At 43.0% G+C, this 57671-nt stretch carries 43 protein-coding genes and 1 pseudogene (1 of these 44 running past the window's edge); 21 read left to right on the top strand and 23 right to left on the bottom strand.

Features of this window, described 5'->3' with window-relative positions:
- Together IH597_16440 and ettA are read right to left on the bottom strand one after the other, a co-directional pair.
- A protein-coding gene (locus IH597_16440; GenBank protein ID MBE0664046.1) for a histidine--tRNA ligase crosses the window boundary here: on the bottom strand, window positions 1-1270 show its 5' portion. Its footprint begins 101 nt before the window's first position; only the first 1270 of its 1371 coding nucleotides appear in the window; the start codon lies at window positions 1268-1270; its stop codon lies beyond the left edge, outside the window.
- Window positions 1271-1438: 168 nt separating this feature from the next.
- The gene (gene ettA / locus IH597_16435; GenBank protein ID MBE0664045.1) at window positions 1439-3115 is read right to left on the bottom strand and encodes an energy-dependent translational throttle protein EttA; all 1677 of its coding nucleotides are present in this window, start codon (window positions 3113-3115) and stop codon (window positions 1439-1441) included.
- Between the two features lie 270 nt (window positions 3116-3385).
- Here ettA and IH597_16430 point away from each other — a divergent pair, with 270 nt between their 5' ends.
- Both IH597_16430 and IH597_16425 read left to right on the top strand, forming a co-directional pair.
- Window positions 3386-4585, top strand: a complete 1200-nt coding sequence (locus IH597_16430; GenBank protein ID MBE0664044.1) for a glycosyltransferase — start codon at window positions 3386-3388, stop codon at window positions 4583-4585.
- Between the two features lies 1 nt (window position 4586).
- Window positions 4587-5750 carry a glycosyltransferase gene (locus tag IH597_16425; protein ID MBE0664043.1) on the top strand — a complete coding sequence of 388 codons (1164 nt, stop codon included), beginning with the start codon at window positions 4587-4589 and terminating at the stop codon, window positions 5748-5750.
- An 86-nt stretch (window positions 5751-5836) separates the two neighbouring features.
- On the opposite strand, the gene gmd is transcribed toward IH597_16425, so the two are convergent.
- Window positions 5837-6853 (bottom strand): GDP-mannose 4,6-dehydratase, encoded by a 1017-nt coding sequence (gene gmd, locus IH597_16420; GenBank protein MBE0664042.1) that lies wholly within the window; start codon window positions 6851-6853, stop codon window positions 5837-5839.
- A complete protein-coding gene (locus IH597_16415; GenBank protein ID MBE0664041.1) occupies window positions 6850-8292 on the bottom strand; it encodes an LptF/LptG family permease in 1443 nt (480 codons plus the stop codon). The genes gmd and IH597_16415 overlap by 4 nt, the downstream gene beginning before the upstream one ends.
- 281 nt (window positions 8293-8573) lie before the next feature.
- Here IH597_16415 and IH597_16410 point away from each other — a divergent pair, with 281 nt between their 5' ends.
- From IH597_16410 to IH597_16380, 7 genes are all read left to right on the top strand, one after another.
- The gene (locus IH597_16410) at window positions 8574-9755 is read left to right on the top strand and encodes a GNAT family N-acetyltransferase (protein MBE0664040.1); all 1182 of its coding nucleotides are present in this window, start codon (window positions 8574-8576) and stop codon (window positions 9753-9755) included.
- Window positions 9756-9977: 222 nt separating this feature from the next.
- Window positions 9978-11516 carry an aromatic amino acid lyase gene (locus IH597_16405; GenBank protein ID MBE0664039.1) on the top strand — a complete coding sequence of 513 codons (1539 nt, stop codon included), beginning with the start codon at window positions 9978-9980 and terminating at the stop codon, window positions 11514-11516.
- Between the two features lie 249 nt (window positions 11517-11765).
- A complete protein-coding gene (locus tag IH597_16400; GenBank protein ID MBE0664038.1) occupies window positions 11766-14933 on the top strand; it encodes a SusC/RagA family TonB-linked outer membrane protein in 3168 nt (1055 codons plus the stop codon).
- A gap of 19 nt (window positions 14934-14952) precedes the next feature.
- On the top strand, window positions 14953-16395 hold the full coding sequence (locus IH597_16395; protein MBE0664037.1) for a SusD/RagB family nutrient-binding outer membrane lipoprotein: 1443 nt from the start codon (window positions 14953-14955) through the stop codon (window positions 16393-16395).
- Window positions 16396-16426: 31 nt separating this feature from the next.
- The gene (locus IH597_16390; GenBank protein MBE0664036.1) at window positions 16427-17224 is read left to right on the top strand and encodes a hypothetical protein; all 798 of its coding nucleotides are present in this window, start codon (window positions 16427-16429) and stop codon (window positions 17222-17224) included.
- A gap of 406 nt (window positions 17225-17630) precedes the next feature.
- A complete protein-coding gene (locus IH597_16385; protein ID MBE0664035.1) occupies window positions 17631-20870 on the top strand; it encodes a SusC/RagA family TonB-linked outer membrane protein in 3240 nt (1079 codons plus the stop codon).
- 18 nt (window positions 20871-20888) lie between these two features.
- On the top strand, window positions 20889-22466 hold the full coding sequence (locus IH597_16380) for a SusD/RagB family nutrient-binding outer membrane lipoprotein (GenBank protein ID MBE0664034.1): 1578 nt from the start codon (window positions 20889-20891) through the stop codon (window positions 22464-22466).
- A gap of 259 nt (window positions 22467-22725) precedes the next feature.
- Here IH597_16380 and IH597_16375 read toward each other — a convergent pair whose 3' ends face one another.
- The 3 genes from IH597_16375 to IH597_16365 form a co-directional block, all read right to left on the bottom strand.
- Window positions 22726-23970 carry a peptidoglycan DD-metalloendopeptidase family protein gene (locus IH597_16375; protein MBE0664033.1) on the bottom strand — a complete coding sequence of 415 codons (1245 nt, stop codon included), beginning with the start codon at window positions 23968-23970 and terminating at the stop codon, window positions 22726-22728.
- 72 nt (window positions 23971-24042) lie between these two features.
- Complete coding sequence (locus tag IH597_16370; GenBank protein MBE0664032.1) at window positions 24043-24627, bottom strand: indolepyruvate oxidoreductase subunit beta; 585 nt, start codon at window positions 24625-24627, stop codon at window positions 24043-24045.
- A 158-nt stretch (window positions 24628-24785) separates the two neighbouring features.
- Window positions 24786-26399: an indolepyruvate ferredoxin oxidoreductase gene (locus IH597_16365; protein ID MBE0664031.1), complete on the bottom strand. Its 1614-nt coding sequence runs from the start codon at window positions 26397-26399 to the stop codon at window positions 24786-24788.
- Window positions 26400-27156: 757 nt separating this feature from the next.
- Here IH597_16365 and IH597_16360 point away from each other — a divergent pair.
- Complete coding sequence (locus tag IH597_16360) at window positions 27157-27750, top strand: DUF479 domain-containing protein (GenBank protein MBE0664030.1); 594 nt, start codon at window positions 27157-27159, stop codon at window positions 27748-27750.
- Between the two features lie 10 nt (window positions 27751-27760).
- Here IH597_16360 and IH597_16355 read toward each other — a convergent pair whose 3' ends face one another.
- The 3 genes from IH597_16355 to icd are packed head-to-tail and all read right to left on the bottom strand — an operon-like array spanning window position 27761 to window position 30802.
- On the bottom strand, window positions 27761-28171 hold the full coding sequence (locus tag IH597_16355) for a YjbQ family protein (GenBank protein MBE0664029.1): 411 nt from the start codon (window positions 28169-28171) through the stop codon (window positions 27761-27763).
- 7 nt (window positions 28172-28178) lie between these two features.
- A complete protein-coding gene (locus IH597_16350; protein ID MBE0664028.1) occupies window positions 28179-29489 on the bottom strand; it encodes a citrate (Si)-synthase in 1311 nt (436 codons plus the stop codon).
- Window positions 29490-29530: 41 nt separating this feature from the next.
- The gene (gene icd, locus IH597_16345; protein MBE0664027.1) at window positions 29531-30802 is read right to left on the bottom strand and encodes an NADP-dependent isocitrate dehydrogenase; all 1272 of its coding nucleotides are present in this window, start codon (window positions 30800-30802) and stop codon (window positions 29531-29533) included.
- A gap of 150 nt (window positions 30803-30952) precedes the next feature.
- Between icd and IH597_16340 the strand changes: the two genes are divergently transcribed.
- Together IH597_16340 and IH597_16335 are read left to right on the top strand one after the other, a co-directional pair.
- On the top strand, window positions 30953-31327 hold the full coding sequence (locus tag IH597_16340; GenBank protein MBE0664026.1) for a DUF393 domain-containing protein: 375 nt from the start codon (window positions 30953-30955) through the stop codon (window positions 31325-31327).
- 112 nt (window positions 31328-31439) lie between these two features.
- Window positions 31440-33764 (top strand): TonB-dependent receptor, encoded by a 2325-nt coding sequence (locus IH597_16335; GenBank protein ID MBE0664025.1) that lies wholly within the window; start codon window positions 31440-31442, stop codon window positions 33762-33764.
- A 140-nt stretch (window positions 33765-33904) separates the two neighbouring features.
- On the opposite strand, the gene IH597_16330 is transcribed toward IH597_16335, so the two are convergent.
- The 4 genes from IH597_16330 to IH597_16315 form a co-directional block, all read right to left on the bottom strand.
- Entirely contained in the window at window positions 33905-34435 is a 531-nt protein-coding gene (locus IH597_16330) for a hypothetical protein (GenBank protein ID MBE0664024.1), read from the bottom strand.
- 103 nt (window positions 34436-34538) lie between these two features.
- Complete coding sequence (locus IH597_16325) at window positions 34539-34991, bottom strand: D-tyrosyl-tRNA(Tyr) deacylase (GenBank protein MBE0664023.1); 453 nt, start codon at window positions 34989-34991, stop codon at window positions 34539-34541.
- Window positions 34992-35102: 111 nt separating this feature from the next.
- Window positions 35103-36035, bottom strand: a complete 933-nt coding sequence (gene rsgA / locus IH597_16320; protein MBE0664022.1) for a ribosome small subunit-dependent GTPase A — start codon at window positions 36033-36035, stop codon at window positions 35103-35105.
- 17 nt (window positions 36036-36052) lie between these two features.
- Window positions 36053-36325, bottom strand: a complete 273-nt coding sequence (locus tag IH597_16315; GenBank protein MBE0664021.1) for a cupin domain-containing protein — start codon at window positions 36323-36325, stop codon at window positions 36053-36055.
- A 65-nt stretch (window positions 36326-36390) separates the two neighbouring features.
- Here IH597_16315 and IH597_16310 point away from each other — a divergent pair, with 65 nt between their 5' ends.
- Complete coding sequence (locus IH597_16310; GenBank protein ID MBE0664020.1) at window positions 36391-37056, top strand: PrsW family intramembrane metalloprotease; 666 nt, start codon at window positions 36391-36393, stop codon at window positions 37054-37056.
- Window positions 37057-37155: 99 nt separating this feature from the next.
- Here IH597_16310 and dprA read toward each other — a convergent pair whose 3' ends face one another.
- Window positions 37156-38253 (bottom strand): DNA-protecting protein DprA, encoded by a 1098-nt coding sequence (gene dprA / locus IH597_16305; protein ID MBE0664019.1) that lies wholly within the window; start codon window positions 38251-38253, stop codon window positions 37156-37158.
- 272 nt (window positions 38254-38525) lie between these two features.
- Between dprA and IH597_16300 the strand changes: the two genes are divergently transcribed.
- Both IH597_16300 and lgt read left to right on the top strand, forming a co-directional pair.
- Complete coding sequence (locus tag IH597_16300) at window positions 38526-39632, top strand: glycosyltransferase (GenBank protein MBE0664018.1); 1107 nt, start codon at window positions 38526-38528, stop codon at window positions 39630-39632.
- A 34-nt stretch (window positions 39633-39666) separates the two neighbouring features.
- Window positions 39667-40452 (top strand): prolipoprotein diacylglyceryl transferase, encoded by a 786-nt coding sequence (gene lgt, locus IH597_16295; protein ID MBE0664017.1) that lies wholly within the window; start codon window positions 39667-39669, stop codon window positions 40450-40452.
- 23 nt (window positions 40453-40475) lie between these two features.
- Here lgt and IH597_16290 read toward each other — a convergent pair whose 3' ends face one another.
- Window positions 40476-43547, bottom strand: a complete 3072-nt coding sequence (locus IH597_16290; protein ID MBE0664016.1) for a DUF2723 domain-containing protein — start codon at window positions 43545-43547, stop codon at window positions 40476-40478.
- A gap of 197 nt (window positions 43548-43744) precedes the next feature.
- Window positions 43745-44998 carry a competence/damage-inducible protein A gene (locus tag IH597_16285; GenBank protein ID MBE0664015.1) on the bottom strand — a complete coding sequence of 418 codons (1254 nt, stop codon included), beginning with the start codon at window positions 44996-44998 and terminating at the stop codon, window positions 43745-43747.
- 82 nt (window positions 44999-45080) lie between these two features.
- Between IH597_16285 and IH597_16280 the strand changes: the two genes are divergently transcribed.
- The gene (locus tag IH597_16280; protein MBE0664014.1) at window positions 45081-45953 is read left to right on the top strand and encodes a nucleoside phosphorylase; all 873 of its coding nucleotides are present in this window, start codon (window positions 45081-45083) and stop codon (window positions 45951-45953) included.
- Window positions 45954-45967: 14 nt separating this feature from the next.
- Entirely contained in the window at window positions 45968-46864 is an 897-nt protein-coding gene (locus tag IH597_16275) for a hypothetical protein (protein MBE0664013.1), read from the top strand.
- 158 nt (window positions 46865-47022) lie between these two features.
- Here the strand turns inward: IH597_16275 and IH597_16270 are convergent, their stop codons facing one another.
- Window positions 47023-49062, bottom strand: a complete 2040-nt coding sequence (locus IH597_16270) for a T9SS type A sorting domain-containing protein (GenBank protein MBE0664012.1) — start codon at window positions 49060-49062, stop codon at window positions 47023-47025.
- A 565-nt stretch (window positions 49063-49627) separates the two neighbouring features.
- Between IH597_16270 and IH597_16265 the strand changes: the two genes are divergently transcribed.
- Complete coding sequence (locus tag IH597_16265) at window positions 49628-50077, top strand: DUF3997 domain-containing protein (GenBank protein MBE0664011.1); 450 nt, start codon at window positions 49628-49630, stop codon at window positions 50075-50077.
- Here the strand turns inward: IH597_16265 and IH597_16260 are convergent.
- The 4 genes and pseudogenes from IH597_16260 to IH597_16245 all read right to left on the bottom strand — a co-directional run bounded on the left by IH597_16260 (window position 50004) and on the right by IH597_16245 (window position 54079).
- Window positions 50004-50399 (bottom strand): annotated as a pseudogene (locus IH597_16260) (helix-turn-helix transcriptional regulator). The gene IH597_16265 and the pseudogene IH597_16260 overlap by 74 nt on opposite strands.
- A 131-nt stretch (window positions 50400-50530) precedes the next feature.
- Entirely contained in the window at window positions 50531-51661 is a 1131-nt protein-coding gene (locus IH597_16255; GenBank protein ID MBE0664010.1) for an ATP-binding protein, read from the bottom strand.
- A gap of 340 nt (window positions 51662-52001) precedes the next feature.
- Window positions 52002-52955 carry a phosphoribosylaminoimidazolesuccinocarboxamide synthase gene (locus tag IH597_16250; GenBank protein ID MBE0664009.1) on the bottom strand — a complete coding sequence of 318 codons (954 nt, stop codon included), beginning with the start codon at window positions 52953-52955 and terminating at the stop codon, window positions 52002-52004.
- A gap of 167 nt (window positions 52956-53122) precedes the next feature.
- Entirely contained in the window at window positions 53123-54079 is a 957-nt protein-coding gene (locus IH597_16245; protein ID MBE0664008.1) for a PhoH family protein, read from the bottom strand.
- A 75-nt stretch (window positions 54080-54154) separates the two neighbouring features.
- Here IH597_16245 and IH597_16240 point away from each other — a divergent pair, with 75 nt between their 5' ends.
- The 3 genes from IH597_16240 (at window position 54155) to IH597_16230 (ending at window position 57060) form a co-directional block, all read left to right on the top strand.
- Window positions 54155-54940 (top strand): SAM-dependent chlorinase/fluorinase, encoded by a 786-nt coding sequence (locus IH597_16240; GenBank protein MBE0664007.1) that lies wholly within the window; start codon window positions 54155-54157, stop codon window positions 54938-54940.
- A gap of 232 nt (window positions 54941-55172) precedes the next feature.
- Window positions 55173-55454 (top strand): pyrimidine/purine nucleoside phosphorylase, encoded by a 282-nt coding sequence (locus IH597_16235; protein ID MBE0664006.1) that lies wholly within the window; start codon window positions 55173-55175, stop codon window positions 55452-55454.
- 52 nt (window positions 55455-55506) lie between these two features.
- Window positions 55507-57060 carry an aldehyde dehydrogenase family protein gene (locus IH597_16230; protein ID MBE0664005.1) on the top strand — a complete coding sequence of 518 codons (1554 nt, stop codon included), beginning with the start codon at window positions 55507-55509 and terminating at the stop codon, window positions 57058-57060.
- A gap of 201 nt (window positions 57061-57261) precedes the next feature.
- On the opposite strand, the gene IH597_16225 is transcribed toward IH597_16230, so the two are convergent.
- Window positions 57262-57510, bottom strand: a complete 249-nt coding sequence (locus IH597_16225) for a GIY-YIG nuclease family protein (GenBank protein ID MBE0664004.1) — start codon at window positions 57508-57510, stop codon at window positions 57262-57264.
- Between the last annotated feature and the right edge of the window lie 161 nt (window positions 57511-57671).

Here is a 57671-nt window from a genome sequence, read left to right as displayed (position 1 = left end):
CCTCATCTCCGATAATTGCCACGTATGGGATCTGCAGGGAATCAGCGTAGGAAAATTGCTTTTTCATTTTTGCTTCATCGGGGTAGATGATTGCTGAGATGCCTTTTGCTCTAAGTTGCTGAATTAGCTTCATACATGTGGCAACGCTCTCCCCTCCAAAATTCACAAATAGTATTTTAATGGAATCAGCCAGGTTTTCAGGAAACTGATCCAACTCAGCCAGCACATCATAAATGCGTTCGGCTCCGAAGGAAACACCCACTCCCGAAACTCCCGGCAATCCAAAAATGCCCGTTAGATCATCGTAGCGGCCACCTCCGCAGATACTTCCCATTTGTACATCCAGCGCTTTTACTTCTATGATAGCGCCGGTATAATAATTGAGTCCCCGAGCCAAAGATGGTCCGACAATAATTTCAGTATTCAGTTGAAGGTTCTTAAGATAGGAGAATACAGTTTCCAATTCTTCAATTCCTTTCAAACCAATTTCGGAACCTTGAACAACTGTTTTCAAAGCTTCAAGAACCTCAATATTACTACTGCGAAGCTCAAGCACAGGAATAAGTTTACCAATTGCTCCCTCATCAAGCCCCAGTGTTCGAAGCTCATTTAATACTCCTTCAATTCCGATTTTTTCAAGTTTATCAATGGCCACAGTGAACGGGATAAGCTGATCGCCAATGCCAAGCACCTGGGCAATTCCTGCCAATACCTTGCGATTGTTGATCTGCACCTGAACCCGAATTCCAAGGCGCTGAAAAATATCATCAATGATTTGAATGAGTTCAACCTCATTTAATAATGAGTCACTGCCGATTACATCCACATCGCACTGAAAAAACTCCCGGTAACGGCCTTTTTGTGGACGATCGGCGCGCCAAACCGGCTGAATCTGGTAGCGTTTGAACGGAAAGGTGATCTCGTTGCGATGCTGCACAACAAAGCGCGCAAAAGGAACTGTCAGGTCGTAGCGCAATCCCTTTTCACAAATTTTTGATGCCAGGCTATTGATATTCTTTTCAACCAATTCTTCATCGCTTACACCTGAAAGAAAATCGCCGGAGTTCAAAATCCGGAATAAAAGTTTGTCGCCTTCATCACCATATTTACCCAACAGTGTTGAAAGATTTTCCATGGCCGGTGTTTCAATGGGCTGATAGCCATACAACCTGAAAACCGACCGGATTGTATCAAAAATGTAATTCCGCCTGATGGTTTCGAGCGGCAAAAAGTCTCTTGTTCCTTTGGGTATGGAAGGTTTGTTTGTCATCTATTTCACTGGTTTGAGTTGGCGACAAAGGTAAGTATTTGTGCAGTATCTACCAGGGCTGCCATCCCCTCGTACCTCGGGGCTTGCATCCCTCTCCATCACTCCATCACTCCATTACTCCAAACCATCCAACTAACCAATCAACCAATTAACCAATTAACAAACCCTCTATTTCACCAGCTTCTTAAACCTTATCCTCTTCGGGCCTTCATCACCGAGGCGTTTGTGCTTGTTTTCCTCGTATTCGGTGTAGCCGCCTTCAAAGAAATACACCTGTGAATTACCTTCGAACGCCAGGATATGCGTGGCAATGCGGTCGAGGAACCAGCGATCGTGAGAGATAACCATGGCACAGCCTGCAAAATTCTCCAATCCTTCCTCGAGGGCACGTAAGGTGTTCACATCAATATCGTTGGTAGGTTCATCGAGCAATAGTACGTTTGCTTCGGAGCGCAGCGTGAGAGCTAGATGTAAGCGATTGCGCTCACCTCCAGACAGAACTTTGGCCTTTTTAGCCTGATCAGAACCAGAAAAATTGAAGCGGGAAACATACGCCCTGGAATTCATTTGCCGGCCTCCGAGATTGATATGCTCATGTTCGCCACTGATGATCTGCCAAACATCTTTCTCCGGGTCAATTTCGGCATGGGCTTGATCCACATAACCAATCTTCACAGTTTCGCCCACGATAAATTCGCCGGTATCGGGTTTTTCCTGACCCATCATCAACCTGAAGAGGGTTGTTTTACCGGCTCCATTGGGCCCAATAATACCAACAATACTTGCAGGTGGAATTAAAAGGTTCAGATTTTCAAAAAGCAGTTTGTCGCCATACGATTTTGAAACGCCTACCGATTCGATCACTTTTCCTCCAAGCCTGGGGCCATTCGGGATAAATATCTCAAGCCGCTCTTCTTTTTGCTTTACATCTTCGCCAAGCATGCGTTCATAAGCCGATAAACGCGCTTTTGATTTTGCGTGCCTCGCTTTGGGTGACATCCTCACCCATTCCAGCTCGCGTTCAAGTGTTTTCCGGCGGCGGCTTTGCGTTTTTTCTTCCTGGGCCAGGCGTGTGGTTTTTTGATCGAGCCATGAGCTGTAATTTCCTTTCCACGGAATTCCTTCGCCACGATCCAGTTCCAATATCCAACCAGCTACATTATCAAGAAAATAGCGGTCGTGGGTAACGGCAATCACAGTTCCTTTGTATTGCTTCAGGTATTGCTCAAGCCATTCAACTGATTCGGCATCCAGATGGTTTGTAGGTTCATCAAGGAGCAGGATATCGGGTTCGGACAATAAAAGTCGGCAAAGCGCAACCCTACGACGTTCACCTCCTGAAAGGTTTTTAACAGGCGCTTCACCTTCGGGGCATCTCAATGCCTCCATAGCGCGCTCAAGTTTGGTGTCCAGTTCCCAGGCATCATGATGTTCAAGCAATTCAGTAAGTTCGCCCTGGCGCTGGATCAACTTATCCATCTCATTATCGCTCATTGGTTCGGCAAAACGATTGTTCACCTCCTCATATTCCTTAAGCAGGTTCACTACTTCCTGAACCCCTTCTTCAACGATTTCCTTAACGGTTTTTGAATTATCAAGTATGGGTTCCTGCTCAAGCAATCCCACCGAATAACCCGGAGAATAAACCACCTCGCCCAGGTAGGATTTATCCAGCCCTGCTATGATTTTGAGTAAAGTTGATTTTCCAGAACCATTTAATCCGATGATCCCGATTTTTGCTCCATAGAAAAATGAAAGGTAGATGTCTTTTAATATCTGTTTGTTGGGCGGGATTAGTTTGCCAACGCCTACCATTGAGAAAATGATTTTTTTGTCGTCGCTCATATTATAAGATGTATTAAATGTTTATCGTTTGGGAGTTTAGTGTGTTTAGAGGTTTGGAGAGTTTAGAAGTTTAGAATGTTTAGGGGTTCAGGCCATTTGGGTGTTGCTCATGTTAGCCAGCTATGAATAATTATTCTGGGGTGCAAAGCTATGAAATCAGAATGAGCCTTTGATCGGGTTTTTGTAGGTTAAGTATTTGCGGGTTCAGAAATTCAAATCATATTACTAAGTTTGCAGCGCGGAAGCACAAACTTACCCCATCCAGGAAGTATGAAAATTCTGATGCTAAGCAATAAAATGCCATATCCTCCCAAAGACGGAGGTTCCATTGCCACGTTGAGCATTGCAAAATCTTTCGCCGATCTCGGGCATAATGTTACCATGCTGGTAATGAATACTTCCAAGCATTATTTTAACTTAAATGATGTTCCATCAGAAATTTCGAAGAAAATTGAGTTTATTGGTGTTGATGTGAACACTGACGTATCGCCAGTGGCTGCACTTAAAAACCTACTTACCAGTTCTATTCCTTATAATGCGCAGCGATTTATTTCTGAAACATACGATCAAAAGCTCGCTGAGCTACTTCAATCCAGGACTTTTCATGTCATTCACCTCGAAAGCCCTTACCTTGGACCTTATATCCGGACCATCCGGAAACATACAACCGCGCTGGTAAGCATGCGTCCTCAAAATGTCGAGCATGAAATCTGGCAACGTACAGCTGCTTTAACAGGAGGCTTCAAGGGATTATACCTGGCTAATCTTGCTAAAAGGGTCAAACGGTTTGAAGTTGCCATGCTCAACAATTATGATGTAATGGTTCCAATCACAAAACGTGATGGGGAACTGTTTGTCAAACTGGGCTGCAAAATCCCGATTCATGTGTCGCCAACAGGAATCAATGCCGGTGCTTTTAAGCCTGATTTCAGAAATATCGGCTTCCCGTCACTGTTCCATTTGGGCGCCCTCGATTGGCCTCCAAACCAGGAAGGGCTGAAATGGTTTTTTTCAAAAGTTTGGCCACGGATACTGGTTGAATTTCCTGATCTGAAATTTTACCTCGCCGGAAGAAATGCCCCTCCGCATTTCTCAAAATTTTCAGAACCCAATGTTGAATTCCTGGGTGAAGTTGAAAATGCCCAGAACTTCATTCGTTCAAAAGCTATCATGATTGTGCCGCTGCTTTCGGGAAGCGGTATGCGGATCAAGATCATTGAAGGCATGGCTATGGGAAAAGCTATAATCACAACATCTATCGGGCGTGAAGGCATTGAAATAACATCTGGAAAGGAAATGATGGTGGCCGATAATCCTGAGGAATTCCTTGTGGCAGTGAGGTTTCTACTTTCGGGTCAGGAAAGAGTGGTTGAGATGGGCCGAAAAGCCGCTTCATTTATAAACCAACACTACGACAATCTGAAGATCGTACAGGAATTGAGCGCGTTTTATCAAAAACACCTACCCTGACATGGTGATATTGTTTTGGCTTTCGGTTTTCCTTGTAGTTTTTAGCTATGCTCTTTATCCACTGTTGCTGAAATTGCTGGTGAGTGGGAAAAAGCCAAATCAGCTTTTGTACAATGATGCGGCCCTGCCTTTTGTTTCAGTTATCATAGCTGCTTTTAATGAAGAAAGCGTCATCAAGGAAAAAATGTTCAGCGTGTTGCAAAGCAATTACCCCAAGGACCGGCTTGAAATTCTCGTTGGCTCCGATGCTTCAACCGATCAGACAATCCCAATCGTTAAAGAATTAAGCACCAATCATTCACTCATCAGCTATTTTGATTTTACAGATCGCCGTGGCAAGCCATCGGTTGTGAACGATCTGGTAAGTAGATCGAAAGGAGAAATTCTGGTTCTCACTGATGCCAATGTTTTCTTTTCCGAAGACACATTGATTCAACTAATCCGGCATTTCAGGAATCCTGAAATCGGGCTTGTTGACTCACATATGGTAAACATGGGTCTCAAAAAGGAAGGCATTTCATACCAGGAGAAAGCATATATATCCCGTGAAGTAAAAGTGAAACATATGGAAAGCCTTGTATGGGGCACCATGATGGGGCCTTTTGGCGGATGTTACGCAATACGGCGGGAGGATTACAGCGATGTGCCACCCCATTCGCTGGTTGATGATTTTTATATCAATATGAAGGTGATTGAAAAAGGTAAAAAGGCTGTAAATGAACTTGAAGCCATTGTTTACGAAGATGTTTCTAACAGTTTGCGCGACGAGTTCAGGAGAAAAATCCGCATAGCTACCGGTAATTTTCAGAACCTGCGGCGGTTCGGGCATTTACTGTGGCCTCCGTGGAGTGGAACCGGTTTCGCCTTTCTATCGCACAAGGTGCTTCGCTGGTTCGGGCCTATTTTTCTGATCCTGGCTTTGCTCAGCAATATTCCACTGGCATTGCAAAGCGATTTCTATGCACTGACCCTGGCAGGACAATTATTATTAATGTTTGTGATTCCGGTCTGCGATTGGGTTCTCAGGAAATTGAACATTCACATTTCGCTGTTACGCCTCATTTTACATTTCTATTCTATGAACCTTGCTTTGCTTTTTGGCATGTTCAGGTACATGAAAGGTGTGAAGACGGGCGTTTGGAAACCAACGCCACGCAACCAGTAAGCTAGTTCAATTCAAAATTCTTGATTTCAGATTTTGGCCTACTGCCACTTGCTAACTGGAAACTGGAAACTGCCAACTCTTTAGTCTTATTTATTCTTCTCCAGGTCTGATTTGAGCATCAGTTCTGCAAGCTCATTGAACCGAACTTTGGGTTCCCAACCCAGTTCGCGCTTTGCCTTTGAATAATCGCCAATAAGAAATTCAACTTCGGCAGGACGATAAAATTCCGGGTTAACTTTAACCAGTACCTTACCTGTTTTTGAATCCCGGCCGGTTTCTCTCTCACCCTGCCCTTCCCATTCAATTTCCTTTCCAATAAACTGAAAACAAACCTCAATCCATTCCCTTACGGAATGTGATTCGTTGGTGGCAAGAACAAAATTATCAGGTTTATCGGCTTGCATCATCATCCACATACCTTCAACAAAATCCTTTGCAAAGCCCCAGTCGCGTTTAACGTCCATGTTGCCAATGTCAAAATAATTCTGTTTCCCATGATAAATTTTCGCGATGGCATCGGTAATTTTCCGGGTTACAAATTCAACACCCCGGAGTGGCGATTCATGATTGAATAAGATGCCGGTAGTGCCAAATATATTGTAGGATTCGCGGTAGTTTATAGTCATCCAATGCCCGTAAAGTTTGGCTACGGCGTAAGGACTGCGGGGATAAAAAGGTGTATTTTCATTTTGCGGGAACTCCCTTGCCTGACCAAATAACTCAGAAGTTGAAGCCTGGTAGAACCTAATTCCCGGATCTACAATTCTGACGGCCTCAAGCAAGTTCGTTACTCCCATTCCGGTAACATTTCCTGTAAGGATCGGATTTTTGAAAGAATGGGCCACGAAACTCTGGGCTCCAAGATTATAAACCTCGGTTGGCCTCACTTCCCTGATGATGCGGGTGAGATTGCTGGCGTCGAGCAGGTCGGTTTCAACAAGGTGAAGTTTGCGGGAAATTCCCAATTCTTCGAGGCGGCAGAAATTGGGTGTGCTTAACCTCCGGAAGCCACCAACAACCTTATAATCTTTTTCAAGCAACATTTCGGCGAGATAGGCGCCATCCTGACCGGTAATTCCAGTAATAAATGCAATTTTCTTCATGCTGATGTTTTTATATTTTCTGAACTATTTTTATCCCTTTTGCGAAAAATCTTTCCCCATGCATCGGAATCCATGAGCGGCGAATCGGTAACAGCTTTATACGTAAGCCAGATGCCCAGCGGCAAAAAAAGCGCCGACGACAACCACATACCAACCCAGGGGTCCATCACCCCGGTTCTCACATATTTATCGCCTGTGGTTGATGCAATATGGAACAATACAAATAATAAGGTAGAAACCACTAGTGGCAATCCTAATCCACCTTTACGGATAATAGCTCCTAAAGGCGCGCCGACGAAGAATAATATCAGGCAGGCAACAGACAGAGTATATTTGCGGTGCCATTCAATATAATGCCTGCGGATATGCCTGAGCTGCCCCGAAAAACTTGATTTTGTGCCTTCGAGTGTAGATTTCACTGCACGGGCTGAATTCATTGCAGCTTCTATTGCTTTCTGTCGTTCTTCATGATTGATCCCGGCAATAAAATCGCCGTGAAACACAAGCGTGGAATCCGGTTTTACAATCTTGGTTGAATCGAGGCGTGAAAAGTAATAATAGTTTTGACCCATGGTTTTTGCGAAATTTTCACGGCGCTGAACGAACAAGTTGGTAAGCGAATCGCGGGAATATTCAAGCTGTCGGAGGTTGAACATCTGGTAATTGTGCCTGAAAAGATCCTCGTCAGTTCTGTTGAGTTCAAAGCCAGACAAATCAAATCGTCTCACTTCTTTATCAAAACCCATCCTGAGGAAGGGGGAGTTTTCCGGATCGCTGCGATCGGGCTTATCATCATAACTATAACCGTTATTCAGCGTAAGAATCAGAAACCGTCCGTCGGGTGTTTGCTCCATAGTTCCCCATTCTGCGAGGGTAACAGTGGTATTGCCCATGGCATCGGTGTGGTCGTAAATCATCACATCACGGATGGTTTTCCCGTCATTTTCCTTGTTACCTACCCTGATCACATACCCCTCAAGGCCATCGTAATAAATACCTTCTTTTATATTGAACGCCAGTTTCTGTTGCCGCACATCGTAGAGAATTGAGCGGAACTTAAGGTTCGCAATAGGCAATACAATATTGGAAAAATAGAATGCTCCAATGCCAATAGCCACTGATAAAAAAATCAACGGGGTCATCACCCGGCGAAGCGAAACGCCTGCAGCTTTGGTGGCAACAAGTTCATAATGTTCACCGAGGTTCCCAAAAGTCATGAGCGAGGATAGCAAAATTGCCAGCGGAAGCGCCATTGGCACAAATGTGGAAGATGCATAAAACATCAGCTCGGCCACCACATTCCAGGGCAAACCCTTTCCGACCAGGTCATCAACATACTTCCACACAAACTGCATCAATAGAACAAAAATAGCAATGAAGAAAGTCAGCACCAATGGGCCGATGTATGCTTTCAGTAACAAAAAATCAATTTTCTTCATTATGAGATTTCAGATTCACAATTTCACGATTTCAGCTGTTGAGGATTGGAATTGCCTTAGGGTTGTTTAAACGTTAATGAAACCGATCATCTATCAATATTTGCTGCCCAAATTAAAGTTTAGGGCCGAAAAAAATCGCTGCAAATTTAACCATTTAATAACAGGCAATTCTCAAATGCTTAGTCAGAAAATATTATTGAGAATACTTGGAATAACGGGAATGTTATATATTTGCGTATAATCCTGCTGATTTTGCTAGCCTGTAAACCAACACCATCTTCATGCAAATAATACAAGTTGCTGATCGTAAAACAATTAAGCAGTTTCATGAAACTATAAGGGTAATTTATAGCCACGACCCTAATTTTGTTTGCCCCCTGGATGCCGATATCGAAAGCATCTTTAACCCTGACAAAAACACGTTTTTTAATAACGGTGATGCCTGCCGTTGGATATTGAAGGACGATCATGGCAAATTGATTGGCCGCGTTGCAGCATTTTACAACTGGGCAAAAGCGAACAAATATGAACAGCCAACAGGTGGTATGGGATTTTTTGAATGCATTGATAACCAGGAAGCTGCCTTCCTGTTATTTGATACTTGCAAAAACTGGCTCGAAAAAGCCGGGCTCGAAGCCATGGACGGCCCCATTAATTTCGGGGAAAACGAAAGCTATTGGGGATTGCTGGTAGAAGGTTTTGATAACCCAAGCTACGGCATGAACTATCACCTGCCTTATTACAAGAAATTTTTTGAAGCTTATGGGTTCTATAATTTCTTCGAACAAATCACCAACAAGCTTGACCTCACTAAAAAATTCCCTGAGCGTTTCTGGAAGATTGCCGATTGGATCAGGCAAAAACCAGGTTTCAAATATGAAAATTTCAGTTCGGCAAATGCTGAAAAATACCTGAAAGATGTTAAAGAAATATATGACCAGGCATGGGTTTACCATGAACACTTTACACCGCTTGACCTAGATGTGCTGAGAAAAGAATTTAAACAGGCAAAACATATCCTTGATGAAGAATTTATCTGGTTTGTTTATCATGATGATAAGCCTGTTGCTTTCCTGGTCATGCTACCGGATGCCAACCAGTTACTGAAACATTTTAATGGAAAAATGAATTTGTTCGATAAACTCCGGTTCCTTAACATCAAACGCAAAATCAAATATACCAAAGCCCGTATAACGGTGATGGGTGTAATTCCACGCTTTCAGCGGTATGGTATTGAATCGGCAATTTTCTGGCACATGGATAAGATGATGCAGCACAAACCCAGCTACAAAGAAGTTGAACTTGCCTGGGTGGGCGACTTCAACCCAAAGATGCAGGCACTTCATGCTGCTGTTGAGAGCACTTTTTCAAAACGCCATATCACTTACAGGAAATTATTTAAGGAAGGTGTAGGAAAAAGAGCAGGTGTAATTCCGGCGGATAACAGGACGAAGGGGAGTTGAGGATTGAGAATGAGAGAAAAGGAGAAAGTGAGAAATGACAAAGGGACGAGGGACGAGTGGCAAGAAATAAGAGATAAGAGACAAGAGACAAGAAACAAGAATCAAGAAACAACGAACAAGCAATCAGTAACCTGCAATCAGCAACCTGCAACAAGCAACCAGTAACACAAAACATTGAACTTTGAACTTTGAACCTATAACATTGAACTAAAATTTACATTCATGACCCTCATCATCAACGGAAACAATCTGACCATCGAAGACCTTGTAAAAGTAGCAAGGCATCACGAAAAAATTGAACTGCATCCTGATGCTATTTCCCGCATCAACACCTGTCGTGAGATGCTTGAAAGAAAAATCGTCGCCAAAGAAATTATGTATGGCGTAAATACAGGTATTGGAGAATTTTCGGAAGTTGTGCTCAACGACGACCAGGTGAAAGATTTTCAGAAATATCTTGTGTATAACCATGCCGCAGGAATAGGTGACCCCATGCCCGAAGAATGGGTAAGGGCTGCTATGGTAAGCCGTGTAAATGTTCATGCGCATGGCAATTCAGGTTGCAGGCTTGAAATTACTCAAACACTGGTGGATATGCTTAATAAAGGAGTAACTCCCCATGTTTGCGAAAAGGGATCGGTAGGAGCTTGCGGCGACCTTGCACCAATGTCGCAGATTGCATTATTGATGATGGGTGAAGGTCATGCATTTTATAAAGGAGAATTACTTGATGGCAAAGAAGCGCTGGATCGCGCCGGGATTCCGGTTCCTGGTTTGCTTGCCCGCGATGGGCTTGCAACCATCAACGGCTCTAATGTATTAACAGGCATGAGCGCCATCATGTTGTACGACACCAACCGCTGGCTCAAGCAAGCAGAGATTGCATGCGCCATGACACTTGAAGCGCTCAAAGCCAACTTTGGTCCTTATAACCACAGGATTCATGAAGTCAGAGGTTTCCCGGGAGCAGTAAGAAGCGCAGCAGCAATCCGCAAAGTAGCTGCCGGTGGCGATTTGATTGAAAAACGCATGAAAGTAAAGGTTCAGGATGCTTACTCCATGCGTTCGACGCCGCAAGTAATTGGTGCTGCACACGATGCCGTTGCCTGGGCGAAAAAACAGGTTGAGATAGAATTAAACGGAGTTGGTGATAATCCTATATTTTTCCCTGAAGAAAACATTCAGCTTTCAGGCGCTAATTTCCAGGGTTCCCCTGTTTGTTTGCCAATGGATATGATTGGAGCGGCAGTTACTATGGTCAGTGTTCTATCCGAACGCAGGATGAACCGCCTGAACAATCCGGCGCTAAGTGTAGGTTTGCCTCCATTTTTAACCAAAGGTGCTGGAATGTTCAGCGGACTGATGTTGAGCCAATACACAGCCGATATGCAAATTGTTGAACAACGCATACTTTCGATGCCGGCAAGTATTCAGTCAATTCCTGCCGCTGCTGATCAGGAAGATTTTGTTTCTATGGGCATGAATACTGCATTAAAAAACTTCAAAATCCTGGACAATGCTTACGGAATTCTTGGCATTGAATTCATGGCTGCAGCACAGGCACTCGACCTGAGGGAGAAATACGAAACACCTTATTTATACGGCACAGGAACCAATAAAGCTCGTGAAGTGATCAGGCGCTATGTTGAATACCTTGATATTGACCGCCCACTCTTTCCTGATCACAACAAAATGAAGTCGTTGGTAAAGTCAAACGAGATTTTACAAGATGTTGAAACCCATATTGGTGAACTTGAATAATTTAAATCACTCTCGAATTAGCGTAATCCCAGAATAGGTAGCTGTTATTCAATTATTAAGCAAAGATTATTTTTTTGTTAAATATTGTTAATAAATTATATCTTTGTCCTAATTTAGCAGTCGGATTCATATAGGCATTCCCACTAAATTGGTAATCTATAGCAATGTTTCACCAAATACATATTCATGAACAAACGAGCAATTCAATTTAATCAGTGTTTAACCATTTCTAACTAAATTTAATCAATTATGAGAAAAATTATCATTCTGCTTGCCTGCATGTTTTTTGCGGTGCAAGTTGTGTTCGCCCAAAAAACGATCACAGGAACTGTGACCAGCACGGAGGATAGTAGTGGCATTCCAGGCGCTACCGTCATGGTGAAAGGAACCACAATAGGTGTCACCACTGACAATAGCGGGAAATACCAGATCGTCGTTCCCGAAACTGCAACTGTTCTTGTTTTCGCATTCATTGGCAAAAAAACAGTAGAAGTTTACTTCGAAGGCCGGACCGAAGTGAATGTATCTCTCGAATCAGATGTATTCGATCTTGAAGGTGTGGTAGTTACCGCACTAGGAATTTCAAGAGAGAAAAAATCACTTGGTTATGCCGTTCAGGCTGTTACCAATGAAGACATTGCACGAACAGGTAACACAAGTTTGCTTGGTGCATTACAAGGGAAAATTGCAGGTGTTGACATTAAACCTTCAAGTGGTATGCCCGGAGCATCTACTCAGTTTCAAATCAGGGGCGCCCGTTCCTTCACTGGTAACAATACTCCCCTGTACGTTATTGATGGTATGCCAATAGCATCCACTCCAGCTTATTCTACAGGAAATAGTGTAACAGGATCTGATATCTCAAACCGTGCAATTGACATCAACCCTGCCGATATTGAAAGCATTGACATTCTCAAAGGTCAGGCTGCTGCAGCGCTTTATGGTATTCGCGCCTCCAACGGTGTGATTATTATTACCACCAAGAGTGGAAAAAATAATCAAGTAGGAAGACCTGTTGTTTCAATTGGACACAATAGTAGCTTTGATGTTGTTTCCAGAACTCCTGATTACCAAACAACTTATGCACAAGGTACTAACGGAAATTATGTTAATAATTCATCAATGTCGTGGGGTCCCAAAATTGTTGACTTGCCAGATAATCCAACTTTTGGTGGAAACAACCACGGACACCCAGGTATGTACCGGGTTGTTCAGTTGGAACAGGCAGGGTTAGATCCTTGGGTAACTCCACAGGTATATAATAACTGGACAGATTATTATGAAACTGGCTATACCATGACCAATAACATCGGTGTTTCGCAAGCTACCAATGAGGGCAACTTCTCTCTTGGCTTCAGCAACACCGATCAGACTGGTATTGCATTAAATACAGGAATGACACGTTATAATGCCAGGATAAATGCAGAAAGAAAGCTCAACAATAAATTCAGAGTTGGTTTTACATCTAATTATTCAACAGTTAGCATGGACAAATTGTCTGGAGCTAATGATGGATCGTTAACAGGAGTTCTTGCTGCACCATCCAGCTATAACCTAAAAGGTATTCCCAATTTCAGACCCGGTGAGCCTACAAGGCAGATATATTTCCGTGGCGGTAGTTTCGATAATCCATACTGGGTTCCAGACAATAACACCTTTAACGAAAACACAAACCGCTTCTTTGGAAATGCATTTGTTGCATATAATACTAACATTGGAAGTGGTATGAAGCTGAACCTTCGTTATCAGGCAGGTGCAGACACTTATACTACTCATCTGCAAAATATCTTTGGCTATGGTAGTAGAGGAAACTCCAGAGGTGTTATTGACAACTTTGGTACAACAAATTCTATTTTCAATTCTCTTTTCACAGCCTCGCTTGGTTGGCTTATAAATGATGATTTTGACTTCAACATTTTGTTAGGTAATGAGGTGAACCACGTAAACACAAAGGGATATACTGAAACTGGTCAAAACTTCAATTTCCCGGGATGGAACCATATTGGCAATGCAAGTGTTGTTACAGCCAATGAGGAACAGTGGCAAGACAGATCAATAGGTTTTTTTGGTAGCTTATCACTTTCCTGGAAGTCTATGCTTTTCCTTAATGCAACAGGTAGAAACGATATGGTTTCAACTATGCCAAGGGATAACAGAACCTTTTTCTACCCATCTGTTTCGTTATCTTTTGTAGCAACTGAACTTGAGCCATTAAAACAAGTTGATTGGCTATCATTTGCAAAAGTAAGGGCTTCATACGCTGAAGTAGGGCAAGCCGGAAACTACCTAGAGAACTTCTTTATTTCTCCAGCTTATGGCGGAGGTTTTTGGATTGGTACGCCAATTCAATACCCAATTGGTGGAATTAGCGCCTACATTCCTAACAATGCACTTTATGACCCCAACTTGAAACCACAGAACACTGTTTCATACGAACTCGGTATTGATCTGAAGTTCTTTAACAACAGGTTAGGAATTGACTATACATATTCGAAACAAAATGTTACTGATCAGATTTTCCCTGTACCTCTCGCAGGTTCTACAGGAGCAGCAACACTTGTAATGAACGGTGGTGCCGTCACTACTGACGCTCATGAAATTATGCTCTATACAACCCCGGTTCAAACAAGTGATTTCCAATGGGATTTAAACTTCAACTATACCAAAGTTACCAATATGGTTGACGAGCTTGCACCTGGTGTAGAAAGTATATTCCTGGGTGGTTTCGTAACACCCCAGGTCCGCGCTGGCATTGGTAATACTTTCCCGGTTATTTATGGAACCACGTTTGTACGTGACGAAGACGGTAATAAAGTTGTTGTTGATAACCCAGGCGCCTGGAACCATGGTTTCCCACAGGCAGGTGAACCAGGAGTAATCGGAGAGGTTTCACCAGATTTCATCCTGAATGGTACAACTGCTTTCTCATACAAGTCAATTTCCTTAAGCGCTGTTTTTGAATGGAAACAAGGCGGAATGATGTATTCCGGATCAAACGGACTGCTTGACCTTTATGGTATGTCGGCTGTAACTGAGGATAGGGAGTCAACTTTCATTTATGAAGGTGTTAAGCCCGATGGTACCCCTAACGATATTGTAAGAGGTGGATCTAATGATCCTCTGGCTGTACAATCGCTATACACGAATGTGTTATCCAACATTGATGAATACTACATCCACGAGAATTCATTTGTCAAGTTACGTGAAGTTTCGATGAGATTTCAACTGCCAAGGAATATTTACAAAACAGCAAATGTTGGTATTTCACTGTTTGCAAGAAATCTCTTAATTTGGTCTGCACTTCGCAACCTTGACCCGGAAACGTCACAGGGAAATACTAATATGGGTGGTTCATTTGAGAGGTTCTCTCTTCCACAAACTACCAGCTATGGATTCAGTTTAGATATTACATTCTAATTTTAAAAAGTATATAAATATGAGAAAATTAATAAATATCCTGTTATCTGGACTACTGGTCTTCGCAACCCTGTCGTGTTCAGAAGATATCATGGATGATATCAATAAAAATGTCAACGATCCAACTGATGTTGCTACAAACCTGATCATTACTGACGTAATAACAAGAACCGCATTTACTTTAGCGGGGAGTGATCTTGCTTTTTATGCATCAGTTTACATTGAGCATAACGTTGGAATCTGGAACCAAAGTTATAATGCTGAAATCAGATCAGGTGAACCTGTGAGCTCAACAACTTACAACAACTCCTGGAACTCCATCTACAGAAATCTTGCTGATCTTAAGCTAATCATTGAGAAAACATCCACGGGTGGTTCTGAGGAAGGCAACTATCATACCCTTGGCATTGCACAAGCATTAAATGCATACTCATTAGCCCTTCTTACTGACCTGTGGGGTGATGCACCCTGGTCAGAAGCGCTGCAACCTGGAGTAATATTTACCCCTAATCTTGATAAGCAGGAAGCTATTTATGCAGAAGTTTTTCAACTTCTTGATGACGCCATTGCCAACCTGGGGCAAACTACTGTTTTCCCGTCCATAGGTGCGCAAGACTTTATTTACGGTGGAAATGCTGCCAATTGGTTAAGATTTGCTTATGGTTTAAAGGCTCGTTACACAATGCGCCTGTCACATAGAACACCAGCCTATGCTGATGTCATCACCTATGCAAATCAATCATTTACATCAGCCGCCGAAGAAGCCAGCTTCGACTACAATGGTGCTACAACCTTTAGTCCTTTCTATCGCTTCTTTACTGATCGCGATTATTTTGGAGCCAGCCAGAGTTTAGCTGATAAACTTGATGATAGAAACGATCCAAGAGATACTATTTTCTGGAAGAGGCATCCTTCTGCAGGTTCCTTTGAATTTGCACCAAATGGAGGTCCGGAACAAATCCAGGGACGTTATGGAATTTCAGCTATTTCAACTCCTACTGCTCCAACTTACGTGTTAAGCTATCATGAGATTGAGTTTTTGAAAGCGGAAGCTTATGTTCGTTTAGCCAACCTAGATTTAGCCAGAACTGCTCTTGAAAATGGAGTAACTGCTGCTTTGCAAAAAGTAAATATTGGAGTGGCCGCTGCAGATGCTGAAGCATATTTTGACAACGAAGTCCTTCCAAAATTTAATGCAAATCCTCTTCAGGAAGTAATGAATCAAAAATACATTGCATTCTATGAGGAAGAAGCTGTTGAAGCCTACAACGACTACCGCCGCTTAAGAGCAATGGGAGATAATGTAATAGATCTTGATAATCCATTGAATACCACTCAGTTTCCACTACGTTACACCTATGGAGCAAGTGATGTAACTACGAATGAAAACGTACGTAATGCATATGGCGATGGAACATACATTTACACTGAAAATGTATGGTGGGCCGGCGGCACCCGCTAAGTTTTAAATTTTAATTAAAAATAACCAGAATATGAAAACATATAAAATTTTGACATTTTTTGCAGCGATGGTTCTGACCTTTTCGGCTTGCGAAACTGAGGTTGTTGATCCTGCGGGCCCAAGAAACGAAGGTGTTGTTCCCGCAATTACAAATCTAAACCCTGCTGTTTTTGACGTAAATGATCCAGCAAATACCTTCATTCAATTTGACCTGAATGTGGATGCGACTGAAGTAAATGAAATTATAATTATTGCTTCTTTTAATGGAAACAAAAGCAGGGTTGAACTCAAGAGAATCAGCACCTTTCCGTCTAATGTGGTAATTTTCATGCATGAAGTAGCTACTGCATTGGGCATACAACTTGGTGATGTTGAACCAGGCGATGTATTCAACATTGAAGCATTAACATCTGATGGATCTGTTATATACAGATCTAATGCTGCAATTAATGCTGCTGTTGTTTGCGCCTATGACCCAGACCTGGTTTCTGGTGCTTATCGTGCTGTAAGTGCAGATTGGGCCGTTGACGGAGGCATAACCATTACAGTTGATCCTGCTGATGAGTTCATTGTTTATGTATCAGGTTTGGCTGAACTTGATGGTTTGACCGAGGACCAAGGACCGCTGAAAATGATTGTAAACCCGCTCAACTTTGAAGTAACCGCAGTAAAAACGACACTTGCTTCTGTTGCGTTTAGTTATACGAACATCGCGTATGCTGGAACTGGCCTTTTAAACACGTGTGATGGGACCTATGAAATGCTCTTTACTATCACTGTTGACCAGGGATCATTTGGATCATTCCCCTTTACATTTACTAAGTTATAAGGGATAATACATTTGATTTTAATAAAAAAGAGGCCTTCAAAGATGGCCTCTTTTTTTGTTTCATCTTCACAAGATGATGACGAGTTAATAAATCTTTCTGTAATGCCCAACACACTTAATGTGCTTATACTAATCGCATCGTGTTAATTATCTGGCATTTATATTGCCCTCAAGCTGCTAATTCGAAATTGGACTATAATAGAATTAAGGATATGTTAAAATTAAATTAAATTTTTTATTGAAACATATTGATTTTGTACTACATTAGCACTCCTATTTAGCACTTGTATACTCTCCTCACTCTACTACAAATTATTGTTTATTCTTTCTTGAACAGTTAGAACAACGATAATTCATGCTATTTTTCTTAACCAAAGTTTTACCGTTTAACTTAAACTAATCAATTATGAGAAAAATTACAATTGTGCTCGCCTGTATGCTATTTGCTATACAGGCTATGTATGCGCAAAGAACAATCACAGGTACTGTGACGAGTTCTGATGATGGTGGGAGCATTCCTGGTGTATCCGTCGTAGTGTATGGTACAACCATAGGAGTCGTCACTGACATTAGCGGAAACTATACATTAACAGTTCCTGCTGATGCAAACATCCTTGTTTTTAGCTATGTTGGTATGGCTACCCAGGAAGTTGGAATCGCCGGAAGGACTACCATCAATGTAGTGATGCAACCCTCTGCAATCGAGATTGAAGGGGTGGTAGTCACAGCCCTTGGAATTACAAGGGAGAGAAAAGCTCTTGGATATGCGATCCAGGAAGTTGGAGGAGAAGAACTGAACAGAGCCAACCAAACCGATGCCATCAGTGCACTTTCGGGGCGGGTTGCAGGTGTACAGATCTCTTCCTCAACGAATCTTGGCGGTTCCAGCCGGATTCTGATACGTGGAGCCAACTCCATCACCCAGGGTAACCAGCCGCTGTTTATTGTTGATGGTATCCCGATGGATAACTCCAATTACAGTGGAACAGGCGCTGCTTCAGGTGGCGGCGGATATGACTACGGTAACCTGCTGAATGACCTTAACCCGGATGAGATCGAAGAAATCTCGGTTCTGAAAGGTCCTGCTGCAGCAATCTATGGATCAAGGGCTGCCAATGGTGTGATTATTGTCACAACAAAAAGCGCACAGGCCGGTCGTGACGCCTTATCCGTTGAAGTCAATTCAAACCTGGGATTTGAGCAGGTCTATACTTTGCCGATCATGCAAAGAAAATATGGTGGTGGTGCCATCGTTTCAGATGATGATGGTGGTGTAAATGGATTTCAACAAGTTACGGTGGACGGTACCAATTACCTGATTCCCCAGTATCAGGTGGATGAGTCGTGGGGACCAAGATATAATCCGAATATCAATGTTATTCATTGGGACGGTTTTAATGAAGACGGTACGTATGAAACCCGACCATGGGTTGCTCCTGAAAACGATGTTGACAAGTATTGGGATATTGGAAGAACGATTTCAAACTCAATTGCATTGAACAAGAGCGGTCGTGAGTACGGAGTGCGTTTTGCCTACAAAAACACTGATGTTAATGGCACTATGCCCGGTTCATGGCAGAAGAAAAATGATTTTAAAATCAATTCAAACCTTAATATCAGAAGGAATCTGAAAATAAATGGAGCCCTGAATTATATTACTACTGCAACGCAGGGAAGACCCCAATTGGGTTATGGTGATAATTCGGTAGGACAGAAATTCTTCCAGTGGGGACAGCGTCAGCTCGACTATGAAAGGCTGAAGGAATACAAGACTTCAACAGGCGAGCAAAGGACATGGAACAGGAAATCTTTTACTGACCCTACTCCCCAGTATTCTGATAACCCTTACTGGGCGGCTTACGAAAACTTCACAGATGATGTAAGGAATAGGCTGCTGGGTACTGTTGCACTGGAATGGGAAATTGTGGATAACCTGTTTTTGAAGGGCAGTACCTATGGTGACTATTACAATTATACCATTCGTGAAAGAATGGCAGTTGGATCGCAGGCCACACCCATGTATTATGAAGCTGCAAGAGAGTTCTCAGAATTCAACTTTGAGTCAATCCTGATGTATGCTAAGCGGCTTGAAAACATAGGTATTACCGGCCTTGTAGGAGCCAACAAAAGGGTTGACCGCTTTGATCTCATTAGAGGACAAACCTCCGGTGGATTAGTTGTTCCGGGTGTTTATAACTTGCTAAACTCAGCTGATGCTCCATTGATGGACGACCTTACTGAGGAAAAACAGGTAAATTCGGTTTTTGCACAGGCTACTGCTGATTTTTCCGGCCTTGTCTATCTGGATGCAAGCTACAGGATTGATTGGTCCTCCACGCTTCCGGAAGATAATAACATGTATGGCTATCCTTCAATATCTGCCAGCTTCGTCTTTTCAGAACTTCTCGAGCTTGACTGGCTGAGTCTTGGTAAAGTGCGATTGGGTTGGGCAGAGGTAGGTAACGACACTGATCCTTATAACGTCTTTGCCACTTATACATACAATGCCAGCGGTGGTTTTATGGGGACACCCCGTGTTTTTAAACCTACAGGGCTTTTAAATGAAAACCTACGCTCTGAAACCACCCGTTCACTGGAAGCAGGTGTTGATGCAATAATGTTTGATAACAGGGTTGATCTGAGTGCAACCTATTTCAATAATACAACTTTCGACCAGATCATGCCGCTGCAGGTTTCCACTGCCACAGGGTATACTTCGCAATTTATTAATGCAGGTGAAATGCTGAACAAAGGTTTTGAATTATCACTTGGACTTGTACCTGTAAGGAACAATAACTTTGAATGGTCGCTGAGGGTCAATTACACGAAAGTCGAAAATGAAGTGGTTGAGCTTTATGCAGACCTGGAATCACTTGATATTCAAAGAGCACCTTTTGGAGGGATATTCCTTAGAGCCAGTGTAGGTGACGCATACGGACAATTGTGGGGAAATGATTTCCTCTATGATGATGACGGTAATAAAGTGATACTCGATAACGGGTATTATGCACAGACTCCAAATCTTGTTCCACTGGGATCTGTTCTGCCTGATTATACCGTGGGCATCAGGAATTCATTCTCTTTCATGGACTTTGATCTAAGTTTCCTGATTGACATCAGAAAAGGCGGGTATTTCTATTCTATCTCCCATATGTGGGGAATGTACTCCGGTATGCTTGAGGAGACAGCAGGTGTGAACGACAAAGGAAATGAGATTCGTGATCCAGTTGCCGAAGGTGGCGGTATCAGACTTGAAGGTGTAACTGGTGAAGTTACCTGGAACGATGACGGAACCTATACTGTTACCAATACTGCGGAAAATCAAACATACGTTTCGGGTGCAGGATGGGCAGCAAGGCATTATCACGGTTTTGGTTTCCCAAGTGCACAGTCAGTTTTCAGCGCTGACTATATTAAGCTCAGGGAGTTAACCTTTGGGTATACCTTCAAAAGTGCAACACTTGGTAATTATATCAAGGGTGTACGTCTATCTCTATACGGTCGCAACCTGTTGACATGGGGACTTGATCAACCAGGCTTTGATCCTGAAATGACAGCCAACGGATCTGATAACATTCAGGGACTGGATGGTGGTTTACAACCGATGTTCAGGTCAATCGGTATAAATCTGAAATTGAATTTTTAATCCATAAATAGAGAAACAATGAAAAAGCTTAAAATAATATTCGCACTTACGCTAATCATGCTGCTGGGTGCATGTGAAATGGAGTATCTTGACAATCCGAACGCTCCAAGTTCTGCACCAACTGCCGCGCTCTTTAACAATAATGTTAAGCGCATGATGGATGCAACACAGGATATGTGGTTCTCAGGCAGGTTCACTTATGTAACCATGCAATACTGGCAACAGACTGAATACGGTGATGAAGACAGATATGTGTATCGTGAATCACAAAGACAATATCAGAATACTATGTATTACATTGCCGAAAACTACAGGGAGATCATCAGATTGAATACGGATGAAGAGACTTCAGACGCGGCGGCGGCTTCCGGCGCCAACGTCAACCAGATCGCTACATGCCGTATACTGCTTTCATACCTCTTTGATATCATGACCAGCACATGGGGAGATATTCCTTACTATTCCTATGGCAGTGACGATCCTGATTTTCAAGCACTCATGCTTTCCGGCTCCGATGAGCAGATCATTACTCCGGCCTATGCAAGCCAGGAGAAGATTTTTGCCGATATCCTGAAGGAACTGGATGAAGCGCACGACCAATTTGATGAAAGCTTGCCGGGTATGTCAGGTGACAATATCTATGGTGGACATGTTGCAAGCTGGAAGAAGTTTGCGAACTCCCTCAGGCTTAGGATCGCCAACAAGATCAAAGGCGCCAATTCAACACTAGCCGAGCAGCACGCTTCAGATGCAATTGCCCAGGGAGTATTTACTAGCAATGCAGACAATGCTATGTTTGCTTATGAAACAAGTGATGCAAACTCATCTCCGAGCTACAATGCATGGTATGTTGGAAACAGGAGTGACTTTGCAGTAGGACATAGTTTTATTACCCTTCTCAAAGGAGAAAACCTTGTAGGACATGACCATTCTACAGTTGTGACAGGAGCCAATCCTAATCCCTTCTTTGGCATAACCGATCCCCGTCTGCCTATTTATGCGCAGCCTAATTCCGATGGCGATTTTGTGGGAATGTTTATTGCAGAAAATTCAGCAGATGCTGCAACTTTTACAGCTGAATCATTGCCAGGAACTGCGATTATTGAGACACCAGAATTTGCGGAGACACTGATAGAATTTGCGGAGGTAGCGTTTATTCTGAGTGAGAGAAATGGCTGGGATCAGGCCCAGTATGAGAATGGTATCAGGGCATCCTGCCAAAAGTGGGGTGTAGCAGACGCTGATATCAATGCGTTTATCGCTGCATTGCCGGGTGCAAATGAAGAGAATGTTCTTACCCAGAAATATATTGCGCTTTATATGCAGGGCGATGTTGCATGGGCTGAGTACAGGAGAACAGGATATCCGAAAACCCTGATTCCTGTTTTCTCAGAGTTCAGCCTGTACATTCCTGGCACTGATACCTGGCTAGACAAGCGTTTTGATCCGCTAGTCGAGCAGGTTACTGATCTTCCTTATAGGATGAAGTACCCACAGCAAGAGCAAACACTAAACGGTAATAGCTGGAAAGCAGCAGTTGATAAGCTATCGAATGGAGATGTGATTTACTCCAAACTTTGGTGGGACGTTAACTAGTGGCCAAAGTTATTAATTTCTGGCACAAAAAAAGAGGCTGTCCCAAAAGGACAGCCTCTTTTTTTTCTTATTTATCATTTTGAAATTTTCAACTTTGAATTTTTCCTTCACCGGTTCAGCCAATAACGATTAACGGAAGGTAGATTGATGGTTTTCAGCTCAAAACGGGTTACGGGAATCTACAACGCATTTTCGTACACTCCTGAAAATATAGCAGAATATAAGGTTATGTAGTATCCTTAAAGCATTGTAGCAAGCGCTATTCAGGCAAATTTATCGCTTGTAATTGAACCCTCAATGAGTCAGAAAAAACCAAAAAACTGTCTTTGTACTGTTCCTTAACCGGTTCAGCCGGTGGTGATTTTACTGATAGCGGATTCATGGGTTTTCCGTTTTCGTAAAACCTGTAATCGAGGTGAGGGCCGGTTGAGGTTCCGGTACTCCCCACGTAACCGATAACTTGTCCCTGCTTCACACGAACCCCTTCCCTGATTCCTTTTCCATATTTTGAAAGATGGAGATATTGGGTCTTATGAACGCTGTTATGCACGATTTCAACCATATTGCCGGCTGCACCGCGATAACGTGCAATTGTAACTTTGCCATCACCGATTGCAACAACAGGAGTACCGGTGGGTGCTGCATAATCAACACCATGATGAGGCCGGTAAACCCTGTGCACAGGATGAAGGCGCCTGTGAGAAAAATGCGAGGAAATTCTTGAAAACTGCAATGGTGCCTTTAAGAATGTCTTACGAAGACTGTTGGCCTTCTCATCAAAATAATCGCCAACGCTGTCCTGCTCAAAATAAAATGCAAAGAAATCATTTCCGGTATGTTGGAAGTGTGAAGCCAATACCCGTCCAATTCCGATCGGTTGGCCTTCAACCAAAAGAAGTTCATAAAGTACCCGGAAGTTATCGCCTTGCTGAATGCCAAAGAAGTCAATTGTCCAGGCATAGATTTCAGAAAGTTCCAGTGCCAATTGAGGATTATTACCCTGACCGGCGATAGCATTCCATAACGAGGATTCTATCACTCCTGATGCTTCCATGATCCTACGCTCAATTTCACGGGCGCCTGTGTAAACCTGGATAGAGTCGCCAAGATCAAAGACCACGTAAGAAGTCGCCGACTCTTCGTAAATGAAATATTTGATGGTTTGCAAAGAATCGTTCAAACAAAGAACGGAATATGCATTACCGGCCCTGATCCTTCGCAGGTCAAATACTCCCCTCGCCCGCCTCGACATAAGATCAATGTCAGAAAGACTTACATTGTAGCGGGTTAAAATCGTAGATAAAGTTTCGCGCGGTAGTACAACACCCTCATACATCACCAGCGAATCAACCGGTATTCCAAATTTTGTAAGCGGTTCCGGATTGTATAGTTCTTTATCAAAATCATCCATATGGGTGGGACGTAACAAATATCTGTAAATAACCCACATAAGAATGCTTGAAGCTATAATAAGTAACAGGATTGCGAGATGCTTTTTTTTCATCAGAAATGTGTTTTCACCGGAACAGCCTAAGTTTTCCGGTTCGGAAAGGAAAGAATTAATGTTAGCAGAAATTTAGTTGACGCTCTTTTCAGAAAAATCTTTTCCGGCCCTGAAGCACCTGATATTAACATCAACCACTTCCTCCCCTTTGCGACTGAAGATTTTTGTAATGGCCTGCTCGAATTTCTCTGCTTCAATATCAAGATATGGCGATGCGGCTCCAAGAATGACCATATTGGCTGAGCGTGCCGAACCCAAATCTTTGGCAATCTGATCAGCATCAAGAGCGATATGTCGGGGAAATTTCTCAACCTCTTCCATAACTTTCTCCAGCGGCGGATAATTGCGGATATTAATGTATGGAGTAGTATTAGTGATCAGCCAGCCATTGGGTGATAACATTGGCAGGTAGCGGAGCGATTCCATTGGTTCAACTGAAATGATCATATCGGCTTTCCCTTTAGGGATCAGATCGCTTGCTATTTCTTTATCTGAAATTCTGAGGTTCGATTGCACATCGCCACCGCGCTGACTCATGCCGTGTACCTCGGCCTGCTTCAAATGTAGTCCCATATCAAGGGCGGCCATGCCAATGGTAGCTGCTATGGAGAGGATGCCTTGTCCGCCAACGCCGGCCAGTATAATATCTTTCTTCATTTTTTGAGGTTTTATTGAGTTGTAATTTGTTTTCGATGGGGTTTGTAAATCTGAAGTCTGGCCGCGGATTCAGGTATGGTCTTTATTATTCTTTCCTAATATCCAATCATTGCTTACTAATTACACAACGCCGGTCAGACTGATGTTATTACGACGATCTAACTTAAAGCACCCTGTTTCTTTTTGTCTTTCAGTTTCTTTGTTGCAGTAACAATGCATTCGCGGCGGGGAATAATCACAGAAACTCCTTTATAGGCGATCTCCTGCTTCATAATCTTCATGTTCTCTTCATGGTTCTTAGGAATAGGATTAATAATATGAATGTGATCGCTTTCAACACCGAGCGCTGAACAAATGTCCTCAATCTTACCCAGGGCTGCTGAAGGCTGGCCACCGGTCATTGCCGTGGTGGCATTATCGAGTATGAAAACCGTAATGTTGGCTTTATCATTCACTGCATCCAGCAATCCCGTCATGCCCGAATGGGTAAACGTTGAATCACCTATAACAGCTACCGATGGGATTAATCCGGCATCAGCAGCACCTTTTGCCATAGTGATAGAAGCGCCCATATCAACACAGGAATTTATAGCGTCGAATGGTTCAAGCGCGCCAAGGGTATAACAGCCAATATCGGAAAAAACGCGACCTTTCCCATATTCCGCAATTGCTTCGTTCAATGCATTATAGGAATAAATATGCGGACAGCCTTTACAGAGCGATGGCGGACGGGGCGCTACGATTGAAGGAACTGGATTTCCCCATTCATCCTTCATGCCAAGCGCAACGGCAACAATATTCGGATCAAGCTCCCCATCGCGTGGCACAGTTCCATCCAGGCGTCCTTTAATTTTCTTTCCATTGTTAAGAATGCCTCGCAGAAGTTCTTCGATAATCGGATAACCATCTTCAAGCACAAGGATTGATTCACATTCGTCATACATCCTGCGAACCATTTCTGTTGGAACAGGGTACTGCCCTATTTTCAGAACCGGAAAAGGCACATTGCGGTCGGGATAATTTTCATAGAGATAATTATATGCAAGGCCGCAGGTGATGATGCCCATGCTTTTGTCAGGCCCGTCAATGTACTGGTTGAAAGGTGATTTCAGCGATTCTTCCTCAAACTGGATTTGTTGCTGGAGCAGTCGCTTGTATTGGCGACGGGCAATTGCAGGAAGGAGGATAAACTGCTTTGGGTTTTCAGGAATCCGAACCGCGTTTTGCTCACGTTTTTTACCAAGTGCAACACCGGCCCTTGAATGTGCAAGCCTGGTTGTGATCCGGATCAAAACAGGAATACGGTATTTCTCAGAGAGATCGAAGCCATGAATAACCATATCGTATGCCTCTTGCTGGTTGGTAGGTTCAAGAATGGGGATCATGGCAAACTTTCCATAAAACCTTGAGTCCTGTTCGTTTTGAGATGAGTGCATGGAAGGATCGTCGGCTGCAAGAACTACCAGTCCACCATTGGCTCCGGTAATGGCCGAATTAATGAAAGCATCAGCAGCTACATTGAGTCCCACATGTTTCATACAAACCATGGCACGCTTGCCTGCATACGACATGCCCAGGGCGCCTTCCATAGCTGTTTTTTCATTGGCTGCCCAGCATGCCTTAATGTTTTTGGTTTTTGCTTCTTTGGAGGCGGCAACATATTCGGTGATTTCAGTGGAAGGTGTTCCCGGATAAGCATAAATTCCGGAAATGCCAGCATCAATTCCGGCTTGAGCTATGGCCTCATCTCCAAGTAAAAGTAATTTGTTCATAGGGTAGTATTTTGATTGTTATTTCATTATTCAAGTAGCGGGACTATGAGCTGAATGTAGTATTTCTTATGCAAATATTCAACTTATTGAGGTTTACAAAACTATAAAAAAAAGCATTGCCAGAGTAGAACTTCGGCTAACTATACTGAGTATAAACAATAGGGTTTAGTACTCTCAGATGCCTTCTGCAAATCATAACGCTCCTCCGGAGCCTAAGGGTTTGTCCCTGCTTCTTTTACCAACATCAGGCTCCTCTGGAGCCATCGAAATTAACAACTGGTTCATGAAATTGAGCTCCATCCACGCAACGATCCCATTGAGTTCATATGTTGGCAAATGGGAAAGATTTTGCAAAAGTCACATATCTGGTTGCTTGTAAACGATCCCGTAGGGATCAGACGTTGGTAGCAAAGCATGCGGGTGGCAGTCAAAGGCGCCCCGGAGGGGCGCGACCTGTTCGTGAATGATCAAACAGTCACGCTCCTCCTGAGCATTTCGGGTTTATCCCTCTTTCTTTTACCAACATCCGGCTCCTTCGGAGCTGACTTAATCAGCAGCAATTTCATGATAACATGTTCGATCTTGACAATGATCCCTGAGAGATCGGATGAGGATATGGTAACGATCCCGTAGGGATCAGATGTTGGTAGCAAAGCATAAGAAATATTAACCAATGGCGCCCCGGAGGGGCGCGATCATCTCTGAAAGTTCCAATCCAAATGGTTTATCTATTTTTGTGTGTATATTAATCCTGCCCATGAACTTCCTCGCCCATGCATACCTCTCTGGCAACGATGAAAACATCATCGTCGGAAACTTCATTGCTGACCATGTGAAGGGAAAAGTTATCAACAACTATAATGTTGAAATTCTGAAAGGTATAAAGCTACACCGCCGGATAGATGCTTTTACTGACTCACATCCAATTGTCAGAGAAAGCACCGGAAGGTTGAAAGAGCAATTTGGCAGGTTCTCAGGAGTAATCGTTGATATGTTTTATGATCACTTCCTGGCAAAGAACTGGAATGATTATTCGGAAGTACCTATTAAAAAATTTACTGCTGGCATTTACAGGGTCATGATGAACCATTTTATGATCTTACCTCCAAAAACACGACGAATCCTGCCTTTTATAATGGCTGACGACTGGATGGCAAGCTATGCGAACCTTGAAGGGTTGAATATGGCTTTAACCGGTATGTCGCGCAGAACAAACTTCAACTCAGGTATGGAACACGCGGTTGAAGCCCTCAAAAAAGACTATTCACTTTATAAAGATGAATTTTCAGCATTCTTTGTAGAGCTTAGCGCTGATTCATCCAGGTTCTTAACTGAAATTGATATGAGCTAAAAATTTGGGATCAACCCATTAACGTCGCCACCAGCTTTCGCCGGCCAGCCCGGTTTCTGAACTCACACAAATATAATCCCTGCCATGTTCCCAGTTGCAAACGGTGGTTTCTGATTGGTATAGTTATGGACGAACCTAACATTGACGCCTTAATATGCGCAGGCATATCATCAGCCCCTTCCATTGTATGCTTGTAATATGGAGCTTCTTCAGGAACCAGCTTATTATAGACTGTTTCAAAATCACTCAGAACTGTTGAATCAGCGTTTTCGTTGATGGTCAATGCTGCAGAGGTGTGTTGTATAAACACATTCAAGAGTCCGTTTTCAGGAAGTTCATTCACGGCATCAAGTATCAGGTCTGTGATAATGTGGAATCCCCTGGAATAGGCAGGAAGAAGAATATCATAATGGCGGATCATAGCACGATTATTCCTTTTTGGACTTCAACGCCATTTCCTCGAGCATGGCAGTAGTCACTGATTTGGGCCTTTCAAGCGGGTAACCAAGTGCGCGGTCCCAAACCAGATTCGCAGCAATACCCAGCGATCGGCCAATTGCAAACAATACGGTATAGAAGTCGTATTGTGTGACCCCATAGTGCCAGTGTATCACACCGGTTTGAGCATCGAGGTTTGGCCATGGGTTCTTGGCTTTGCCTTGTTCAAGAAGAATTGGCGGAACAACTTTGTATAGCTTATCTACGAGCTTAAACAATGGATCATCAGGCATGTACTTCAAACAGAAATCCCGTTGTATGGTGTATCTTGGGTCTGTTTTGCGCAGCACGGCATGACCGTAGCCAGGGATAACTTGTCCACTGTTGAGTGTATCCCACACATACTGTTTGAGTTCTTCTTCACTGGGATCTTCGCCATCCATTTTCTCCTTCAATTCCTGTAGCCAGCGCAGTACTTCCTGGTTTGCCAGGCCGTGAAGCGGGCCAGCAAGTCCGTTCACCATTGACGAAATGCTCAAATAAACATCAGCCAGGGAACTTGCAACAAGGTGACCGGTATGTGCACTTACATTACCGCTTTCGTGATCGGCATGAATAATAAAATGCAGTCGTGCAACCTCATCGTAAGGAGTGCCTATGCCCATCATATGCGCAAAGTTAGCTCCATAGTCAAGGTGGGGATTGGATTGTATTCTTTTGCCATCGCGATAAAGTTTTGCAAAAATGTAGGTTGCAACTTCGGGTAACTTGGCAAGCAGGTTCAATGCATCCTCATAAGTTGGATCCCAGTATTCCATTTTACTGATCCCTGCATGGTATTTCTTGGCAAAAAACGACTCACGCTGCATAGTCATGACTGCGGCTGAAAAGATTGTCATCGGATGGCTGCAGCAAGGCAATGAATCAATGACTTCATAAACGTAACGGGGAAGGATTCTTCGCTTGTTAAACTCATCAAGCATTTCGTCAACCTCCTCATTATCTGGAATATCTCCGGTTAGCAAAAGATAGTACAGGCCTTCTACGTATGGCATTTCAGAACCTTTTGGTTTGGGAAGTTTTTCAAAAACTTCAGGCAATGTATATCCACGATACCGGATCCCTTCCATCGGATCGAGATAGGAAATATCAGTAACCAGGCTCTTGATTCCGCGCATTCCTCCAATTACCTGGCCTATTGTGACTTTATCAATCACAACATCGCCATATTCCTTAATCAGCTTTTCGGTTCTGGGGCGCCATTCTTCAATTTTATGACGCAGTTTTTCTTTGATCTTCATGGTAAATGATTATTATTTCGTTTGTGCTAATTATCCGTTAATTACATATTGATATTCCTGATCATTGCATCGGCAAACTCAGAGGTTTTCAGCAAAGTAGCTCCTTCCATCAACCGATGAAAATCATAGGTGACGTGTTTCTGTCTGATTGTGGTTTCGAGACTGCGTGAAATCAGTTCTGCCGACTCATCCCAGCCCATGTATTCAAGCATCAGGGCACCGCTAAGTATTACCGAACCTGGATTCACCTTGTCAAGATCAGCATATTTGGGTGCAGTGCCATGAGTAGCCTCAAAAACAGCATATCCCGTTTGGTAATTGATATTTGCGCCTGGAGCTATCCCGATTCCTCCAACCATAGCAGCTAGGGCATCGCTGATATAATCACCGTTAAGGTTCATTGTTGCAATCACACTGTATTCAGCAGGCCTGAGCAGGATCTGCTGTAAAAACGCATCTGCAATTACATCTTTGATTAATAACTTTCCTTGTGCTATTGCCTCTGATTGTTGCTTGACAGCAACGTCAACGCCTTGTTCTTCAGCAATACGGTCGTACATCGCCCAGGTAAAAACCTTTCCGGAATACTCGCGCTCGGCTAGTTCATAGCCCCATTTCTTGAAGGCGCCTTCAGTGAATTTCATAATATTGCCTTTATGCACAAGGGTTAGCGAAGGTAATTTTTTGCTCAGGGCATATTCAATGGCGGCTTTTACCAGACGCTCAGTCCCTTCGAGTGAGATGGGTTTAATGCCAATTGAAGAAGTTTTGGGAAACCGCAAATTCTTCACGCCCATTTCATTTATAAGGAAGTTTTTGACTTTCTCTACTTCTGGTTCACCATGCATGAACTCAATGCCGGCATAAATATCTTCGGTGTTTTCGCGGAAAATCACCATGTTCACTTTTGATGCGTCTTTTAAAGGACTCGGCACTCCGCTGAACCACTTTACTGGTCTAAGGCATACATACAGATCAAGTTCCTGCCGCAATGCAACATTCAGTGACCGGATGCCTCCTCCTACAGGAGTAGTCAGAGGCCCTTTGATCCCTACCAGGTAATCGCGGAATGCTATTAAAGTTTCTTCGGGAAGCCATGAACCGGTTTGCCTGAACGCTTTTTCACCAGCCAGGACTTCTTTCCAGATTAATTTTCGCTTTCCGGCATAAGCTTTTTCAACGGCGGAATCTAAAACCCTTACGGAAGCCCGCCAAATATCAGGGCCTGTTCCATCTCCTTCAATAAACGGAATTACCGGGAAATCAGGCACTTTTAATTTGCCATTAACGTTTGTGATTTTCTCTCCTTGCATAAGCTTTCATATGGTTTTGATGGTGAGTAAAAATTTAGTAAATATATAAAGAATAACATAAGTGCATTCGGCAGTCGTTGAAAATTCTAAGATTTATCCTCAATTTCCTAAACAAACTCCCGTAGGAATAGTTTATTCACTGTAATCGAAATGATAGAGGAAAACAACCATATTGTAGTTTACGATGGTGAGTGCGGTCTTTGCGCTCTTTCGGTGAAGTTCATTCGCCGGCACGACAAGCACAATGTTTTTAGTTATATCCCACAGCAATCGGTTGAGGCACTCAGACTTACAGGAACGAAGCACAGTCCCGTATCTCAGCATGGATCTGTAATATATATTAATCGGGATCGTTATTATTACCGTTCGGATGCAGCAATCCGGATCCTGATGAAGCTTGGCGGTTTTTATAAGTTAAGTGCAATATTTTTGGCGGTGCCAAAAAGGTTCAGGGATTATTTTTACGATTGGGTGGCGCGTAACCGTCACCGCTGGTTCAAAAGCGGGGATAGCTGCAGCATATAAATGCTGTTTTGAAGGGTTGAAACTTTAATTTTCACCGGAAATTAAGCACAAACCTCAATAGCCTTTTTGATTACTTTTGCGAAACTATAACAAACTATACAGCCCCTTTAGTATGATGACCTATAAATCTACCTTTACCTTTTGCCTGATCCTTTCTGTTAACCTGATTTTTTCAATTGCTCTTTACTCACAAACCGGCACTGTAAGAGGTTTTGTTTATGAAAAAGAAAATGGTGAACCGGTAATTTTTACCAACGTTTACTTTCAGGGCACATCCATTGGCGCTGCAACTGATGTAAATGGCTATTATGTTATTTCACGCATTCCACCTGGAAATTATACGCTGATGGTGACCTCGATGGGTCACGACACGCTTAGTGTTCCCATGAGCATCAAGGCCAATGATGTGATCACCAAAAACCTTTATGTTGTTCCCGGCGCTTTCCAACTCGAAGGTGTTCAGGTAACTGCACGGCGTGATGAAGCACAAACTGAAACCAGAACTTCTGTTGTTAAGATTACACCACGCCAGATCAAACAACTTCCAACATTTGGAGGCCAGGCTGATCTTGCACAATACCTTCAGGTGTTGCCTGGCGTAATTTTTACCGGTGATCAGGGGGGCCAGCTTTATATTCGTGGGGGCCCGCCAATTCAAAATAAGGTATTGCTTGATGGCATGACCATCTATAATCCATTTCACTCCATAGGGTTGTTTTCGGTATTCGACACTGATATTCTGCGCAATGTTGATGTGTATACCGGTGGATTCAATGCCGAATATGGCGGTAGGATTTCGTCCATCATGGACTTAACCACCCGTGATGGCAACCGTACGAAATTTGCCGGAAAAGTAGATGCCTCTACTTTAGGAGCTAAGTTGCTGGTTGAAGGCCCGATTGTTAAATTAAACGAAGACCGTCCCGATGATTTCAGTGCTTCGTTTATCCTTTCAGTCAAAAACTCATATCTCAGGGAAAGTTCAAAGTTGTTTTACAATTATATTGACGATGACGGACTGCCTTATAACTTCCTGGATATTTACGGAAAAGTTTCTATCAATGCCGGTAATGGCAGCAAGGTCAACTTTTTCGGGTTCAAATTTCAGGATGATGTAAATTACCGCCTCGTGAGTGAATTCAATTGGGATACCTATGGTGGTGGTATGAATTTTTTGGTGATCCCGGGAAAATCGCCTGCTCTCCTGGAAGGCAACGCTTCGTTCTCAAGTTATATGATTTCATTGAATGAAGCCGACGGACGGCCGCGAACCAGCGAAATCAACGGCTTCAATGTTGGGCTTGCCTTTACCTATTTCATGGGTAAGAACCACATTAAATATGGAATTGAATCCCTCGGATTTCTTACCGATTTCACTTTCTTCAATGCATTGGGATGGCGTATCAACCAAAAACAAAATACTACGGAATTGGCCAGTTATGTGAAATACCACTACAGCGCAGGCAAATTTTTGTTTGAACCCGGATTAAGGATACAATGGTATGCATCGCTTGGCGAATTTTCGCCTGAACCACGTTTGGCCATCAAATACAATGTTACCAATCATTTCCGGTTAAAGATGGCTTCCGGCATTTATTCTCAAAATCTTATGAGTGGTACTTCGGATCGCGATGTTGTAAACTTGTTTTATGGTTTTCTTTCAGGACCCGAAAACCTGCCCAAGGAGTTTGACGGAAGCGAAATAACGCATAAGTTGCAGAAAGCCCGTCACCTCATCGTCGGTATGGAGTATGACCTTACTGATCATCTTCTCCTGAACCTTGAAACTTACATTAAAGATTTTACACAGCTTACCAACCTCAACAGGGATAAATTGTATGAAGATACTCCTGCAAATGCAGATAAACCTGAACGACTCAGAAAAGATTTCATTATTGAAAAAGGCGCAGCACAGGGGGTGGATTTATCTCTGAAATATGACTACAGATCCTTTTACCTCTGGACAGTTTACTCACTTACTTACGTTGACCGCTTTGATGGCATAATTTCTTATTTCCCGCACTTCGACCGTAGGCATAGCGTAAATATTGTTGGAACCTACCAGTTTGGCAAAAACAAAGGCTGGGAAATCAGCAGTCGCTTTAATTACGGCAGTGGTTTTCCATTTACGCAATCGCAGGGTTATTATGAGCGCATACCTTTCCAGGATGGCATTTTCACTGATTACATGCAAATAAACGGACAACTAGGCATTATTTATGCCGATCTGAATAAAGGTCGTTTATCCGATTATCACAGGTTGGATTTCAGCATTCGTTATCTTGCAAAATTTGGCAAACATACCAAGCTTGAATCTACAGCTAGTGTTACCAATGTGTATAGCAGGAGCAATGTATTTTATCAGGACAGGATTACCGGCGAACGCATTGATCAATTGCCTGTTATGCCCAGTTTGGGGATGAGTTTGAGTTTTTGATGGGCTGAGGGACAAAGAGCAGGGAGCATGGGGCACAGGGCGAAGAACTGAGGACTTTGGGCTTTGGGCTTAGGACTGAGAGCTTGGGGCAAAAGCGAAGAATAATACATCCTGAATCACCTTCAGCATAGGTTCTGCTACTAGTTTTTATTTATCATTTCTATTTCAAAATAACGTTCTCTAATTGAATTTGGTGATGCTAATCCTTTGTTGCATGGTGTCGGTTCTTTTTCCCGCTGTTCCAATCCGTAATTAAAAGCACTAATCAAATCAGAATAATTGTTCATCGTGCTTATTGCACCTATTCTAATAGCGTTAATATCAATATGTAAATTATCAACAATAGTTTCTGTGGTTAAAAATTCCTGCTTTACATAGACAATATCAAACAAATCAACACACTCACGGTTTAATAATCCACTAGGTATCTGTCTTCCAAATAGTTTACCGTCATTTATGAAGCAGAACCCTATCCACAGTCCCGTTTCATCTTGGCTAAAGTCTAATACTACAGCGTCAATATATTCGTCTTGTAAATTCAAACGTATTCTATCTCCGAATTTAAAATCAATTTTTGCAGTGTCTATTCCACTCCAGTCGGGTCTGAAAATATCGTGATCACCAGATATCCCTGTCCGGTTGCAACCCAACAAGAGTATCAGAAATATCAAGCATATGTAGTTTATAGTAGTCTTCATAAAATTAATGGCAACTTCATTCTTGTGTCTTTGAACTTTGAATTTTGGATTTGGGATTCGGGTCCTGGGTCTTCCTCTACTCTTTGACCTTTGAATCAATAATGATGGTTACCGGGCCGTCATTTACAAGATGTATCTGCATCATGGCTCCGAACTCGCCACTATGAACCGATTTGCCAAGCATCTCTGAAAGTTTTGTTTTAAAGGTTTCATAAAGTGGGATCGCAACTTCGGGCCTTACAGCGCGGATATACGAAGGCCTGTTTCCTTTGCGGGTACTTGCATGTAGTGTAAACTGGCTGACAATAAGAACATCAGCATTTACATCTGTTACTGCAAGGTTCATCACCATTTGATCGTCATTAAAGATCCGCAGCCTGGCAATTTTTCCACAAAGCCAATCAATATCATCTTCACCGTCAGCTTCTTCAATTCCAAGAAGAATCAATAAGCCATTTCCAATTTCAGCAACAATCTTGCTATCAATTAATACTGATGATTCTGTAACTCTTTGTATTACTACCCGCATAAATTATTCATTGTAAAGTGTTTCACTGAAAATCCATTTCTACATTTCTACATTTCATCATTGCTCCATTACTCCATCATTCCATATCTCAATTACTCCACCCCCGCCAAATCATTCCCATCTTGTAATATCCAGTTCCTTATCAGTAAGGATGCTCAGATAGCTGTTGTATCTCAATTTGCTGATGCTTCCATTTTCAAGACCATCTTTTACCGCGCATTTTGGTTCGTGGGTGTGGGTACAATTATGAAACTGGCAATTCATGCTAACAGCCCTCATTTCAGGGAAACGCTCCCAGACTTCCTTGCGGTCAAAGTCGGTGAGGCTGAATTCCTGAATCCCCGGGGTGTCAATAATAAATGCACCAAATGAAAGCTCAAACATCTCGGCAAAAGTGGTGGTGTGCTTTCCCTTGAGATGTTGTTGCGAAATTTGACTGGTTCGAAGGTTCAATCCGGGCTCAATAGCATTGACGAGAGCAGATTTCCCGGTTCCGGAATGACCTGTTAACAAAGTGGTTTTATCCTTCATGGCATCACGCAGCTCTGTGATACCATATCCTTCGAGCGCTGATGTTAAAAAACAGCGATAGCCAATTGACTCATATAAGGCAATGAGCTGGTTCAAAACAAGAAATTGTTTTTCATCGTAAAGATCGTGCTTGTTGAAAACCAGGCAGGCCGGAATATGGTAGGCCTCGGCAGTAATAAGAAACCTGTCAATGAACCCTATCGAAGTACGAGGCATGGCCAAAGTTGCAATTAACCATGCCTGGTCAATATTAGCTGCAATTATATGCGACGCCTTTGAAAGTTTCACCGATCGCCTGATGACGTAATTATGCCGGGCGCCAATTTTAATGATTGAAGCGGTTGGTTTGCCGGGTTCCATAGCAATTGTAACTCTATCTCCAACGGCTACAGGGTTGGTGGTGCGTATGCCACCAGTACGGAATTTGCCCCGTAAGCGGCATTCCACACGTGATCCATCATCCAGCCTCACCACATACCAACTACCTGTGGATTTAGTTACCGTTCCTTCCAAAGTGAAAATATTTAAAATTATTCCGGAAAGTTATAATGTTTCCGAATGGGTTTTTTGATGTCCCAGACACATTTGAGGCCTTTCTTGAAAATTACAAAATCGCCGGTGCTTATGTTATAATTGCCTCCGCTGGTTTCAATCGTTACTTCGCCTTCAAGTATCTGGCATTCCTCATCGCCATTGTACTGCCATGGAAACCGTGAGATTTCTTTTTCCCAGATAGGCCAACTCTTAATTCCTTTGCGTTCAATTTCCTCAAATGTTAATTTTTTTACAATTAAATCGTCCATTTTATGCTAAGTATAATTTTGTTGTAAATTTACAACTTCCTTTGCATACAACAAACATTGCCATTATGTACACTAACTACCTAATTTCAGCGGCCGTTACTCTTCTCATTGCTATTCTGATGTACATTTACCTGGGCCTGAGATTCAGGAAAGGCTCATCATCTGCGCTGCTCCTTGTTTTTTTTCTGGGTATAATCAGCATTGCGCTGAATGTGTTTAGCGTGTATTTGACTAACGAGGCAGGTTTCTTCCCCTTGGGTGGAAACATCAAAAGGGTTGCATTTTATGCATTGGTCACTGCCGGATTTGTGCGTGAGTTTGGAAAATTCCTGGCCATCCGTATTGCTTCATTCTCCCGTAAGGATCTGAATAATCCTGCTGACGGGATAGTGTATTCCGTAATGGCATCGCTTGGCTTCACACTTGCCGCATTGATATGGAATATAATTTTTTTTCAGGAAGACTCACAGGAGCTTTACCGCAGTTTTCTTACACTTCCCGCAAATATAATCACGGCGATTATTCTAGGCTTCTTTTTGGGTCTTGGTGAGCAGCGTAAAAACAGGTTTATTGACTCCATGACCGGTTTGATTGCTGCGACGCTGTTTCATGCAGTGTTCGAATTCAGTATGCTTACTTCCGATGTGAGCCTGATCCTGGTAGTTTTTACCGGATCAATTGTTATTGTGGGAATTTTAATCAGCAAAGCAATTAGTTTGAGCACATCATAAACGTTGTTGTTGGCGATTTCACAAACTGGTCTTGTAATAGTGATTATATCCTTGCGTCATTGCGGCTTGGCAGTGTATATTATTCAGGTCTTAAACCATTCAAAGCAACTTATAGATTTTCCCGGGCAGGGTTTTTACAATCCCTTCAAATTCGAGGTTCAGCAAGGCATTGGCCACAAGCGCCGGGCTGATTTCCGTTTCATTGCACAGCCGATCAATACTCGCTTCGCCATTGGTTTGAAGAACCTCAACAATCTTTTCCTGATCAGGGCTGAGTTCGATCATAAGTTTCTTTTGCACTATCTGCGGCTTCGCAACATCGCCCCAGCCCATGATATATTTAACATCATCGGCTGATTGAAGCAGCGCGGCCTTATTGGTTTTGATGAGGAAGTTGCATCCTTCGGAATAATAATTGCCAATATTGCCGGGAACCGAGAAAACATCGCGGTTGTAGGAATTTGCGATTTCGGCGGTGATTAAGGCCCCGCCTTTCATTCCTGCTTCTACCACAATGGTTGCATCGGCCAAGCCGGCAATGATGCGGTTGCGTGCAGGAAAATTTTCCCTGTCGGGATTGGTGCCGCTAGGAAAATCAGTGATTAATCCACCCTGATGCAACATGCGTTCGGCCAGCGATTTGTTGAGCGGCGGATAAATCCGGTCAAGGCCATGGGCAAGTACGGCAATGGTGTTCAGACCCTGATCAAGCGCAGATTTATGCGCACATGTATCAATGCCGTATGCAAGCCCGCTCACAACCATCACATCAAGGTTTTTCAAACCGGTGATCAGTTTTTCGCACATCTCTTTGCCGTAGTGCGATGCATGCCGTGTGCCAACAACAGCAACAATCCGGGCATGGTTCAGGTCAGCTTTGCCTTTGAAAAAAATCATCAAAGGCCCGTCAACACACTCTTTCAGCCTTTTCGGATAATCGGCATCAGTATAAAATACTGCATTTATCTTGTACCTGTTGATGAACTCAAGTTCCCTGGCTGCCATTTCCAAAGCTGTGTCACGGTGCTCAAGTATTGAATTCACGATGAGATCGCCAACACGCTCAGTCTTGAGCAAGGCTTTCTTCTTTTCAATGAAAACAGCTTCCGGGCTGCCACAAACGGCGACAAGTTTTTTCCCTAGCACATCGCCGATGCCGGGAATTAAGGTAAGAGCAATTTGATGCAAGATACTCATAGAAGGTTCGAATAAGACTGTGATTACACGATTCAATTCAGAGTTGTACCTTTACAAACCTAAATTGAGTCCATTCCGAAAAGGAATAATTTGTGACATTATTTAACAATGACTCATATTATATTATTGATACACTGTATTTTGAAATTTATCAATCGTGCATTCGCGGCTAACATTCACTTTTTGCAAGGAATTCAGAATTATTTATTCAAAGTTGCTTTCTCAAGCCTCAACTGCTCGCTTAAAAACAGGTAAAAATAACCAAAAATCCATTGCCTGATAACCTTAACATATTGATTTGTCCACTCGACTGGGGACTTGGCCATGCCACGCGATGCGTGCCGATTATCAGGCAACTTATGACATCTCAATGCCGGGTTTTTATTGCCGGTCATGGGCGATCGTTGGATTTTTTGAAAACCGAATTCCCTGAATGTCAGTTTATAAATCTCCCTTCATACCGGTTTCTTTATTCCAGCAAGGGATCAATGGCGTTGGCGATGTTGCTTTCGTCCCCACTCATTTTGTACGGTATCTTCAATGAGTACTTGGCGCTAAAGCGTATAATTAAAAAGTATAATATACATGGATTAATTTCTGACAACCGCTTTGGGCTTTGGAATAAGAGCATCCCATGCGTTTATATGACCCATCAGGTTCGGATTAAAACAAATTCAAACCTTTCCTTTCTTGAACACATTCTTTTTAAAATTCACAAGTACTTTATTAAAAAATATGATTTTCTCTGGATTCCGGATTATGAAACAGAACCATCCCTGGCGGGGGAATTATCCCATCATTTTGATGAATCCATACAGCGGCATTACATTGGCCCTTTAAGCAGGTTTGCTGGTTCTGAAAAAGACAATGAAATTAATGAAAGTGATCGGATCGAAATACTGGCTATAGTTTCCGGCCCTGAACCCCAGCGTAGTATTTTTGAAACAATGATCACAGAGCAGGCTTCCGGGATTCAGGAAAAAATAATCCTGCTCCAGGGAATACCTGGCAAAAATATGGAACCGGTTGTAAAAGGCAATCTTACTATTTATGCCCATGTTGAATCAAACCGCCTGAAAAACATGATCATAAATGCAGGCATTGTACTTTGCAGGCCTGGTTATTCTTCGGTAATGGATTTGGCTGTAATGGGCAAAAAAGCATTCTTTGTTCCAACTCCCGGTCAGACGGAACAGGAATATTTAGCGAAAATATTTCAGCGGCAAGAGATAGCCAATTTTTTGCCTCAGCAAAATTTAAAGCTCGCCGATGTAATAAACAAATCCTCTGCGTTCAAAGGTTTTTCGGGTTTTCAATATACAAGCGGTGTTAAACGGGCGGTTGAGCAATTTGTTGACTACATTTGCAAGCAAAAATAAATAGTTGGTTCGGCCAACATAAAATCCTTCTTTTATGATTGCATTTATAACCTGGGAAGTAAGTCCTCAGATTTTCAGTATCGGGAGCTTCGAAGTACGCTGGTATGGGCTCATGTTTGCTTTTTCCTTTTATTTCGGTTATTTAATTGTCCGCAACATGTTCCGCAAAGAGGGCATTGCCGAAAACAAGCTGGATAGCCTGGCAACCTGGGTGATTATTGCAACTATTATTGGCGCCCGACTGGGTCACACCTTGTTTTACCAGCCTGAGCATTACCTGCGCCATCCACTTGATATCCTGAAAATCTGGGAAGGCGGGTTGGCCAGTCATGGTGCGGCAATTTCAATAGTGCTTGCATTGTGGTGGTTTGTACGAAAGGAAAAATGGGATTTCCTGTGGCTGATGGACCGCATTGTTATTGCAGTTGCGCTGGCAGGTTTTTTTATCAGGATGGGCAACCTTTTCAATTCCGAAATTTATGGGAAACCAACTGACTTGCCCTGGGGTTTTGTTTTTACGAGCGTAGATGATATACCACGCCATCCTACACAACTGTATGAAGCACTTTCGTATTTATCAATATTCCTGATCTTGCTTTGGTATTATCGTAAAAGTGACGGAAAACCAAAACGAGGAATCATTTTCGGTTGGTTCCTGATCCTGATTTTCGGTGCCAGGATTTTGATTGAATTTCTTAAAGAACCACAGGTAATGTTTGAGCAAACGATGGCGCTGAATATGGGCCAATGGCTCAGCATTCCATTGGTGATAGCCGGTATTGCCGTTCTGATATGGACGGGCAGGAACCGGAAAACATAAAAGCTTTGTCTGGCGGCTTTCCTTTACTGCCCTCTTATTGTAATGAAAGAATCAATTTCTTCGGCTACTTCCGGCTGATCATACACCCTGGCTGACATTGAAAGTCGCTGAAGCATAATCATTGCAATTTCACGGTCTTCGCCAAAATAAGCAGCAACCGCAGGCCTTTGGTTGTCGTAATAATCTATATCGGCCATATAATTATTGGCTATCGTACGAACCAGTTCATTGCCTTTCTCAAACATTCCAGCTTCGTAATATACTTCTGTGAAAGGAGTGGTAAAACGATCGAAAGGAAACTTGTCGTTAGGGAAGATCTCAACGAACCTATCGGCTACTGCAACGGCAGAATCAATCCGGTTTTCATCAAGCAGCGCCTGTGCAAGCCGCATAAAGTTTTGGCGCGGGAACATGGAGTTGCGCATGCTTTCGCGGTCAACGGTAACGCGTGGATCGTTTATATTTCCCCATTTGGCTTTATTCATAAGCGCATCATAGGTTGCCTCAACGTTAATTCCTCCTAATCCACGAACGTAGTGATCAGCTTTAACAGGCATAAGCTTGTAAACAAACCCTTCGAGGTGTATGTACTCCTCAAGATTGAGTGCCTCCAGGATACCACTTGGGCTGGTAAAATACAAAGGGCGCGTCCAGTTGCTGGTTGCCAGAAAATCGAGCAACATTAAGTCATTACGGTAAATTGCGTTTGGTTTAACCTCCCAGCTCAGTTCCGGCTCAATATGGTCGGCCATATGCGCAGGCACGATGCCGTTGGCAAGCACTGCATCACGGTCAATGGTTATTTTTATCTTTTTTGTTGGGAAATAGCTCATACGCCGACCACCCAGCGTTACTTTTGTATGGTCAGCATCGCTTGCAACAAAGTTTATAAGTTCTTTAAGTTCGCGATGGCCTTGCAAGCCGCGATCCCAAAAATATACAGCATCGTTTGAACCCCGCCCATACTGCTCGTTAGAGATGGTAAACGGTAATGGAGGTGAGTCATTTACCGCGCGGGCCAACTGATGCACATACCAATCGCCGGATGCAAGCATGTGGTTCGCAACACGAACATCTGTGCGCACATCTTCAACATCCTGGATATACCAGAGAGGAAATGTATCGTTGTCGCCATAGGTGATAAGCACTGCATCCGGATCGCAGGCAACCAGGTAATTGTGCGCGAAATCTCGGGCAACATATCTATTGGATCGGTTATGATCATCCCATCCTTCTATAGCCATAATTCCGGGAACCAGTAAAAGTGCAACGATTGATGCAATTACTGCCGAAACTTTAGCATTCTTAAGTACTTTGCTTAAAATTTCCCATAATGAGATCACACCAAAACCAATCCAGATAGCAAAGGCATAAAATGATCCGGCATAGGAATAATCCCGCTCTCTGGGTTGATATGGTGTTTGGTTAAGGTAAACGACAATGGCAAGTCCTGTCATCAGAAAAAGTAAGGCGACAACAACAGTGTCTTTATAATTGCGCTTCCAATGATAAAGTAATCCAATCAATCCGAGTAGCAGCGGAAGAAAATAGAATTTGTTATTTGCAGGGTTTTGCATTCCAGGTGGCAGATCCTGCTGGTTACCCAGCCGCCAGTTATCAATAAAACTAATGCCGCTTAACCAATTCCCATCGGTGATGTTCCCATGGCCTTCAACATCATTTTGCCTTCCAACAAAATTCCACATAAAATACCTGAAATACATGTGGCTTATCTGGTAACTGAAAAAGAAGCGCAGGTTTTCACCGAATGTTGGTTTATACAGGACTTCCCTTGTCCCGTCACTCTGGGTTGTAGAAATGGGTACGCCTTTCACTTTCCCCCAGTGTTTGTATGCATCAATATGAGCCTGACGTGAATTGCTCCACATCCTCGGAAATATTGTTTCAAACCTCGGGTCGTAGTTTGGAATTACCCCTTTGCGATCGTCTACAATTACGTATTTGCGGGCAGTCGTGTCTTTGCGGTAAACCGGCGTTCCGTCTGAAGCAGGTTCAGCCGGATCATAAGGAGCATTATAATATTGCCCGTGCAGCAGTGGCCATGTACCATACTGTTCCCGGCCAAGATAAGAAAGCATGGCCATTGCATCCGAAGGACTGTTCATGTTTTGCGGAGGGTCAGCATTGGCACGTATGACTATCATAAAAAAGGACGAGTACCCGATAAGGATAAAAGTAAGGGCCAGTACAATGGTATTGAGCACCACTTTTTTATAACGTTGTGTATAAGCCAGCGCCCATACAATCAAACCTGTTAAAAGTGATAAAAACACAATGGTTCCTGAATTGAAAGGAAGGCCGAATGTATTGACAAATAAGAGTTCTGACTTAGCTTCAAGTTGAACCACGCCCGGGATAAGCAGGTTCATGATAAAAAACAGGGTGACTACAGCAATAAGGCCTGTAATTATAATGCCTTTAGGTGTCACCTCATATTTCTTAAAATAATAAATATATGCGATGGCAGGGATAGCGAGCAGGTTGAGCAAATGGACACCGATGGAAAGCCCAATGAGATAAGCAATCAGCAACATCCAATGCAGGTGTCGTTTTTCATCAGCCACACGTTCCCATCTGAGAATAGCCCAGAAAACAATGGCAGTGAAAAAAGAAGACATTGCATACACCTCACCTTCAACGGCTGAGAACCAAAACGAATCAGAAAAGGTATAAGCCAGCGCCCCAACAATACCTGCGCCAAGAATAATATAAACTTTTGCTTCGGTAAGTTCACCTGTAGCCTTAACGGACTTTTCGGCAAGCATGGTGATGCTCCAAAAAAGAAATAAAATACTGAATGAACTCGACAGGGCCGACATGATGTTAACCATCAGTGCAATATTGGCTGTATCGCCACCGGCAAAAAGTGTGAAAACCCTACCTATCATCTGGAATAACGGAGCTCCGGGCGGATGCGTGACCTGCAATTTATAGGCTGTGGCAATAAACTCGCCGCAATCCCACCAACTAGCAGTTGGTTCCACAGTCATAAAATAGACAACGGTGGCAATGGCAAAAACAACCCAACCGGTAATCAGGTCGAGTTTTCTTAAGGTAAATGGTAGGTTACTCATGGATATGAATTTGGAGATAGAATATCAGCTCGAAGTTAAGTGCTAAAAAACAGTTTGTTGCAGATAATATTGGGTTGCAATATTTAGCTTGCTAAAATAGAAAAAATTAAGGTTTTGAAAACCATTTTATTTGAATCCCACGAATACAGACAGTTAATTTAAGTTAACGTAAAAAATTCACAGACATTACACTATCCTCATAAAGCAATATGTTCCCCTTTTAGAGTAAGCCTAAGCATATTTAAAGCGGCGAGGGAAGTTATATGGATATTTCGCTCTCGGTTATTGCCGAAAAGGAAATGTTTTGCGTTCACACCTTCAGGCCGGGCAAGTGCGATCCAAACAGTTCCAACCGGTTTTTCGTCCGAACCGCCTGATGGGCCTGCAATCCCTGATGTAGCCGACGCATAAGTGCAGTTGAGCAGTTTCCGGGCAGAAGTCGCCATCGCTTCAACCACTTCCCGGCTCACCGCGCCGTATTTTTCGATCAGGCCTGGATCAATCCCAAGCAATTTGGTTTTCAATTCGTTGGAATATGCTACCACCGAACCTTTGAAATATTCCGAACTTCCAGGAACACGTGTAATCATGTGCGCAAGGTAACCGCCAGTGCAGCTTTCGGCAGTGCAGACTGTTGATGCACTATCGCTAAGCATTTTTCCGATAAGGCCCTCAAGTGTATCACCATCAAAGCCAAAAACATAGCCTGGGATCAACTTCATCAGGTTCTCAAGTTGCTGACTGATTTCCTGTTCAACTATTTCCCTGTTGTTGCCGGTTGCCGTGAGCCGGAGCCTGACAATTCCGGGCTGAGGTAGATATGCAAGGCGGATGTTTGCTGGCAATGCGTCTTCCCACGCTTCGATCAGATCGGCCAGGAAGGATTCGCCGACACCCTGGGTCAACACGGTTTTGTGAATAATAACATCGCCATTGATCCGGGATGCAAGACGCGGGAGGATATGATCTTCCATCAACGCTTTCATCTCAAAAGGTACGCCCGGCACTGAAACCAGGATTTTCCCATCCTTTTCGAACCACATGCCTGGAGCAGTGCCACTGGAATTGGCCAAGGGCTCGCAAGATTCAGGAATTTCAGCTTGTCTGCGGTTCAACTCAGTTATGGTTCGGCCACGCAATTTAAAAAATTGTTCTACTTCCTGCAGCGTTGATTCGTGCATCACCATCTGCGATTTGTAATAATCGGCAAGCACTTGTTTGGTTATATCATCTTTTGTAGGGCCGAGGCCACCCGTAAGAATAAGCAAATCTGAGAACCGGAAAGCTTCATCAATGGAGCTTTTGATGTGATCGCCATTATCAGCAATGGCAGTGATCTGCCTTACTTTGATGCCGATTGAATTAAGCCTTTCGGCCATCCACGAAGCATTGGTGTTAATAACCTGTCCGATTAGCAACTCGTCGCCTATGTTTATAATATCTGCAATCATTTTGTGTTAGCTATTCACTCAAAAATATTGATTCGGTACATTTTAACTAATTTTGCAATTTTGCAAAAGTAAGGAGAAAGATATGGCCAGACTGCAAGAGTCGGAATTAATCCTGAATGAGGACGGCAGCGTTTATCATTTAAAATTACATCCCGAAGATATTGCCGGGACAATTATCCTTGTTGGCGATCCGGGCCGCGTTGAGACCATTTCAAAGTATTTCGACAAGGTTGAATTTAAAATTCAGAACCGCGAGATTATCACGCACACAGGAATACTTAATAATAAAAGACTCAGTGTGATGTCAACCGGTATGGGAACCGATAACATTGACATTGTGGTAAACGAGTTAGATGCGCTCGTAAATATTGATCTCAACAAGAGGGAAATCAAATCAGAACTTACTTCCCTGAACCTAATCCGGCTCGGAACTTCTGGCGCTATTCAACCTGAAATTCCACTCAATGCTTTTATCGTTTCCTCTCATGCCATAGGGCTAGATGGGCTGCTTCATTTTTATTCAACACAACATTCCTCGTTTAAACAGGATATAGCCGATGCTTTTTACAAACATGCTGACTGGCCTGCCAAGCTTCCAACACCTTATGTAGTAAAAGCATCAAATTTGCTTCTCAAAAAACTTGGAAAAGAACTTGTAAAAGGGATTACCGCAACTGCGCCAGGATTTTACGGTCCACAGGGACGTAAGCTCAGGCTGGATCTGGGAATGAGTGATCTGAACCAAAAGCTGGAAACATTCAACTACGAAGGCTTAAAAATCAGCAATTTCGAGATGGAAACCTCGGCTTTGTATGGCTTATCGGCTTTGCTGGGCCACCATGCACTTACCGTTTGTGTCGCCATTGCCAACCGCCACCGTAAGGAATACAACAGGGATTATAAAAGCCATGTGGATCAGTTGGTCCGGATCATGCTTGAAAGGTTAACAGCATAAACCAGGGATTTTATATGGAACCTTCAAACCAGGAGCAGGAAACTCGTAACCCGATTTACTCTCTTATCAGCATGCTTGATGAACCGGATTCGCGTTTGTATGAAGAGATTTCTGACTCTATCACAAACCTTGGCTCAGGGGTAATTCCGGTGCTTGAAAACTATGCTGAAAACACTTTCGACCCGCAGGTACTTGAAAGGGTCGAAGAGCTTATTCATAAAATTCATTCCGAAGGCATTATCAACGACGTACAGCGCTGGAAAGCTTCTGAATCCCACGATCTGATCCAGTTGTTGCAAATTCTGAACAAGTATCATTTCCGCGATCTCGACATGGTTCAGTTGAACGAACGGATCACAGCCATGCAAAAGTCAATATGGCTCGAACTGAATGAGAATCTCACTTCACTGGAGTGTGTAAGGCTGGTAAACCATTTCGTTTTTCAAACCTGGAACCTGGCCTCCGACAGTTCCAATATGCTTGAACCCGATCTATTTTTCCTGAACAAGGTGCTGGATGGCAAAAAAGCACATCCGGCCTCTCTTGGCGCTATTTACCTGGGCATTTGCCAACGGCTTACGCTTCCTGTTTTTTATGTTGGCTTACCTGATAACTTTATTCTTGCCTACACAAGTCAACCCTTCTTCAAACCTGAATTTAAACCCGGCGAAATTCTATTCTACATCAACCCATTGCTTGATGGCGTGATTTTCAACAAAAGTGAAATCGAACGTTTTCTTAAGAACCACGAAATTCCCTCACAACCACAGTTTTTTGAAGTCGCCGACAATTTGCGCGTTGGAGTTTTGATGTTAAGGGAAATGCAGAAAATCTATCACGGAAGCGGAGAGCAGTATCGCGTAAGCGAAGTGCAAAGGATGATTGGAATTCTGGAAAAAGAAAATTCTTGATTCAAAATTCAAGATTTGAGATTTTGGCTTCCTGGGAGCTTTTTGACTGCTCTAGCCATTCTGACGTTATTCTATAAAATCTCATTCCTGATCCCAAACCATCCAGTTAGCACCCCCCAACTTTTGACCTTTTGAACTTTGAACTTCTCCATGACGACCTACTCCGGCATATACAAAACCCGCAGCACCTTTTGCTGGGAGCCTGACGCTACCCTCAGAAAATATACGCCCGGCGCTGATTTGTTTCCGGATGCATTTTTCCCATCCCAAATGAAACTGACATTTTCTGAACCGGAATCCGGAATGTTAAAGGTATTGACCATTTTTCCCATTTTGTCGAATATCTGAAATGTTACGGGTTCATGGTTTGGGTTCGGGTAAGAGATACTTATTTGATCGCTGAAAGGGTTGGGCCAGGCTCGTAAATCATTGCTAGCCTGGTTTTCTTCAATACCTGAAGGGAAATTTGACGGGTCCATTTCAATGATCACATGGTATTCCTGTCCACCCGACCAGATTTTTACGGTGTCATAAAGATATTCCCGGTTTGTGACTGTTATCCACCAATATACAGTCAATTCCAGGGAATCGGCATGATTAAGTGTATAAGGAAAAAGGTTGGTCATTTCGGGATAGATTTCCCAGAAATACATGTTTAATCCCCCTACATTACCAAATTGGGTAAGGCTGTCAATGCTTTGCGTTTCCGGGAAGTTGTTTTTGACAACAAAACTTAATCCATCAATATAATGTTCCATCAGTTCAAATACCAGCGTGTCAGGATAAACATCCAGTGATGGTTGTAATGGTCCAAGCGTGCCGCTAGGCTTCAGGTTTTGGGCAAAGATATCGCCACCATCATTGCGCTTATCTTCCCAGGCCATGATAAGCTGATCGTTAATAAATTCGGTGGATACAACATGCAGTTTGTCGCTTGCCGCTGATGAAACCGAGCGTTGCCCTCCCAGCCATACTGTATTCCCGTTATCATCCAGGCGAATTGCCCGCAAATAGGAATTTACTGACCCGGAAGGAGAATCTGAAAATGTGATCACTGGCTCTCCATTAGTGATTGCAGCATCTAAGCTTGCCTTTTCTCCACTTTGCATTGGAATGATTACTTTGCCATAATCGCCCCAAAGCCTGTTTCCTGACGAAGAAATTCTTTGCCCCGAAATCCCGCGATTATTCTGATTGGCATCGTGTTCGCGCCAAAAAAGAAATAAGTCACCAGTTGCGACGTCGAATGCCATTACCGGGTCTAGCTGGTGGGTTCCGGTACTCAGGCTCAACACCAGCCCATTAGCAGGATAATCCAGGTTACCATTATGCTTTACATGCTGAACGTAGGCATCGAAAATGTTACCGGGACTTCTGTGCCAGCTAACAAATGCACCATTGTCGCCGTCTGAAATGATTCTGGCTTTCACATAAGCCGGTATTCCTGCATTATTTGAAATGGCAATGCCGCTACCCCACATCTGTTGCCCATCGGCATCAAATCGTTGCACAAATAAGTTTTTCGTAGGAGCCCAGGAAGGACCGGTTTGTTTGAAAAAGGCCATCAGGATCTCATCTTCCTGAACCGGAATAAAAGTTGGCCAGGTGTAATCTTCAGCGCCTTGTAACTGAATCCCGCTTTCGCCCCAAAGCTTCTGACCGGAAGAGTTTACTTTTTGAATCATGATTGTGTTTTCACGCGACCAGGCGAATACGGCATTGTTCTCTAAAGTGGTTGTTACCACCGGCGCTGCTTCAAAATCCGAATTATTGGAGAGCGCAAGTCCATTTGAACCCCAGAGGAATTCACCTTGCGGAGAAATCCGGTAAGCATAGATGTTGTTATAGCCATTCCTTACATCCTGAAAAACCAGAATAGCGCATTCACCCTGGTCAACTGCCAGATCCCAGTCAGTTAGCCACGACATTGAAAGATTGTTGCTAATCAACAGGCCATTATCCGCCCAAAGTTTATTGCCAAAAATATCGAGCTTTTGCAGCCTTACATTATAGTTTCCATTTTCCTGTGAGAACCAGGCAATGTAAGTTGTTCCTGACGGATGCACAGTAACCAGGGGTATCACCTGCTCACCCGCAGCAATCCCTATGGCAGTGTTTTGATTGGAATCGTTGCTCCATTGGGCAACTGCGATGACTGGCAGAATGGCCAGCAAAATGAGGGGAAATATTATTCTCATGGCAAAGGGCATAAATGATCTGTAAAATTAAAATAAATATTGATTCAGATAAAAACCAAATGGATCATCATTAGTGATTCATCAGAAACCCCGGCAGATCGGAAATTGCATTAATAGAACGCAGATGACGCGGATTGGGCGGATTTTCGCAGATGATGTATTAACCACGAACTCAGGAATCATATATTATGCCACGGATTCACGGATAAGTTATTAATACTCACGGCTAAGCGGAAATTGTATTTCCGCTTCGAACGTCAGTGAATTTGTAATTCAATTCAATATTTTACAATAGCTTTGCGAAGCCATGCCAGCAGGGTTGGCAAAATCAAATGAAGATGCCTGCAACAGATGTGATGATGGATAATTACAAATTATCCAATGTTCCGAGCGGCAATGCAATTGCCGCTCAGCGGGGGGAAGAAATGCAGGCAATGTACTTGGAGCGGCGATTAATTACAATTTAATGATAAGCCCAGCAGCTGCATTAGTTCCACTAATATTTGGTGGCCCATTCCCGGTATATTTTAATGGAACTACTACCATACCAAAATAGAATAAGATTATGAAAAACCTTGTACTTACACTCACAATAGTTTCCTTGATGATTATTACTGGTTGCTCTAAATATCCTGATTTAGGAGATGGATATAAATTAGATAGTGATGGGAGGTATACATTGCAAATTGTGAATTTTGAGAACACTATAATGGTAAGTTCTTGTATTTTAGAGTACACATTTGACTCAACCTTTGTTATCGTATCTCAACGCCCATGGGATAGTATTCCCGGTATTAAAGCAATGAATTATTCAGAATCTAATAAGGCCTTTGAAAAAAGCACTTTTCAGCAATATTGGATAATCAACAAGAAAGAGAAAAGCGAATATTCCTTGGATACATTATCAAATCTTGCTCGATATTCTAATGTTTATGGCCCATTTACAAAGAATGAATATATACAAAAACGAGAGGAGCTAGGAATACCCAAGGAACTTGTATTGAAAGAAGAATAAAACGAAAAAGCCGGAGCAATCCGGCTTTTTTGATTATAAATGCAGCTAGGTTTTTCTGAAAGAAATCCTTGAATTTTTTCTTGGTAAGGAAAGTATCCACAATCTTAAATAATGTGTTTTTTTCTTATGGTTCAAATTCCTGAATTAATTTAACCTGTTCCATCAGGGTTTTATCTTCTACGGTTATTTCTTTTGGCACGGCGCCATCAAAATTAACAATCTGGTCAATAAACATCCCGAAATACTTTGCAATTTTATTAAGGGCATCAACTGAAATCTCACGTTGCCCACTTTCAATTTTAGAATAATTGGAGCGGTGCATCCCGGCTAGCTGTAATTGTATTTCCGCTTCGAACATATTTGAATTTGCAATTCAATTTTTTATCATCTATTGTGAAGTCGTGATAGCAGGGTTCTAAAAATCAATTGGTTAAAATCGTAATTGACTTCGAATCAAATCACAAATTCAAGGTAGTTATCACGAGTGATGAAACGATAATTATTCCCGTAATTATTTACCCATGATTTCGGAGCCTGGGGATTTGCACGTCCGTACTTTATCTCATAAGCCGAAATATCTTCGTTCTTTTTTTCAATGTAATCCAGTTCCACTCCATTGTAAGTCCTCCAAAAATAACTGCTTACATGCAATCGTTCCGAAAGCAGCTTCTTTCGTCTTTCTGTAATCACAAAGTTTTCCCATAAAGCGCCAGCATCGTTTCTCAATTTCAATCCGTTAAAATTATCCGCCATCACATTCCGTATTCCATTATCATAAAAGTAGAACTTTTGTGATTTGCTGACTTCCTTTCGTGGGTTGGTGCTGAAAGCTCCGAGACTGAAAATAATAAACGATTGTTCGAGCAGATGAAGATACCGCTCAACGGTTTCCCGGTTTAATCCCAGATTGTTTCCCAACTCATGGATGCTAACCTGCGAGCCGGTTTGAAACGCAAGTAATCGCAATAAATCTCTTATCTTCATAGGATATTTGATGTTTTCAATCTCAAGGATATCCTTATAAATATAGGACTCGGAAATCTCCCGCAGGTATTCTTCTTTTGCCATATTGCCGGCGTTAGTTACTACTTCGGGATACGATCCGTAAATCAGGCGTTCTTCAGTGTGGTCATTCAACTCAAATTGGTTATAATGAACTGAAAGCTCTGAAACGGAAACAGGCAATAGTGTATTGACGATTTTACGCCCGGTTAGTGGTTCGGAAACTCTTTCTGAAAGCAAAAACGATGATGAACCAGTGACAAGGATTTTCAGATGGGAAATTTCATCATGCAGTATTTTCAGATTGATCCCTATTTCCGGAACCCGCTGCCCCTCGTCAATGAACAACATTTCATAACCCGAAACAAGGGATGTCAGTTTGGTTAAGTCGCGGCTTGACAAGACATCAATATATTTCAACTGATCAGCATTGATGCTGAGCGTTTTCAATCCCGTTTCCTGTATGATCTGCTTAGCCAGCGTCGTTTTGCCTGCCTGCCGTGGGCCATAAATAATTACAACTTTTTCTGAGTTCATCAGTTGGCTTGTAAGTTGCGATTTAATACTTCTTTCGATTAACATAACAAAAATTTATAGACAAAGATATGAAATATTATGGTCAACCATAATTTTTAAGCCGAATTTTGCTGGTCAACCGTAAATATTCATTTTCTGATTTACTGCTGTAGAAGGAATAGAACGCAGATGACGCTGATTAGACGGATTTCGCAGATGATTATTTTGCCACGGAAACGTGTCCGCCATGGCTGATTCACTGATGGTTTCAAGCAATAAAACTTGTGCGCCGAGGCGCATCTACCGGATGTGATGAATTCATTCGTGCATTCGTGGCAACTCACTATTCAAGCAAAGGCCACACTCACAAGCAAAATGCATTTTCATGGGCAGGTACCAAAGACTTTTACCTGTAATACGCCTCCAGAAATCTGTTGATATTGGTTTCAACCCGCTTTAGCACATTGCTTGCATCAGCCTTTTCAAATTTACGGCCAATGATGCTTTCGTAGAGTTCGATGTAGCGTTCGGAAACGGAATTCACAAAATTTTCATCCATGATGGGAACCAATTGGCCTTCCTTGCCCTGGAAACCGCGTTCCATCAGCCATTCCCTTACAAATTCCTTGGAAAGTTGTTTTTGCGGAAGCCCTTGCTGCTGGCGTTCATCATAGCCTTCAAGATAAAAATAACGCGAGGAATCGGGAGTGTGGATTTCGTCAATCAGGAATATTTCTTCGTTAGCTTTGCCAAATTCGTATTTGGTGTCAACCAGGATGAGGCCCATCTTTGCGGCAATTTCGGTTCCGCGCTGGAACAAAGCAAGTGTGTATTGCTCAAGTTTTTCATATTCTTCTTTGTCAACCAGGCCGGTGCTGATGATCTCATCGCGGGTGATGTCTTCATCATGGCCAACCAGCGCCTTGGTGGTTGGGGTGATAATAGGTTGCGGGAATCTGTCGTTTTCCTTCATGCCGTCGGGCATGGGAACGCCACAGATGCTTCGTTTACCGCTTTTATATTCGCGCCAGGCATGACCCGAAAGATAGCCGCGGATCACCATTTCTACTTTAAATGGTTCGCAATAACGGCCAATCATGACCATGGGATCGGGAACGGCGATTTTCCAGTTGGGGACAATATCCTGGGTTGCATCCAGGAATTCTGCTGCTATTTGGTTCAGCACCTGGCCTTTGTAGGGAATGCCTTCGGGTAATACCACGTCAAATGCCGAAATGCGGTCACTGGTAACCATTACAAGCAGTTCATCCTTGATGGTATAAACATCGCGAACCTTGCCTTTGTAAAAATTGCTAAGGCCGGGGAATTGGAAATTGGTGTTGGTGATTGTGGATTTCATACAATTATGAACGGGTTATGTTATGTTAATTGTTGAGGAAATATCAAATTCGGTTTTCCGCAACACTGTTGCGGATTTGTCAGACATACAATTTTTATGGTTGGAGGTAAGATAGGCTTTTCGGGTCCTCTTCATAAATTTAATCATACCTGATAAATTAGAACGAACTAATTGTTTTTGCCAGCGCCAGCATAAGCCCTCAAAATCCGGCTCACCAGTTTGTGCCTGATAACGTCAGTTTCATCCAGAAAAATAAAGGAAAGGCCCTGCACATCTTTCAACAGTGTAGTTGCCTGAACCAAACCCGATGACTGGGATTTGGGCAAATCAATCTGGGTGATATCGCCGGTAACAAGAAACTTGGCTGAGCGGCCCATGCGGGTGAGGAACATCTTTAACTGGGCTTCGGTAGCATTCTGGGCTTCATCCAAAATGGCAAAGACATTATCAAGGGTTCGGCCACGCATGAATGCCAAAGGTGCAATTTCGATAGTGCCATCTTCAAGATAGGCAAGAAGCTTTTGCGTTGGGATCATATCACGCAGTGCATCGTAAAGTGGCTGCAGGTAAGGATCGAGTTTGTCTTTCAGGTCGCCGGGCAAGAAGCCTAGGTTCTCCCCTGCTTCCACTGCCGGACGGGTGAGAATAATGCGTTTGATTTCCTTGTTTTTCAACGCCCTCACCGCAATGGCAACAGCCGTGTAAGTTTTCCCGGTTCCGGCCGGGCCAATGGCAATCACCAGGTCATTCTTTTCCGACTCATCAACCATTCGCTGTTGGTTGGCGGTTCGGGCCTTAATGATCATACCATTTCGGCCATGCACAAGCACATTTCCCGTAGGTGTTGATATTTGGGTCGCACTACCACCCTCTTCGCCGCCCATGATCTGGTTAATTTCATTGTCGGTGATCTTACCAAAAGTATCGAGGCTTAGCAGCAACAATGTAAATTTCTTCTGGAAATCTTCGGTTTCAGATTCCTCGCCGATTACGCGCAACTCATCGCCACGGGCTATTAATTTAAGTTTCGGGAAATATTTTTTTATAACGTTAAGGTGCTGGTCGTTAACTCCGTAAATATCTATCAGGTTGTAGGTTTCAAGGTTGATCTGGGCTTCGCTCATGCAATAGAATTAATTTAAATGGTTTGAGGTTTCAAAATTAGTGGAATTTTACGGAAGTTTGCATAAAGTTTAAGCATGCCTGTTATTACACTCATAAGCGACTGGGGACCCAAGGATCATTACACCGGGGCCGTGAAGGGTGCAATACTCAGGTACGACTCAGGCATTCAGATCATTGACATCACCCACCAGGTCAGCCCTTTCAACATTTTGCAGGCTTCGTTCATTCTGCGCAATACTTATAGCGAATTTCCTGAAGGCACCATTCACATCATAGGCATAAACACTGATGAATCGGAACAAAATCCTCATGTTGCCATTTTTCATAAAGGCCATTATTTTGTTGGAGCCGATAATGGGATATTTTCATTGGCTTTCAATGAATTCCCTGAAATAGCTATTGAGATAGAAATGCCCCAGGATTCAGAGTATTTTACTTTTTCCACCCGCGATCGCTTTGTAAAAGCTGCCTGTCATATTGCGGCTGGCAAACCTATTGAAGAATTGGGTTTTGTGCGAACCATGCTAACCGAAAGACATCATTTTAATCCTGTTATCGAAGCCTCGCTCATCAAAGGCAAAGTGATTTATATTGATGGCTATGAGAATATTTTTGTGAATATAACCAGCGAAATTTTCAACAGGGTTCGACAACAGCGGGCATTCGTCATACAAGTGAGGCATACTGAATACCAAATCCGTAAAATTCATACATCTTACAGCGATGTCGGCAACGGAGACATCGTCGCACTCTTTGGCTCAACCGGTTTTCTTGAAATTGCTATTAACCGGGGCAATGCGGCAAGCCTGCTGGGAATAGAAGTTGATGATTATATTAGAATTGAATTTGAGGATAAGTAGGGTAAAGAGAGTGGCAGTTGGCAGTCCACTCTGAAAAGTCAATCTGCCCCTAAATCCCCTAAAGGGGACTTTCACAAATTGCTGATTTTTAGCGTTTCCCCTTTAGGGGTTAGGGGTCAAAAACGATAAAAATCAGCAATTAGTGACTTTTCGGAGTGGGCTCGACATTGAATCTGGAACATTGAACTTTGAACTAAAATAAAAAACACTAACTAAATAAAACCATACGACTATGTTTAATGTAAACGAGTATTTCGACGGAAAAGTAAAATCACTGGCTTTTAACAGCAGGCAGGGAAAAGCAACACTGGGTGTAATGGCACCAGGAGAATTTGAGTTCGGAACCAGCACGGTAGAATACATGACCGTTGTTTCCGGGATCATGGAAGTAATGTTGCCGGGCGAAACAGAATGGAAATCCTACGAACCATTTGAAACCTTCATGGTTCCGAAAGATGTGCGCTTCAAAGTGAAAATGTCAGAGGAAACTGCATATCTCTGCCGCTACGAATAAACAAAGGCCTGTAAAGCGTGTTATCTTCATCAAACATTAACACGCTTAGTTTATGGCATTACATCCCCACATTCAGCCGGCACTCGAAAAGCTGGGTATTCAACCTCTGAACCACGGCGCTTCAACCGGAAACCGATGGATACAAACATTCGGCGAAGAAATTTACTCCTACTCCCCTGCCGATGGCAAGCCCATTGCCAGCATCAGACAGGCAACCTGGAATGATTATGAAACCATTATGGCCCGTGCGCAGGAAGCTTTTAAAACCTGGCGTATGGTTCCTGCCCCAAAACGCGGGGAAATCGTCAGGCAGATTGGTGAAGAATTGCGCAAGTATAAAGAATCGCTGGGCAAACTGGTGAGTTACGAAATGGGTAAAATTTACCAGGAAGGCCTGGGCGAGGTTCAGGAAATGATTGACATTGCCGATTTTGCTGTGGGTTTATCGCGCCAGCTTTACGGTTCCACCATGCATTCCGAACGCGAAAAGCACCGCATGTACGATCAGTATCATCCGCTGGGTGTTGTTGGTGTTATCAGCGCATTTAATTTTCCTGTTGCAGTTTGGGCATGGAATGCGATGATCGCACTTGTTTGCGGAGATGTTGTGCTTTGGAAACCATCATCCAAAACATTGCTCAGCGCTATTGCGGTTCACAACATCATACAAAAAGTGCTGCTCGATAACAAAGTTCCCGAAGGCGTGCTGAACCTGGTAGCTGCCAGCTCAAAAAATGTAGGCGATGATTTTCTTGCCGATCGCCGTATTCCCTTGATTTCAGTCACCGGAAGCGTTAGGGTTGGCCGTCATGTTGCAAAAATTGTTGCGGACCGTTTGGGTCGGACCATACTTGAACTTGGAGGAAACAATGCCATCGTGGTATCGCAATATGGGAACCTGAACATGGCTCTACGGGCAAGCTTGTTTGGTGCCATTGCAACGGCCGGACAACGATGCACCAGCGCAAGGCGCGTGATTATTCACGATTGCATTTATGAGAAATTCCGCGATAAACTGATTGATGCCTACAAACAAATCAACATCGGCAACCCGCTTGACGAAAATACCGTGATGGGCCCGCTGGTTGACAAAAAAGCTGTGGATGATTTCCTGCATGCACAAAAAGAAATCATCAGAGAAGGTGGCAAGATCGCTTACGGCGGAAAGGTACTTGAAGGGCCGGGCTATGAATCGGGCTGTTACGTTGTGCCATGCATTGCTGAAGTTGAGAACCATTACCAGATTGTGCAGGAAGAAACCTTTGCTCCTATTCTCTACATTATGAAATACAAAAGCATTGAAGAAGCCATTGAAATGCACAACAATGTACCGCAAGGCCTTTCATCTTCTATTTTTTCGCGTAACATCCACGAAACTGAACACTTTCTCTCTCACCAGGGTTCTGACTGCGGCATCGCCAACGTGAATATTGCCACCAACGGCGCTGAGATTGGCGGGGCATTCGGTGGTGAAAAAGATACCGGCGGAGGCCGCGAATCCGGCTCCGATGCCTGGAAAGCCTATATGCGCCGCCAAACCAACACCATCAACTGGGGCACCGAGTTGCCACTTGCACAGGGGATTGAATTTGGGGTGATGGATTAGGAGCGGTGTGTTAACAGATTCACTCCTAACCAAAAAGTTAAATAAATATTGCCAAATAATTGATTTATAGATCATACAACTTGGATTGTGCTTTTGATAACAACAAAAAAGCCGCTATAAAGCGGCTTTTTTGTTGTGGGAGTTACTGGATTCGAACCAGTGACCCTCCCGACGTGAAGTCGGGATAATCTGAACCAACTGCTATTTGGGAAATATTAATTTCTGAATCATCTTTTTACTTTTCCAATTCTTGATCTGTATCTCACGCTGCCATGCTTCATGAATATCCTTGTATTGCTCAGAATAAGCGAGTATCCAATCTTTAACTTTAGATGTAAAACCTTTGTGGTTTGTAAGATGTCGTCTCAATCTTTCCTCAAGAATGTCATCAGTTGAGCCAACGTAATACTGCTCAAGAATGTGAGAATATAAAATGTAAACGTGTGCCATAAAAAAAAGCCACGGCAACGTGGCTTCGGTTGGTGGGAGTTACTGGATTCGAACCAGTGACCCTCCCGACGTGAAGTCGGGATGCCCTGAACCACCTGCTAATTTTGAGAAATTAATTTTTCGATCATCTTTTTACTTTTCCAATTCTTGATCTGTATCTC

It is taken from the genome of Bacteroidales bacterium, assembly GCA_014860575.1.
Classification (GTDB): domain Bacteria; phylum Bacteroidota; class Bacteroidia; order Bacteroidales; family JAAYJT01; genus JAAYJT01.
Note: the sequence above shows the minus strand (reverse complement) of the source record. Positions and strands in the feature narration are given on the sequence as shown.

Excerpts from the sequence above, each read along its gene's own strand:
- IH597_16370 (MBE0664032.1), bottom strand. The coding sequence starts at position 24,627 with ATGAAGAAAGATATTATACTGGCCGGCGTTGGCGGACAAGGCATCCTC.
- IH597_16285 (MBE0664015.1), bottom strand. The coding sequence starts at position 44,998 with ATGATTGCAGATATTATAAACATAGGCGACGAGTTGCTAATCGGACAG.
- IH597_16415 (MBE0664041.1), bottom strand. The coding sequence starts at position 8,292 with ATGAAGAAAATTGATTTTTTGTTACTGAAAGCATACATCGGCCCATTG.
- IH597_16275 (MBE0664013.1), top strand. The coding sequence starts at position 45,968 with ATGGAACCTTCAAACCAGGAGCAGGAAACTCGTAACCCGATTTACTCT.
- gmd (MBE0664042.1), bottom strand. The coding sequence starts at position 6,853 with ATGAAGAAAATTGCATTTATTACTGGAATTACCGGTCAGGATGGCGCC.
- IH597_16400 (MBE0664038.1), top strand. The coding sequence starts at position 11,766 with ATGAGAAAAATTATCATTCTGCTTGCCTGCATGTTTTTTGCGGTGCAA.
- IH597_16280 (MBE0664014.1), top strand. The coding sequence starts at position 45,081 with ATGGCCAGACTGCAAGAGTCGGAATTAATCCTGAATGAGGACGGCAGC.
- IH597_16425 (MBE0664043.1), top strand. The coding sequence starts at position 4,587 with ATGGTGATATTGTTTTGGCTTTCGGTTTTCCTTGTAGTTTTTAGCTAT.
- IH597_16230 (MBE0664005.1), top strand. The coding sequence starts at position 55,507 with ATGGCATTACATCCCCACATTCAGCCGGCACTCGAAAAGCTGGGTATT.
- IH597_16375 (MBE0664033.1), bottom strand. The coding sequence starts at position 23,970 with ATGAAAAAAAAGCATCTCGCAATCCTGTTACTTATTATAGCTTCAAGC.
- IH597_16380 (MBE0664034.1), top strand. The coding sequence starts at position 20,889 with ATGAAAAAGCTTAAAATAATATTCGCACTTACGCTAATCATGCTGCTG.
- IH597_16245 (MBE0664008.1), bottom strand. The coding sequence starts at position 54,079 with ATGAGCGAAGCCCAGATCAACCTTGAAACCTACAACCTGATAGATATT.
- IH597_16310 (MBE0664020.1), top strand. The coding sequence starts at position 36,391 with ATGTACACTAACTACCTAATTTCAGCGGCCGTTACTCTTCTCATTGCT.
- IH597_16235 (MBE0664006.1), top strand. The coding sequence starts at position 55,173 with ATGTTTAATGTAAACGAGTATTTCGACGGAAAAGTAAAATCACTGGCT.
- IH597_16250 (MBE0664009.1), bottom strand. The coding sequence starts at position 52,955 with ATGAAATCCACAATCACCAACACCAATTTCCAATTCCCCGGCCTTAGC.
- IH597_16395 (MBE0664037.1), top strand. The coding sequence starts at position 14,953 with ATGAGAAAATTAATAAATATCCTGTTATCTGGACTACTGGTCTTCGCA.
- lgt (MBE0664017.1), top strand. The coding sequence starts at position 39,667 with ATGATTGCATTTATAACCTGGGAAGTAAGTCCTCAGATTTTCAGTATC.
- IH597_16355 (MBE0664029.1), bottom strand. The coding sequence starts at position 28,171 with ATGATCCGCCATTATGATATTCTTCTTCCTGCCTATTCCAGGGGATTC.
- IH597_16270 (MBE0664012.1), bottom strand. The coding sequence starts at position 49,062 with ATGAGAATAATATTTCCCCTCATTTTGCTGGCCATTCTGCCAGTCATC.
- IH597_16290 (MBE0664016.1), bottom strand. The coding sequence starts at position 43,547 with ATGAGTAACCTACCATTTACCTTAAGAAAACTCGACCTGATTACCGGT.
- IH597_16240 (MBE0664007.1), top strand. The coding sequence starts at position 54,155 with ATGCCTGTTATTACACTCATAAGCGACTGGGGACCCAAGGATCATTAC.
- IH597_16315 (MBE0664021.1), bottom strand. The coding sequence starts at position 36,325 with ATGGACGATTTAATTGTAAAAAAATTAACATTTGAGGAAATTGAACGC.
- IH597_16385 (MBE0664035.1), top strand. The coding sequence starts at position 17,631 with ATGAGAAAAATTACAATTGTGCTCGCCTGTATGCTATTTGCTATACAG.
- IH597_16325 (MBE0664023.1), bottom strand. The coding sequence starts at position 34,991 with ATGCGGGTAGTAATACAAAGAGTTACAGAATCATCAGTATTAATTGAT.
- IH597_16350 (MBE0664028.1), bottom strand. The coding sequence starts at position 29,489 with ATGAAGATCAAAGAAAAACTGCGTCATAAAATTGAAGAATGGCGCCCC.
- ettA (MBE0664045.1), bottom strand. The coding sequence starts at position 3,115 with ATGAGCGACGACAAAAAAATCATTTTCTCAATGGTAGGCGTTGGCAAA.
- dprA (MBE0664019.1), bottom strand. The coding sequence starts at position 38,253 with ATGAGTATCTTGCATCAAATTGCTCTTACCTTAATTCCCGGCATCGGC.
- IH597_16265 (MBE0664011.1), top strand. The coding sequence starts at position 49,628 with ATGAAAAACCTTGTACTTACACTCACAATAGTTTCCTTGATGATTATT.
- IH597_16255 (MBE0664010.1), bottom strand. The coding sequence starts at position 51,661 with ATGTTAATCGAAAGAAGTATTAAATCGCAACTTACAAGCCAACTGATG.
- IH597_16365 (MBE0664031.1), bottom strand. The coding sequence starts at position 26,399 with ATGAACAAATTACTTTTACTTGGAGATGAGGCCATAGCTCAAGCCGGA.
- IH597_16410 (MBE0664040.1), top strand. The coding sequence starts at position 8,574 with ATGCAAATAATACAAGTTGCTGATCGTAAAACAATTAAGCAGTTTCAT.
- IH597_16405 (MBE0664039.1), top strand. The coding sequence starts at position 9,978 with ATGACCCTCATCATCAACGGAAACAATCTGACCATCGAAGACCTTGTA.
- IH597_16360 (MBE0664030.1), top strand. The coding sequence starts at position 27,157 with ATGAACTTCCTCGCCCATGCATACCTCTCTGGCAACGATGAAAACATC.
- IH597_16340 (MBE0664026.1), top strand. The coding sequence starts at position 30,953 with ATGATAGAGGAAAACAACCATATTGTAGTTTACGATGGTGAGTGCGGT.
- IH597_16335 (MBE0664025.1), top strand. The coding sequence starts at position 31,440 with ATGATGACCTATAAATCTACCTTTACCTTTTGCCTGATCCTTTCTGTT.
- IH597_16390 (MBE0664036.1), top strand. The coding sequence starts at position 16,427 with ATGAAAACATATAAAATTTTGACATTTTTTGCAGCGATGGTTCTGACC.
- IH597_16225 (MBE0664004.1), bottom strand. The coding sequence starts at position 57,510 with ATGGCACACGTTTACATTTTATATTCTCACATTCTTGAGCAGTATTAC.
- IH597_16430 (MBE0664044.1), top strand. The coding sequence starts at position 3,386 with ATGAAAATTCTGATGCTAAGCAATAAAATGCCATATCCTCCCAAAGAC.
- icd (MBE0664027.1), bottom strand. The coding sequence starts at position 30,802 with ATGCAAGGAGAGAAAATCACAAACGTTAATGGCAAATTAAAAGTGCCT.